This window comes from Enterococcus alishanensis, from assembly GCF_019218635.1.
GTDB lineage: Bacteria > Bacillota > Bacilli > Lactobacillales > Enterococcaceae > Enterococcus_A > Enterococcus_A alishanensis.
The window spans coordinates 57,672-115,342 of record NZ_JAHUZB010000006.1; the positions used below are offsets into that span (position 1 = coordinate 57,672).

Genomic DNA, 57,671 nt, shown 5'->3' on the forward strand with positions numbered 1-57,671 from the left:
ATTCATTTTATTGGTATCAAGAATTAATTCGTACAAACGGAGAAAGTTTATAGCTCCAAATATCTATACTAGAACGGAGGCTTATCTTGGAAGAACGAGTGAAACATCTTCAGTTTTTAAAAAGAGCAATTGAATTGTCAAAAAAAGCACGAGCACATGGAAATACGCCTTTTGGTGCACTGTTGGTGGACGACCAAGGAAATATTCTATTAGAACAAGAAAATATTGAAATTACGGAACATATTTGTACTGGACATGCAGAAACGAGTTTAATGCAACGCGCTTCTCAACAATATGACAAAGATTTTTTATGGAATTGTACAATGTATACGACTGCTGAGCCTTGTGCAATGTGTGCTGGTGCCACTTATTGGACTAACGTGGGTACAGTTGTTTTTGGGATGACTGAAAGAAAGTTGCTGGAATTAACTGGCAGCAATGAACAAAATCCTACCTTTGATTTGCCTTGTCGCGATGTTTTTGCAAAAGGACAAAAAGAAATTACCGTCATTGGACCCTTTCCCGAAATCGAGAGAGAAGCTGCGGCTGTCCATGAAGGCTATTGGCAATAAAATAATTGATCCTCTCTCGTTGATTTTTAACGAGAGTTTTTTTAGCTATGAAAAATTGCAAAAAATTTTCTTTACATATCGTTAACCTTATTTTATAATTTGGTTAACGTTTTTCAGAAAGAAGGTTATCATTTGAAATTATCCACTCGGGAACTTGTATTAGCAGGATTATTTGCTGCAATAATTAGTATTTTGTCACAATTTACCATTCCTTTAGGTACCATTCCCTTAACTTTACAAACTTTTGCGGTCGGTTTTGCAGTAACTTTACTAGGGAAAAAGACTGGTACCATTGCCGTGCTTATTTATTTATTATTAGGATTGATTGGCTTACCTGTATTTGCAGGAGGAAATGCCGGATTTGCAGTCTTATTTGGACCGACTGGCGGCTTTTTAATTGGTTTTATTTTTAGTGCCTTTACCACTGGCTGGATTCTTGAGAAAACTCATTTGAATTTTTTCAACGCTATTTTGGCAAACTTGGTGGGTACTTTTATAACGCTACTATTTGGCGCTGCCTGGTTAAAAGTTAGCGGCAGTATGACTTGGACCGGAGCTTTCGCCGCTGGCTTAATTCCTTTTATTCTACCTAGTATCATCAAGGCTTTTGCGGCTGGTTATTTGGCTGTAATAATTGGACGTAGACTAAGTTATACTCGGATGCTTTATCAATAAAATTTTGCTCCTGCTTTTGTAGCGGGAGCTTTTTTCCTGTAAAATATTCTGCAGGAGGTTATTATGTCTAAAAAAATTAATGGGTTTCACTTAAAAATTATTGCAATCATCGCCATGACCTTAAACCATATCGGGACTGGTTTTCATTTGGGTCAGTATTCTCAAGCCGGCTACTTTTTCACTGAAACAATTGGTAAGCTGACTTTTCCCATCATGGCGTATCTACTGGTGGAAGGATTCCACTATACCCGTAATCGAAAAAAATATGCTTTACGGCTAGCGGCTTTTTGGTTAATTTCGATTGTTCCTTTCCAGCTGCTTTTTCATCCAACTCAGCCTTTTTTAGTTACCAGCTTAGTGAATAATATCTTCTTTAGTTTGTTGATGGGCTTGTTGTTGTTGATGGTCACAGAAAAAATCGAGAGCTCTGCTATTCGCGGTTTGTTAGTTTTCCTTTTTGCTTTTGCGACAATGGTATCTGATTGGTCAATTATTGGCGTTCTGATGATTTACGGTTTCTATCGGATCAAGGATCCTAAAAAGAAAATCATTATCCCTGTCCTTTATACAACTGCTGGTTTAGTTTTTCTGTACTTCAGTGCTTATTTAGTTAAGCCGGCAACAGTACCGTTGTATATTGTACTCTCAGGATTAGGTATTTTATTAGTTATTCCGTTGCTACTTTCTTATAATGGTAAACGAGGATACTCGCCAGCTTGGGTAAAATGGGGCTTTTATCTTTTTTATCCGGCCCACCTATTACTATTAGTCTTGATCCGTTTTTGGCTAAGTTAAAAGGAGCGAATTTATTTCGCTCCTTTTTGATATTTCTGTAATTGTTGCGATTGACGTCTTTTACTAGATCGATAGATTACTTGTAAAATACCAGAGACAATCAATACTAAAATAAGTAAGATAAACAGCGGCCAAGGTAACTCAACTTTAAACTGTTCCAACAAATCATTGGTAGCCGCAATACCATTCAATAGTCCCGCTATCGCTACAAAAAACCAAGCAGTTGCCTTGTTCATAAATGGCTGCATCACAAAAAAGTTTTTTTCACTATCAATACTATCTCTCAATATCCGCTTTATTCGTTGCCGTTCCAAAAAAATTTTATATGGTGGCAGCAACCAATACCAAAGAGAAATATCTGGGTACTTCTTCCCTTTTTTCATGAAACGCCTGAGGGCTTTTTTTTGTTCCGTAATTTCTAAAACGCCTTGGTACATCGGGAAAATGAACAACAACCAATCTCCTAAAAAGGCCAATAATGCCATCACTTGATCTTTCATGCTTTTCTACTCACTTTCAGTGCTGACTAATTGATAAATAGGCAATAATGCTTGATAAGTTTCTAGCATATATTTTTGTGCTTCATCCGGTTGCTGCCATAATTCACTTTCTTTCGGAATTATTCGTCCAATTTGAAACTCACCTTTTTTAACATCACGAAAACGAATCAATGTTTTTTCGATATTTTCAATTGTTGCCGGTAATACTTCTGGCTGAGTATGGTCTTTTGAAACGACAAAATCAGCTGGTAATTTTGTAAACAACTCTAAATGATCCAGCATTTTTTGGGCGATTACTTTTTCGTTTTTTGGCTGATCAATCAAAGATAACCACATAAATACATACTCCGGCCAAATACCTAATTGAAAATGAGGCTCCATTTTATAACCGCGTTTTTTTCGACTAATGGCTGACCATGTATTTTCTGGAGGATAAACACTACGACGACGGTGCTGAGCGATATGAATATACAGCTCCTCGTTAATTACAGGTTCCAAATTAACTTTAAAATATTCATTTAGTGTTTGAAAAACTGGCTGGATTTGACTGCGAATAACGGTCATTCGTTCATCTAATCCATCCACTTCGAAAACTTTAAAACTTTCTTGATTAAACATTTATATACTCCTCCAACTTATTTCTGATTTCGACGATACAAATAGTATAAACTCCCAAACAAAAAACTCAATGCTAACCAAATACCTAACAAACTGACTAAAAATAAGCCCTTATTACCAATTAAACTGGCAGAAAAGTTAGGTTGAAACAGCAATCTGCGACCTATGACCAATAATAAAATAATCAACAAAAGGACGGCTGCTTTTTTAAGTGAATTGAAATACATGAATGTCTCCTTTTTATTCCATTATAGGCTAGAGTTTTTTTATCGGCAAAAGTTTTCATTGTTTTACATATGAACATTTTTTCACAAAATTATTTATTCTTTTACGAAAACGTTTTTTTATCCGATTAACTCTTTGTTTTACTCTTCACCTATCATTTTTTAATTGTTTTTTTATATATTTTTATTTGCCATTGGCGTCAATAAAGCTTATAGTATAAAATGGAATTTTCATAATATTTTCATGATTTATTTTAGGAGGAAAAAATGGATTATTCACTGACAACGCGCTTAGCGGCCGAATTTATCGGGACAGCGCTTTTAGTAATGTTAGGTAATGGCGCAGTAGCAAATGTTGATTTAAAAGGAACTAAAGGACATGGTAGTGATTGGATGCTGATTGCTGTCGGTTATGGTGTCGGGGTAATGTTACCAGCAATGATGTTTGGTGCAATTAGCGGCAATCATATTAACCCTGCGTTTACTTTAGGTTTAGCAATGAACGGATTGTTCCCTTGGGCAGAAGTTTTACCTTATATTGGTGCGCAACTTTTAGGAGCTTTCATCGGACAATTGATTGTAGTTATTACTTACAAACCTTATTTTGATCAAACGACGAATCCTCGTCATATTTTAGGAACATTTTCAACAATTGACAATACCGATTCAAAATTATTTGGCTTCATCAATGAATTTGTCGGTTCATTTATATTATTTTTGGGCGCGTTAGGAATAACAAAAGCACCTTTCTTCCAAGACAATCTGGGAACAGCTCATTTGGCTTTAGGTTTCTTAGTTTGGACTTTAGTTGCCTCTTTTGGCGGACCAACTGGACCAGGTCTAAATCCTGCCCGCGATTTTGCACCACGGGTTTTACATGCCATCTTACCATTGAAGCACAAAGGTAGCTCTAATTGGGACTACGCTTGGGTACCAGTCGTTGCACCAATTGCTGCATCCATTTTAGGTATTTTCATTTATAAAAGTTTATTCATGTAGTCTTAGGATTTTCCTAAGGCTTTTTTATTTGCTGTCATTATGATAATTTTAATAAAGAAAAAGGAGTGACGCAGATGGCTTTAACCAATCAAACTTCAAAAAAAGAAGTCAATCAAATTTTTGATGGGATCGCTAACGATTACGATAAAATGAATAACTTGATAAGTCTTGGTATGCACGACCGTTGGCGAAAAAAAGCCAATAGTAAACTTGATTTAGTTGAAGGAGCACAAGTTTTAGATGTATGCTGTGGGACCGGCGATTGGAGCTTATCTCTAGCCGAAATGGTAGGAGCTACTGGTAAAGTGACGGGTTTAGATTTCAGTCGTGAAATGTTAAAAATCGCGCAGCAAAAAATAAAAGCTGAACAACATAAAAATATCACATTAATAAAAGGCGATGCCCAACAACTGCCTTTTCCTGATGATAGCTTTGATGCTTGTGTGATTGGCTTTGGATTGCGAAATGTTCCTGATGCTGGATTGACTTTGGCAGAAATGCGAAGAGTCGTCAAACCATGCGGAAAAGTCATTGTCTTAGAAACCTCGCAACCGCAAAAAATTGTCATTCGTTTCGGCTGGAAATTATATTTGGAAAAAATCATTCCTTTAATGGGCAGCTTGATTCATCAAATGTCGGCTTATGATTATTTACAAAGCAGTACGCAAAAGTTTTTGACTCCCATTGCCTTAGATAAATTATTCCTGCAACAAGGCTATCAAAAAGTACAGCATCAAAGTCTAGCTTTAGGTGCTGCTATGATTCACACAGGAGAAAAATAAAAAAGCCCCAACACCTAAATGTTGGGGCTAAACCAGTATCTAAAAAGATAGAAAAAGATTTCTCCACAAAAACTTTTTCCAACACCCTGCAAATCCGGCAGGTGAAATAAATTTCGTGTGCCTCTGGGTAAATGAATCAAAAATGATTCATTCGGCTCATCGCATGAAGCTAATATTAACAGATTGCCCAGCAATTGCAAGCTTTAAAAAGCTTTATGTATGATATAAACAACTAAATAGCCATAACTAGCTACCGACCAAATTTTAAAGGTCAAGACAATCTGCAAATAATTTTTCAGTGGTAAATCTGTCATCCCGGCAACCAGACACATAATATCATCTGGTAAAAATGGAAAAATAAAACAAACAATCAGTGTTCGTTTAATTTTTTTTTCGTGTTTTAAAAGTCCCGTTTCAAAAGTTTGATAATTTTTTGGCGATAAAACAAAGCGAGCAAATCTTCGCCCAAATCGACGAATAAGTAAGAATAACAACACCTCACCCACCACTAGTCCAATGTAGCTATAAATAATTCCCGGTAGATTGCCAAACATCCACATCCCTACGACGGTCGCAATACCCCCAGGTAAAAATGGAACAATCGGCTGAATCACTTGGATAATAATAAAGACTACTACCGCAAAATTGCCAAACTGTTTAATAAAATTTTGTAAATCTTTCGCAGTAGTAATACCGCTGTGACGAACATATAACAAAATTACCACGAAAGCGATCAAGCCAATCACTGGCAATATTTGAATCAGCTTCTGAGACCATTTCGTACTCCTTGAATCCATCCATTATTTCTCCTGTTTCTCACTAAAAAATTCACCGATTTGATCGATGTAAGTCAATGATTCTTTTAAGGGATAAACCACAAAATCATGCATCATATCGGGAACCACCGTCAATGTCATCTCTGTATTTTCACTCCGTTTAATTCGCTCTTGCAAACGTAAAACATCAGGATATAAAATTTCATCCGTTCCAGCAATTACAAACAACCGACCCAAATCGTCAAAATTGCCATAAATTGGTGAAACCCGCGGATCAGTCACTGCCCAAGTTCCAGCATAGTTTTCCCCAGCTTCAGTTAACAAGTCTTTTTCTAACAAGACATCTTTTTCTTGCAATTCATTAGATCGCGGATCACTAACTGTTGCATCTAACCAAGGAGAAACCAAAGCAATTTTTTCCGGACGCTGTTCCAAATCGATGTCCCGTAATAATTGCGCCAGACTCATTGCTAAACCGCCACCAGCCGAATCACCAAACAAATAGAACTTGTCATCTGGATAGAGAAAATTTAAATGACGAAAAGCTTTTTCTGTCAACGGTAAGGTTTTTTCAGCAGTATTTTCTGGTGCTAAAGGATAGTCAAAATAGCTGACCTTTAAATTATATCTTTTTACAAAACGTTCTTGTAAATTTTTATGAAAAGGTGAAGCTTCTAAAGCATAACCGCCACCATGCAAATAAAAGACGTGGCGCTTCGTCGGATGGGCCGGTAATAACGTAATCAACTGATGACCATCAAGACTTTGAACTTTTTGCGGAATATCGATCCGCTTTAATTGTTTGGCGATAATATTGCGGCGCTTAGGTGGATCAATCATAGAAATTCCTACAATTTTTTTCATATTTAAGACTTTAAATAAGCCTTTAACAAATTTCGCGGAATAACGCATTGCATACCTCCTGACAATCAACTAGAGTATTTTTTAGCCGCTCGTGCTAAAATAGTAAAAGAAAAATGTTTCTTCATTTTACCATACTATTAAAGGGGAAAGGAGAATCTGCTATCGAAAAAAATGGACGGGATTTGTCGTTTGATAATATTCGTGGTGTCTTAATTTCGTTGGTTGTTTTAGGACACGCGTTAGAATATTTTCGCTTAGATAGCCCGATTGGTGAATTTTTTTACGTCTTTATTTACCTATTTCACATGCCAGCTTTCATTTTTATTTCTGGCTACTTTTCAAAAAATTTAGCTAAGGGGCGAAAAACTGCGGTTGAATCTTTTTTAATCCCTTATTTATTATTGAATTTAGTTTTAAGTATTATTTTATTACTGATGGGTAAAATTCAAGCCATTATGATATTAAGCCCTGGGTGGACGCTCTGGTATTTGTATTGCATGTTCATCTGGCGATTGCTATTGCCCGATTTAGTGAAGGTGCGGCGCATTTTATTGTTAAGCTTTACCGTCGGGATTTTTTCTGGGTTCCTCACCGAGTTTGGAACGTATATGGCCATGGCAAGAACATTAAGCTTTCTGCCTTACTTTTTAGCCGGTTATTATACTACTCCAGAAAAAATCGCCCGTATTCGCAATATTAAATGGAATAAGCCCATCAGTGTGGGCGTGATTATCGCTGGTATTGTAATTGCTTATTTCTGGGTTCAAAGTCATCTACCACCAGAAATTTTATGGGGCGATCGCGCTTATAATCTTTTTACCTTACCGCTGTATCAAAATTTAATTGCCGATATTTTATTGTATATTGTTGGTTTTGCCTTTATCTTTGCCTTTTTAAGTTTGGCTAATAACAAACCCCACTTTTTTTCTTCTTGGGGGCAAAAAACTTTAGCGATTTATCTGCTGCATATTTATCTCGTCGCACCCTTAGTCCAATTTACTCAGGGTGTCCGTAATCCTTGGATCCATCTCGGTTTGATCGTAGCTGGTTCTGCCGGTATTTTATACATTTTATCGCGACCAAAAGTAACCGTTACCTTAAACAAAACGATTGCTCGCATTTTACATTTTATTATGCCCGAAAAAAAAGAGTAGCTGATGAATTTTTCATCAGCTACTACTTTTTATCTTAAAATATCAATCAAATCTTTCTTAGCTGCTTCTGATGCTGGCATAACTGAGAAGATTAGCCCAATCCCACCAGAGACACCAACTGCTAATGCAACCGTAAAGAAATCTACTGAAACAGAAATATCCATCGCACTACCAATTGCATAAGCGACAATCATACCTAATAGATAGCCAATAAAACCACCCACTAAAGTTAAGGTCACTCCTTCTAGTAAGAATTGCGTGCGAATCGCACCTCGTGTAGCACCTAAAGCACGGCGAATTCCGATTTCCTTGGTTCGTTCAGAAACTGAAATGTACATCATGTTCATAACGCCGACACCAGCAATAAATAATGAAATACCTGCTACGGCACTAATGAATAAAGTAATCGTATTTAAAACACTACTAATGCCATCCGTCATCATCGCCATATCAGAAACACTGTAGGTTCCTTGATCTCGCAGGGCACCATTTTTTTCTAAAAGTTTTACGGCTTTATCAGTTACTTGAGAAGGTTTGGCTGCTGAATCCAAAGTTAAAACAACCGCGCTAGTTTCTTGAACGTTTTGGAAGAATTTTTCGTAGGTTTTTTTAGGCATCTCAATGCTGGCTTCCTCTGCCGAAAACATCGTCATCCCCGCACCTGTCGGATACACACCAACAATCGTATAAACTTCCCCGTTAATTTCCAGTCCACGACCAACGGCAGAATTTGCATGGCTAAATAAATCCTTGGCCGTATCGGCATCAATTGTAATTACTTTGTTGCCCACTTGATTATCATAACTAGTTAATTTACGACCACTTTGGACACTTTTCCCATTACTGGTAATGGCACCGATTCGTTTATTACGAGTTTTCCCACGAACATTAATATCTTGATAGATATATTCCAAATCTGTTTTAGGATAGCTAACTTTTTCCACACCATCAATTGTTTCCAACAAAGAAAAATCTGAACTTTGAATCAAATCCATATTGGAATAATACAAGGCTGGATCATCAGGTGCAAATTGTAAATTAATTTCAATTTCTTCAGACTCGTTAGGTGTCAAACTTTCAATGGTATCTTTTTCAAAACCACGACCGATTGACAAAATTGCTATTACCGCCGCAATCCCAATCACAATCCCGAACATTGTTAAAGCACTTCTTTTTTTATTTTTAAAGATCGATCCTAGAGATGACCGCCAGTTTACATAAAGTTTCACTCATGAATCACCGCCCGATCTTCAATAATTGCCCCGTCACGAATACTAATCAGACGGTCACAGTAAGGAACAACTTCCGGATCGTGGGTCACTAGAAAAATTGTCGCACTTTCTTTGCGATTCAACTCACGGAAAAGTTCCATAATCTCAGTCGAGGTATGCGTATCTAATGCACCGGTTGGCTCATCAGCAATAATAAAACTAGGCTGATTTATCAAAGCCCGTGCAATGGCAACCCGCTGTTGTTGCCCCCCAGAAAGTTGTTTGGGATGTTTATCAGCTTTATCAGCGATCCCAACTTTAACTAAAGCATCCATAACTCTTTCTTTAGTCTCATGAAATCCGTAACCATTATACAAAAGTGGCAATTCAACATTCTCATAAACGGTATTATTTTCAATTAAACTGAAATTCTGAAAGACAAAACCGACGATTTGATTCCGAACTTTTGATAGCCGATCATCAGAAGAAGTTACTAAGTTTTCTCCTTCAAACAAGTATTCGCCGTCAAATTTTGTATCAATAAAGCCCAATGTGTTAATCAAGGTCGATTTACCCGAACCAGATGGGCCCATGACAGCAATCATTTCACCAGCTTCAACCGACATATTAATATCTTTTAAAACATGTAATTCCTCTTCATCATTGCGGTAATACTTGTTAACGTGTTTTAATTCAATCATTTTAGTTCACCGCCAATGTTTGACCATCAGAAATCTCACTATCGGGATTTGACACAATACGGTCATTTTCTTTCAAACCGCTGACTACGATTAAATAGCCATCTCTATCTTCTGTTTCGACTTTTGTTCGTTTCGCTTTACCATCTTTAACTAAATAAACGTATTGTTCGTCGTCAGCATTTACTACAGCTTTTCTCGGCAGACGAATCTCATCGACTGGTAAAGAAATTTGTACATTGTAGCCATACTGAAGATTTTCAGCTGGTTTTACGGTAAAGCTATAATTTGAAACACTACTACCAGAACTTGCTTGTGTTGTAGTAGCTGGTGCCTGTTCAGGTAACTGCCCAACTCGAGTGATTGTCCCGGCAATTTCTTTATCGGTTACATTCGGACGAATGATCACACTCTGATCTTGTTGCAAACGTGAATAATCATATTCTGTTGCCGTTCCTTCGATTGAAACTTCATCGCTGATCACTTGAACAACTGGTGTCGTAGCATCATTTTTTCCTTTTTCATTGACGTAGACCTTACCAGCTGAATTACTAGTCACCGTTTGTGTCACTTTTTGTTGTGCTTGAGCGACACTTTGGTTAGCAGAATTAAGATCAACATTAGCTAGATCCAATGCTTGACGAGCTTGTAAAACACCATCTTGCGCTGTTTCCAATGCTGCTTGATATTGATCTCTTTCTTGCTTGTACATTTCTTTTTGAGTAGGGTCACTCGTCACATTATAATTATTAGTGGCTTCGTTTACTTGTTGTTGTGCACGGGCTTGTCGCGTTTGAGCTGCAGCTAGACTTTCTTGGGCACTGGTAACTGCTTGGGTCAACTTAGCAATTGTTTCGCTTTGTTGTTCTGCTTGGTTTTGATATTCTTGATTTTCATAAGTTAATAAAACCGTATTTTCTGCAATTTCTTGTCCATCAGTTACATTAATCGTAGTAATTTTTCCTAAACTTTGGTCCATATAATAATCTTGAGTAGTGGTTGCTTCCACCACACCTTTAAAGGTCAGATCATCTGCTTTTTTCAGCTCCACAGTATCATAAGTGTCTTCTGTGGTTTGACTGCGGGTCTGAGAGAAGATTACAGCCCCAATCAACAAGACTAATAAAACCACTCCCCCGATGATACTGTAACGAATTTTTTGTTTTTTCGTTAATGGTTTTTTTAATGATGGTCGTTTAATTTTTTTCATGTTTTACTCCTCTGGTTCAATTTTAAACAATTGGATGATTACAATGACTGCTGGGACTAATAAAATAATTTGAAAAATAAGACTAGGAAGCACTGAAGCAATTGAAGTCTGAGCGCCAGTAATATTCACATTTGGTTGTGTTAAATAAGTGATTACAGTATTGATTATGCTCCAGCCGATCTTTAAATAATATGGCCATTTAGCTGGTGCATTGCCTTCTTTCAATGTTTTGTTTGCTCTCACAAATAAAATGACAATCACAATTGATATTATTACACTAACAATCGTAATCACTTTTGTCATGGGACTTTGGAGGTATTTATACAATATTTCTCCAGCACTACCTAAACTGTAATACATATCACGATTAGGATTTATTACTGTTGGTAAACCTATCAAACTAATAATTGTTACAATTAATTCGATTACCAATAAAACCATATTCCAAGTTTTTACCTTTTTTAAATGTTTTTGCAACTCTTCCATTTATAAACTCCCCTTAAAAAATATTTAATATTTTCCTATTTTACCACAACATTCTCGTTAAAAATAATCAATATTCAGACAATAAAATAAAGATAACAAAAAAACAGACCCCAATTTGAGATCTGTTAAAATTTATTTGCTTATTCGAAGTTTCTTTCTACTAAAGATTGGCGTAAAATTTCTTCCACAGCAGCTTCATCTAATGGTACATAACCATTTTTATCAATGCTACTATGAGCTACAGCTTGTTTGGCCATCAAACTAAATTTCTCATCATCAATACCAACTTCTGGTAATGTCATCGGAATTTTACATGCCTTAAAATAATCATATAACTTTTGAATACCCATTCTTGCAGCCATCCGATCAACGCTTTCTTCAACACCGAAAACATTACGGGCAAACTGAGCCAATTTGCCAGCTGTTTGCTCATTTAAGACATATTCCATCCAACGAGGGGTAATAATTGCTAAGCCGATCCCATGCGTAATATCATAAAAGGCACTTAATTCATGTTCAATTGCATGACACGACCAAGACCCTTGTTTTCCATTACCAGTCAGGCCGTTTAATGCTAACGAACTTGCCCACATAAGATTTGCTCGCGCATCATAATCATCTGGATATTTCAAAGCGATTGGACAATTTTTTATCACTGCACGCATAATTCCTTCAGCTACAAAATCTTGCACATCGGTTCCCTCAGTTTTATTAAAATAATTTTCAATTAAATGACTCATAATATCAGCCGAACCTGCTGCGGTTTGATATTGATTTACGGTAAAGGTATTTTGTGGATCTAAGAAAGAAGCTTTCGGCAACATCGATGGACCGGCTGTTCCTAACTTTTCCTTGGTTTTCCAGTTAGTAATTACAGCATTAGTATTCATTTCCGAACCTGTCGCCGCCAAAGTCAAAATCGTCACTAAAGGAAGTGCTGGACCTGCAAAACCTTTTCTTTCCAACACTAAATCCCAAGCACTGCCTTGATAGAAAGCTGCTGCCGCAATTACTTTAGCAGCATCAATAACAGAACCGCCGCCAATCGCTAAAATCACATCAACCTTTTCTTGACGACAAATTTCTGCTCCTTTTTCAACCGTTGTCACCCGTGGGTTAGGTTCAACACCCGCTAATTCAAACACTGTATTGCCGTTTTCTTTTAGTTCGTTAGCCACTTTATCGTACAAACCATTTTTCTTAATACTACCGCCGCCATAAACAATCAGAACTCTTTTCCCAAATTCGTTTAATACTGTTGGCAGTTCGTCTAAGCGATCTTTTCCAAAACGGATATCAGTTGTTACATGAAAATTAAAATTTTCCATGGTTGTTGCCTCCTCTTCAAATTGAAAAACTGGATTCATTGATTTCTTTAAAATTGTATCATACATCCAAAATTTTCAACAAATTAACCAAATAGATTTTCGTGGAAAAAATCTGTAATTTGGTCCATCGTTTGTCCTTTAACCATATGCCGCTCATCGGCACTTTCAAAAATCACATTTTCTTGTGGATTTCCCGATACAAATGTTGCTACATCCTCATAAGGAATTTTTTCATCTTCTCGACCATGCCAAAATAGTAACGGACGACCAGCTAAGCTTTCTGGTTGTTGTGACAAATCATACTCTTCAATCCAAGCCAATAATTTTCGATAATCCTTTGGTAAATAAAAACCCAATTGACTGGCATGTTCTTCAATCCGTGCACGATATGTCAAAGGTGCTGGCGAGCCCATTACGCAAGCTGCGACATTTATCTCCGGATGTTGAGTTAATAACATGCAAGTAGTCATCCCACCCATCGAAACACCACCAACGCCAATCTGTGCTGTAACTAAATCTAATTTTTTAAAATAATCCACTATGTAACCAAACTCAAACAAATTACCTTGAATACTATCAAAAAAGGTCAGCGATGGAATCTTAGAAACTGCTTGTCTGCGTTCACCATGATTAGGAGCATCAGGTAAAAGCACTCGCATTTTTTGTTTAGCAAGTTTTCGTCCTTGAGTCAGAACCAATTCTTTTGCCGTTTGCCAGCCATGATAATAAATCACTAATGGCAGCGGTGTGTGAACATACTCTTCTGGTACTACTTCTAGTAAAGGAATATTTCCCACCATTCGTCTGCGTACAGCAATTTTCATATTATATTTCACCTCTTCGTCTTCTTTTAAATTGTAACTAAGAATATCGATTAGGACAAATCTTAGCGCAGATTACAAACTCCTGCTATACTGGGACAGGATTTGATGAGGTGAGAAAATGACAAAAAAAATGACAACCGCAAAAGCACAAAATTTTAACTGGATTAATTTAGATTCTGATACATTTGGTGAGGATTCAAAAGTTTATCAAGAATACGGCATTGACGAAGAGGTCTTAAATTATGCCCTCGATAAAAATGAACGTGCACGGGTAGAATATGACGATCAGCTACAAATGTTTATCTTGATCTACAATGTACCGAAATTGAAAAAAATTTATAATCACTATGAGACGGTTCCGCTAACTTTTTTAGTTCGAGGACAAAATCTAATCACTATTTCCAACCAAGAAAATGGTTATTTGGTCGAAACTATCAAAAATTTATTGATGAAACATCCAGATTTGTCTTTGTATAAATTTCTTTTTACGATTTTATTTATTATTTCTGATTTGTATTTTCCAATGGTAGAAGAAATGAATGCTGATCGCCAATTGATTAGCAATCGCTTAAAAGAAAAAACTAGCAAAAATAATTTGCTAGCTTTATCCGATTTAGAAACCGGGATTGTTTATTTAATTTCAGCTGCTAAACAGAATACGGTTCTGCTAGAACAAATCAAAACCAATCCTATTTACCATTCGATTAATGCCATCGAAAGAGAACAACTAGAAGACACTTTAATCGAAGCTAAACAACTAGTTGAAATGACTGAATTGGCCTCAGAAATTTTACACGGTATCTCTGGAACCTATAACAATATTTTGAATAATAATTTAAATGACACTATGAAAATCTTAACTGTCTTGTCTTTATTATTGACCATTCCCACCATCGTTACTGGTTTTTTTGGCATGAATGTACCCTTGCCCTTTGAGCATGATTTGTCCGGTTGGTGGTTCATTATTATCATTAGTGTTGTTGGCTGGTTTGGTTTTTCCTTTATTTTGCGGCAGATCTTAAAATAAACCAGATCTGCTATTTTTCTTTGTGAATTTCTTCGTAGAGTGAAGCACCACTAAACATTAAATATAGAAGATTTTGTGGGTCTTCTAATTTCACACCATAAGAGCTTAGTAAAACTAACAACTGTGGTAAAAAGTCCCGTGGTTTACTTAAGATACTTAAACTATAGGTTTGATTATTTTTTGTCGTAATAACTAAATCAATCGGGTCGGAAAACCAAATATCAAATGCTGAAAAACGGGGTCTTTTGGTGTAAGACAAACAGGCAGTATCAATTTCTTCATAAGGAATAATTATTTTCTTCTCTGTATTAGTCAATCTTTGATATTGAACAACTAAAGGCGTGTAAGAAAATTCGTGAACCACTATTTGTTTTGCTTCTATCACCCAATAGTTTCGAATCAAGGCCGCCAAGCCAAAAATAGAAAGCAACAACATCAATACTAACCAGATAAACCACAAATGCGTAAAATCAAATTGCATAAAACTAGCTGAAATAAATCCAGCAATTAAAAGAAAAAATAACAAAGAAACCCCGCTAAAAAAATGACCCACTGTATAAGGTAATTTTAATTGGTCAATTAGTTCATCACAAGATACATCTAGTGTAGTGCATAATTTTTCCAGTTCAACCTTGGTTGGAATAGCTTGATTTTTTATCCATTTTTCAACAAATGCTACTTCCACATGTAAATCACTCGCCAATTCCTCAGTTGAGAGATGTAAAACTGCTTGTCTTTTTAAAATCAAATCTCCTAACATCTTTTCCCCCTCCTTTATTCAATTAAATAATAAGCCTATAAGATAAAAAAACCAATCAACTGACAGTTGATTGGCGATTTAATCAGCTTTATGGAATTCTTCATAGAGAGAAACATCTTTTAACAATAACTCAACAATCTCGTCATCGTCCTTGACCTTCACGCCTCGATGCTCTAAAAACATCACAAATTGAGGTAGATAATCTCGAGGCTGATTCAACAAATCAAACGAAACAAACTTGCCATCTTTTTTTGTAACGTCTAAATACATCGGATCCGCACTCACATCTACAACGGAAAAACGAGCTTTTTTAGTATAACGTATCTTAGCTTCGGCCATCTCAGTATAGATGATTCTTGTTACTTTAGCTTTACGCATTATTAATTGAAACATTCCCCAAAAAGGAACGCTTGAATAACCTACTTGATAAATTTCCTTTTGATCAATCACCCAATAATCTCGAATCAAAAACGGAAGAATCATACCAGAAATTATGATAAAGTAGATCACACCCGCTAACCATAAATCGATTCGGAAACCAATCAAAAAACCCGTGACTAATACATCTAAAAGCAAAAAATTTCGCAATCGTTTCATAGTAAATTTTTTCCCCACGACATAAGGCTTTTTAAAAAAGGGACTCCCCCGTAAAAGCTCATCAATCGAAAGGTTAAACACTTCACTTAACGCGATTAAATTATCAATCGAAGGCACAGCTAAATTTTTTTCCCATTTCGAAATAGCTTGTGGCGTCACAAAAAGCTGCTGCGCCAATTCAACTTGGGTCAAGCCAGCTTTTGTCCGATATATTTGTAACAACTCCCCTAAACGCACAACTATCACTCTCCTGCTTTCATTATAAACTTTTTTATCCCCTAAAAGTAAAAAAAGACTGGATCAAAAGTTATTTAACTTTCAATCCAATCTAAAGGTTATATTAGTGCTTTCCCAGTCATATCTTCGTAATCTTTTTTCATGATTTCCCAAGATTTTTCAATCTTATCATCTAGTCCAAATAAACCGCTGCGACCAACAATATAGATGTCTGGTCCGGCTGCATCAATTCGTTTGAATGATTTCCGATTTGATGAACCGTCCATTTCGATAACATATTTGTAACCTTTTTCTTCTCGTAATTCCCGTAAAGCAACAATTTTATCTAAGGTACTTTCGATAAAGCGTTGTCCAGCAAAACCTGGATCAATTGTCATAATGGTAATTTTATCCAACAATTCGATATATGGAAAAATTGTTTCAATCGGTGTTTCTGGATTTAAAACAATTCCTGCTTTTAAACCTGCATCATGAATTTGATCGATTAAACGAAATGCCATGCCATCTAAAACTTCAGCATGCATACAAATCCATTCACATTTTTGAGCAACTAATTGATCTACCCAAAAACTTGGATTTGTCACCATCAAGTGTGCTGACATTGGTAAACTACTGATTTTGCGTACTTCATCAATAAACCACGGTGATAAAGTAATATTTGGCACATAATGACCGTCCATAATATCAATGTGATAAGAATCTACCTTATCATTTAGAAAAGTAATTTGTTCTTTAAATTTATCTAAGTCCATCGTCATTAATGATGGTGAAAATTCTACTTTGTTCATACTTAACCTCGCTTCATTTTTTTAGAAAATTTGAATATCGTCTAAACTAATTTCATCTTCTTCCACTTCTACCGCTGTATCTAATTCTTCTAACGGTACATTTTTCTTAATCACCGCTAATGCTACAGCGGTCACTACAATATTTACTAAGAGCGCCATCACGCCAGCCATTGGACGCGACATGGTTGGAATCATCAAGACACCACCAAATGGAACTGTTGCATCGGCACCTAAGACCATTGATACGGCACCACCTGCTGCACCACCGATTGCAGTTGCGACAACACTACGAACAATATCATTCATTACTAAAGGAATAACACCTTCGACAATATTGATTACACCCATCGGTACGGCAGATTTTAAAGTTTCAACTTCCACTGAAGAATAAATATTTTTTCTAAATAATTTCGCAATAAAATAAGCTAAACCGAAACCGATTGGTGTGGCAGTATTGACTAGTTGTAATGCAGTAATTGGTCCATTCAACCCTTCTGCTTGCATCGTTAATACAAAAGCGAAAACTGTTTTGTTGATTGGTCCACCGTAATCGACACCACTTAAAATCCCGACAACTGCACCAAAAATTAATAATGACGAAGAACCTAAACCATTTAATAAGTCCGTTAATAAATTAGTAAATGCGGCAATTGGAATCCCGATAATGTATACCATGATTAATCCGCCGACAATTGATGTTAAAAATGGTACTACTAAAGTTGGCATCAAACCTTTTGCCCAGTTTGGTAATTTTACATATTTTAAGACGGCCAATACTAACCAACCCGCCATGTAACCACCAATGATACCGCCGATAAATCCAGCGCTGATTGCGTTTGCTGTCAAACCGATGATAAAACCTGGTGCAATCCCTGGTTTCGCTGCAATCGAATAAGAAATTCCGGTAGCAATCACGACTGGTAATAATCCTAAACCAGCTGCTCCCATCGTTGCTAAAGCATCCCAGATTGAAAATTCTCCTTGTACTAAAGCTGATTGGTTACTTCCGCCAAAAGCCATCCCAATGGCAATTAGAAAACCTGCGCCACAGACAATCGGGATTAAATAAGAGATCGCCGTCAGCAAGTGTCCTTTTAAATTTAACCGTTTGATAAGTTCCATTTTTGTTTCCCCCTAGAGTATATTATGCTTGTGCCACCACTTCGGCCGCCTTTTCAATAAGTTTGTTAGGTGATTTCACGGCAATTTCTGTTGGAACTTGGATAATGCGTTTGCCCTCGAAACGTTCCCGACCAGAAATTTTTACATCTACCGCTAAAATAACCACGTCTGCTTCATTGATTTGTTCTGGTGATAATTCATTTTCCACACCAATTGTTCCTTGCGTTTCCACTTGAATCTCATAACCGGCTTTTTTTCCGGCATTTTCTAATTTTTCTTGCGCAATATAAGTATGGGCAATTCCCACTGTACATGCTGCTACTCCGACAATTTTCATCAATGATTCCTCCAATTTTTAGACAAAGGCCGTAACGATTGCGTTTTGATCTTTGGCTTGTAATAAGTTTGCTACGACTTCATCATTACCTAATTTGCGGGCAAACATTGCTAATAATTTTAAGTGATCTTTAGCGGCTTCAACGTCATCTCCAACAGCAAATAAAATAATTCCTTTAACGCCTTTGCCATCTAAAGTTTCCCATGGAATTTCTTCGTTGTTAATACCGATTGCAACACCAACGTCTTTTACAAAAGCACTTTTTCCATGAGGAATTGCGACATAATTTCCGATTCCTGTTTGGCCTTCTGCTTCTCGCGCGTAAATATCTTTGATAAAACCTTCGATGTCGGTAATGTTGCCATTGGCCAACAATAATTCTGCTAATTCATGTAAAACTTCATCTTTAGATTTTGCATTCATATTAGTTTTCATCAAATTTTTGTTTAAAATTTCGGTCATTTCCATTTTGTTCTCCTCCTAATAATTATCCCGCAACAACTTCAGCGGCTTTCTCAATTAATTTATTTGGTGATTTTACTGCTACTTCAGTTGGTACTTGGATGATGCGTTTGCCTTCAAAACGTTCGCGACCAGAAATTTTTACATCCACTGCTAAAATCACGACGTCTGCTTCTTTAATTTGTTCATCTGACAATTCGTTTTCCACACCGATGGTTCCTTGTGTTTCTACTTGAATATCATAGCCGGCTTTTTTACCAGCGTTTTCTAATTTTTCTTGTGCGATATATGTATGGGCAATTCCCACGGTACATGCTGCTACTCCGACGATTTTCATAAATGATTCCTCCTAAATTTCTCCAACTATTTCAGTTATTTGTTTGATATGATTGGCTGCCAACAAATTTTCGACAAATTCATCATCAGCTAATTTTCGAATAAATAAAGCAATTCTTTTTTTGATTTCCACCGCTTCATTTTCTTTTAGCAAGATGGCAATCACAAATGCTACGTCTCCTTGTTTCTCCCAGTCAAAAGTTTGCTGCAACTTCACTAATAAAACTTGGCTCGTTAAAATATCAGGACTTTCAATATGGGGCAAAGCAACTTTTTCCGCCACCATAATACTGCCTAAATCCACCCGCTCTTTTAACTGTTGACTGACTTTTTCAGGCGCAGTAGTCGCAGCTTTCTGACTTAAAAACTGATAGATTTCTTGAACATTGCTAAACGTATCAACCATTGCTACTTGATATAATTTATTTTCGCTCATGATAAATCTCCTCAATTTTATTTTTCAGCCGTTCTTCATCTTCCTTTGAAAACATCGCACTAACTAATAAATTATTGATGGGCACTTGCTGATTCAAATCAATCGTGGATAAAATCAATTCCACGCCGGCATAATTTTGCGAAGTTTGATCGTAATCTCTCGTGGCCAAAACATCGACAATTTCCAACTCAGGAAACTTCTTAGCAATTTTGACTCGTAATAATTCCGAAGTTCCAATCCCAGTAGTACACATAATCAAAGTTGGAATCGGTCGCCGATCAGTTTCTAACACTCGAGCAAAGTACAACGTGATAAAACCATTTTCATCATCATTGATGGTTGCCAGTTGAAATTTTTGACTCGCTAACACTGAGACTTCTGTGACTTGCTGAAAAATATTGTCGTAGACACTTTTAATTTGGTCTAATAAGCCATTTTTCACACGGATTTGATTTTCTAAACGATTCAACATCGGTTTTATGTGATTAGCAAAATCATTGAAAAATGTTTCATTCACCATCGCAATTCCTAAACGTTTGGTCATCTCTTCCAAATAGAAATAAGTCACGTCGTTCACTTTGTCAGAAAAATGATTCTTTTTCTTATTATTCCCTTCAATTCTCGAAGAAACCAAGTATTGATAGAGATGATAAATTTCATTTTCCGGTAACGGCTCATTGATATATTTGCTAATGTTATCAATCACCGTTTCAGCAATTTTCTTTAACTCAGGATCTTTTGTCATCTCTTGTTCTTCTTCAGCCGTCACTTCTCGTTTAACAATTTGCGAAGATTTACGAGAACGACTGACTAAAATATACAAGTGAGAAAAAATATTCACGTTATAAGGATAAGGAATTTGCAATTTCATCTTGCGCAGTTGATCCAAGATATACAAAACATCATAACTATTGAAGTTTAAACTTTGATTGTTGCGCAATTCTTCAATATCAACAATGTTCATGTTTTGAATCACATCGCCAATCGCTTTGCGGATATTTTTCTCTTCTCCGACGATCGCCAACTGCCGATTTTTTCGCTCCAAAACTAAATCATACTGCGCCAACTCATTCGTCAAAATCTGTTCATCACTGGCCACCACTGAATCACCGACATAATACTCATCGAATAACTCATAAATTTTTTTCGGATGCGGTGCCGCTAATAACAAAGCTTCTAGCACGCGTTCTCTCCGTTGTTTCGGCGTGAAGTCTATTTGCTTTTCACTTTTTGCCACTGGATTGCCTAAATATTTTTCATAGTTTAGTTTAAATCCGCGACCTTTCTCAGAAAAAATCATGATGTCATCAGTGACTTCATCATTAATTTTTTTGACTAAGCGATAGACCGTTTTAGGTGAAATATCAAAATGTTGGGCAATCTCTTCCCCCGTCACAAAATCTGACTTGTTAGAAAGATACAATAATAGCTGCTTTTCGCGATTTCCTTTTTTACTCATAACTATTACTCCTTCGATGTCTTTATAATAAAGCACTTTCAAGAAAGCGTTTCACTTATAAATGTCCAATGCACTGGACATTTTTTTAGCGGACAAAAAAATACTAAGAATAATAGGTTTGTCCCCTACTACTCTTAGTATAGTTTTTTTTATTCACCAATCAATGTTTCTAAACCAACATGCATCATGTCTTTAAAGGTATTTTGGCGTTCTTCTGAAGTAGTTTCTTCACCGGTCAGCATATGATCACTAACCGTCATGATGGCTAAAGCTTGTACATCAAACTTAGCAGCTAAGTAATATAAAATCGCTGCTTCCATTTCCACACCTTTAATGCCGTAATTCGCTAAATCAAAAGTTGGTTTCAAATCATCTTTGTAGAAAGTATCTTCTGATAAAACATTTCCCACATGAGTTGTAAAACCTTGCTCTTTAGCAATATTATAAGCTCTTACCATCAAATCAAAATCAGCAATCGGGGTAAAATGGAAACCTGGAAAATGCTTAGCTACCATTGATGAACTCGTTACCGCGCCTTCAGCAATGATCAGGTCTCGCACATGAACATCTTTTGATAAAGCACCACAAGTACCTACGCGAATTAATTTTTTCACGCCATAAGATTCAATCAATTCCTGTGCATAAATTCCCGCAGAAGGCATCCCCATACCTGTTCCTTGAACAGAAACTCGTTCACCTTTATAGGTACCGGTATAACCTAACATCCCTCGCACATTATTATAAATTTTTGCATCTTCTAAAAAGTTCTCTGCAATAAATTTTGCTCGTAATGGATCTCCCGGCAATAAAATTTTATCAGCTACTTCTCCAGCTTTCGCCTCAATATGAACGCTCATCTTATTCCTCCTAAAACTATTTTTAATCATGATTTAGCTACATGATTTTTTAAAGTTCCTGCAATGTTTCTTTCACTAAGAATTTGAAATCTTCTTTTACTCTTTCAGTTGTTTCGACAACTTCTGCATGATTTAAATTAGCTTGCATTCCTGCAGCCAAGTTCGTAATACAAGAAACCCCCAAAACTTTCAAACCACTGTGAACTGCAACAATCACTTCAGCCACGGTAGACATACCCACAGCATCAGCACCCATCGTGCGAGCCATATGAATTTCAGCTGGTGTTTCATAAGTTGGCCCACTAAAGCCCATATAAACCCCTTCACGTAAATTTAAGCCCACTTTTTTGGCAGCTGCTCTAGCTACGTCTTGGTATTCTATTGTGTAAGCATGGCTCATATCAGGGAAACGAGGACCCATTTCATTATCGTTGGGACCAATTAAAGGATTTGTTCCGGTGAAATTAATATGATCATTAATCAACATTAAATTTCCTGGCTCAAAGTTTTTATTTACCCCGCCAGCTGCATTGGTTACGATTAATGAGTGAATTCCTAAAGCTGCCATCACTCGCACAGGATAAGTCACACTCTCCATTGGATAACCTTCATAAAAATGGAAGCGTCCTTGCATCGCTAAAACTTTTCTGCCTGCTAAGGTTCCATAAACCAACTGCCCTGCATGTCCTTCAACTGTTGAAATTGGGAAGTAAGGAATATCGCTATAGGCAATCTTCACCGCATCTTCAATTTCATCAGCTAATTCCCCTAAGCCAGAACCTAAAATTAAACCAAATTCAATTTCATTAACGCCTTTTTCTTGGATGTAACTGGCTGTTTGCTGCAGTTTTTCTTGTAAACTTGTCATGTAAGTCAGTCTCCTTTTTTATTTTAATAGTTTTAAGAAGCTTTCGCCATTTTCAGTTGCCGGCACATCAAAATTTTCAGCAATTGTTGCTGCAATATCAGAATAATAACCTTGTGGCAATTGTCCCTTTTCTTGCATTTTTTTGCTGTAAACTAACAATGGTACATATTCACGAGTATGATCTGTTCCAGGGAAAGTTGGATCATTCCCATGGTCAGCTGTAATTAATAATAAATCATCCTCTTCTAGTGCATCCAAAATTTCTGGAATTCTTAAATCAAAATCTTCAATCGCATGTGCATAGCCGACAACATCCCGACGATGACCATATAAAGCATCAAAATCTACTAAGTTAGTAAAACTTAAGCCTGTAAAATCTTCCTTCATGACCTTCAATAATTGATCTACTCCGTCCATGTTACTTTTCGTACGGACAGAATCCGTGATTCCTTGACCATTGAAGATATCATTAATTTTCCCTACAGCAATTACATCCTTACCATTGTCTTTCAATGAATCTAAAACAGTTTTACCAAATGGATCTAAAGCATAATCATGACGATTACTTGTCCGAGTAAAATTACCAGGTTCACCTAAGTAAGGACGGGCAATAATCCGACCAATCATATAAGGGTCATCTTTAGTGATATCTCTAGTATATTGGCAAATTCGATACAGTTCTTCTAACGGAATAATTTCTTCATGAGCAGCTATTTGCAACACTGGGTCAGCAGAAGTATAAATAATTAAATCCCCAGTTTTCATTTGTTCTTCACCATAGTCAGCAATTACTTCTGTTCCACTATAGGGTTTGTTGGCACCCATAATAATTCCTCGACCGGAAAACTCAGAAATTTTATCTAATAATTCTTGCGGAAAACCTTCAGGAAATACACGAAATGGTGTTTGAATATTTAAACCAGCAATTTCCCAATGACCAGTCATCGTGTCTTTACCAACCGAAACTTCTTCTAATTTAGTCGCATAACCGTCGTGATCAGTAATATTTTTTACACCATCTAATGGTCGGATTGAACCTAATCCAAGTTGTTCTAAATGAGGAATGTTTAGCCCCGCTTCTTTGGCAATATGACCTAAAGTATCGCTACCAACATCATTAAATTTATCAGCATCTGGTGCTTCACCAATTCCAACAGAATCCATAACTACTAAGTGCATACGCTTAAACATATTCTTCCTTCTTTCTCATTTTTATTTACAAAAAGGGCGACACTAAGCAACGCTGTCCCTTAGTCCCACCCTTAAAAACAAAACTTATTTTGATTTGATATAGTTCACACCGTCTGCTTTTGGTGCAGCGGCTTTACCTAAGAATAATACTAAAACGATAATCGTCAAAACATAAGGGGCTGATTGTAAATACACATCTGGAATTTGCGAAATCACTGGTAAATTTGATCCAGCAATACTCAAGTTTTGGGCAAAGCCGAAGAAAACAGCGGCTCCCATCGCACCTAACGGATTCCATTTACCAAAGATCATCGCAGCTAGCGAGATAAATCCTTGGCCGGCAATCGTTGTTGCGGCAAAACGTCCAGCGATTGATTGAGCGAAAACAGCACCACCCATACCACCTAAGAAACCAGAAATTAACACACCTGAATAACGTAAGGCGTAAACATTCATCCCTAAAGTATCTGCTGCTTGTGGATTTTCACCAACTGAACGTAAGCGTAAACCAAAACGTGTCTTGAAGATGACAAACCAAGCTAAAACAGAAATAGCAATTGCAAAGTAAGCCGGTAAACTAGTTGAAGCAAAGAATAAATCTCCGATTACTGGAATCTTACTTAACACAGGAATATTTGTATATCCAAATTGATGTGAAATTGTATCAGTTTGTCCTTTATTATAAAGTACTTTAATAAAGAATATTGTTAAAGGTGGTGCCAATAGATTCATCACTGTCCCACTAATAATGTGATCTGCTCGGAATGAGACAGTTGCCACTGCATGTAGTAGCGAGAATAGCATCCCTGCCAGACCACCGACTAATACTCCTAGCCAAGGCGTCCAGGCTCCAAACTGACCAGCAAAACTTAAGTTAAAGACAATCGAACTAAAGGCACCAAAAACCATAATTCCCTCTAGACCAACGTTAACGATCCCACTCCGTTCAGAGAAAACACCACCGAGGGCTGTTAAAATTAACGGTGCAGAATAAACCAATGTTTGCGTAATTAATGAACTAAGCATTTGTAAATTCATTATAATTCGCCCCCTTCTTTATTCTCATGTTCTTTCGCGGTCTCGTCCTCATTTAGAATTTCCTTAACAACGGCTTCTTCTTTTTTACCGCCAGAAACTCTAGCTAAACCTACTTGAACGATATATTTAATTGCAACGAAGAAGATAATAATTGGAATAACACTATTTGCTAATTCACTTGGTACACCAGCGAACTGCATTCCTTGACCACCCAGTTTTAAGACACTGAATAGTAAAGCCGATAACAAGATTCCGATTGAGCTACCGTTACCCAATAGCGATACGGCCATCCCGTCAAAACCAATACTAATTGAAGAACCTTGGACAAAGTAATTCATGAAGGTTCCTAACCCTTGAACCACGCCACCTAAACCAGCTAAAGTACCAGAGATAACCATCGAAATAACGATTGTCCGTTTGCTACTCATACCAGCATATTCAGAAGCAAATGGGTTCAAACCAACGGAACGAATTTCAAAACCTAAAGTTGTTCGTTTCATCAAGAACCAAACCAATACTAAGAATACTAAAGCTAAAATGAAACCTGTATTTACCCGTGAACCACCAAAAATATTTGTTAACCACTGTGCTCGAAGCGAGCCGTTGGCACCGATAATTTTGGTTACCCCTTTATTAGAAATAATATCAGGATTCATGACGTTATTAACAATGTGATTGGCTACATATAAAATCACATAGTTCATCATGATGGTAACGATAACTTCACTTGTGCCAAAGAAAGCACGTAAAACACCAGGAATTGCTGCAGCTAGCGCACCCGCTAAAGCACCAGCAATAATTGCTAATGGTAATACAATAGCTTTTGAGGTATCTGGCATGCTTAAAGCGACCCAGATACTAGCAACCCAGCCACACAATGCTTGACCTGATAGCCCGACGTTAAAGAATCCCGCTGAATTCGCTACTGAGAAGCCTAACGCTGTAAAAATCAAGGGGCCTGCGCCAACAAGAATTTCCCCAATGGACATCTTGCTCTGGAAAGCAGAGTTAAACATTGCTTGATAACCCGTTACCGGATTAAAGCCAAAGATTAACATCAATACTGCACCTAAGGCAAAACCTAAAATAACTGAAATAACTGGTACTAAAATATTTCTAATTCGCTCTTGGCGATCATTCATTTGACTCACCCGCCTTTAATTCTTTCCGTGCTTCTTCTAAACTATAACCAGCCATTAATAAACCAAGTTCGTTTTCAGAAGTCTCTTTCGGATCAACAATCCCGACAATTTCACCGGCATGAATTACAGCGATACGGTCAGATACGTTTAAAATTTCATCTAGTTCAAAACTGACTAACAGCACACCTTTATTTTTATCTCGTTGTTCGACTAATCGATTATGAATATATTCAATCGCTCCGACATCTAATCCACGAGTTGGCTGTGCCACAATTAATAAATCTGGGTCACGGTCAACTTCTCGAGCGATAATCGCTTTTTGCTGATTCCCACCTGATAATGAACCGGCAGGCGCTTTTTCACTTGTTGTACGGACGTCGTATTCTTCGATTAAACGTTTGGCGTATTTGTCAATTTCACCGTGATTTAAAACACCCATTTTACTAAATGGTGCATGATAATATGATTGCAATGTAAGATTTTCAGATAATGGCAATGGTAAAATTAATCCGTATTTGTGTCGATCTTCTGGCACGTGTCCTACACCTGTTTCGGTGATTTTACGGGGACGTTTATTAGTAATGTCTTCGCTACCTAAAGTAACTGTGCCGCTTTCTACTTTTCTCAATCCGGTGATTGCTTGAATCAGTTCGCTTTGACCATTTCCATCGATACCAGCGATTCCGACCACTTCACCACGACGAACATCTAAGCTTAGGTTTTTTACCGCTTCTAAACCACGACTTTCTTTCACTGATAAATTCTTAATCGAAAGAATAACTTCACCTGGTGTTGCAGGTATTTTATCTGTTTTAAAGGAAACTGAACGACCAACCATCATATCAGCCAATTGTTGTGAAGAAACATCTTTCACATCTACCGTCCCGATTGATTGTCCACGACGGATAACAGAACAGCGATCTGCCACTTTTTTGATTTCATCCAACTTATGGGTAATCAAGATAATTGATTTGCCTTCTTTTACTAGGCTACCCATAATTTCGATTAATTCATCAATTTCTTGTGGTGTTAATACAGCTGTCGGTTCATCAAAAATCAAGACATTGGCTCCCCGATATAAAGTTTTCAAAATCTCAACCCGTTGCTGCATACCAACTGAAATATCACGAATATAAGCATCAGGGTCTACTTGTAAACCATACTCTTCAGATAAACGTAAAATTTCCTGACGGGCTTTTTTCTTGTCTAAAATGCCCAAATGCGTCAGTTCACTACCTAAAATAATATTTTCTGTTACTGTAAAAGCTTCTACTAACATGAAATGTTGGTGAACCATCCCGATTCCTAACTGGTTCGCCTTGGTTGGACTAGAGATATCTACTTTTTGTCCATCCATCAAAATCTCACCTGAAGTTGGTTGCAATAAGCCTGACAATACGTTCATTAAGGTTGATTTCCCGGCACCATTTTCTCCTAACAGTGCATGAATTTCGCCTTTGCGAACTTTTAGATTGATATTGTCATTGGCTTTAAACGTGCCAAATTGCTTGGTGATATTGCGCATTTCAATGACATACTGTTCTTCTGTCACTATTTTTCACATCCTATCACTTTTTAGACCTGAGCAAACAGATTTACCTAAAGGGATTCTTCCCTTAGTCAAACAGTAATTACTTTACTGCTTGACTAAATAAAGAATAAGGAAAGGAGACAAAAACTGGTAAAGCTTTTGTCTCTTTTTCCAAAAGTACATAAATTATTTTCCTGGTGTTTCTGGTACTTTTACTTCACCATCAGCAACTCGTTTTTCAGCTGCGTCAACTGCAGTTTTAACATCGTCAGTTAAGAAACCATCAGTAAGTGATACCCCACCGTCTTTTAGACCATAGTTTAAGTGTTCGCCGCCAGGGAATTTATCGTTTAATGCGCGAGTAGAAATATCTTGTACTGAAGTACCTACACCTTTAAGTGTTGAAGTTAAAGTGAAGTTGCTTTCTGTACCTTCTGAATCTGTGTATTTACCATCATCTTGTTGGTCGCTATCAACACCGATAACCCAAACTTTTTCAGCTTCTGGCACTTTTTCGTTACGTGCTTTTGCTTCTGAGAAGACACCCGCACCAGTACCACCTGAAGCATGATAAATAATGTCAGCGCCATTGTCGTACATGTTAGCAGCTAGAGCTTTACCTTTTGAAGGATCTCCAAATGATGCTGCGTATTGTACATCAACAGAAATATCTTTACCTAATTCTTTAGCTGCATCAGCAACACCTTTTTCAAAACCAGCTTGGAAACGGTCGATTACTTGACCTTCTTCACCACCGACAAAACCTAGTTTATCAGTTTTAGTTGTATATGCTGCTGCAACACCCGCTAAGTAAGCTGCTTCGTTGTCTTTAAATGTTACAGAAACAACGTTGTCTTTGTCTTCGATAACTGAATCGATAATCGCAAAGTTTGTGTTTGGATTAGCATCAGCTGCTTGAGTGATTGGATCTGCTAATAGATAACCTACACCAAAGATTGTATGGAAGCCGTTTGAAACAGCTGAATCAATATTTGTTGTATATTGAGAAGCATCATTTGATTGGATATAGTCATATCCGCCAGTACCGCGACTAATGTCATGTTCTTTACCCCAAGCTTGCAGACCTTCCCACGCGCTTTGGTTAAATGATTTGTCATCTACACCACCGATATCAGTTACAATTGCCACACTGTGTTCTGCATCTGCACTGCCTGAACCGCCACCTGATGAATCAGTTCCACTGTCGTTACCTCCGCCACAAGCTCCTAGTACCAATAAAGATGCTAGTGCCACAGCGCCTAGACCAAATAATTTTGCTTTTTTCATTCCTGTAAAGCCTCCTAAATAAATTATGGTTTTTTCAACAGTCAAAAGACTGAATGAACAATATTTATAAATCCTTTTCAGTAAACATGTATGGTAAAAGTTGTTCTACGGTCATTTCTTTTTTTACCCCATGATCACCGATTAAAGTTACGGGCATCTCTGGTGCACAAAATTCTGCCATCACTTGTCGACAGGCACCACAAGGAGAAATCGCTTCTGGTGTATGTCCTGCTACTACTAAATGTGAAAACTCTCTTTCGCCTTCAGAAACAGCTTTGAAAAAAGCGGTTCTTTCAGCACAATTACTCAATCCATATGAAGCATTTTCGATATTTAGCCCTTGATATATTTTGCCATCTTTTGTTACTAAACATGCGCCTACCGGAAAATGCGAATAAGGTACATAAGCTTTATCCAGTGCTTTAACGGCTACGTCAATCCATTCTTGTTTCGCTGTCATCTTTTATCTCCTAATAACCTGAACCAGATAATCCGTTCATGATCGCAACTCCGGAGCTAGCACCTAAGCGTGTTGCACCAGCTTCGATCATTGCCAAAGCTTCTTCTGCATTATGGATACCACCAGAAGCTTTCACACCCATCTCAGGGCCAACAGTCGCTCTCATTAATTTTACATCATCAATTGTTGCACCACCAGTTGAGAAGCCTGTTGAAGTCTTAACAAAGTCAGCACCAGCTACTTTAGCTAATTGACTTGCTTTGATTTTTTCTTCATGGTTTAACAAACTAGTTTCAATAATAACTTTTACTAAAGCTTTATCTTTAGCTACCGCCACCACAGCTTCAATATCTTTTTGAACTTTATCATAATCTTGATCTTTTAAAGCACCGATATTGATTACCATGTCAACTTCATCTGCGCCATTTTCAATGGCATCGTTGGCTTCAAACGCTTTTGTTGCAGTTGTGTTGGCACCTAAAGGAAAGCCGATTACTGTACATACAGCCACTGGTTCACCTTTTAATTCTTTGGCTGCTAGTTCAACCCATGTTGGATTTAAACAAACAGAATAAAAACGGTATTTCTTTGCTTCTTCGATAATTTTTAACACTTCAGCTTTGGTTGCATCTGCCTTTAACAACGTGTGGTCAATCATGCGATTTAATTCCATAAAAACGATCCCCTATTCTGTAATAATTGCATGAATCAATGTTGGCTCAGTGAACTGGTCGCTAATTTTAATGTTGTCATATAGCAATTCTTTCACGTTCTCGACATTTTCTTCATTTGCATAAATTGTCAGCAAGCTTTCTCCTGCTGCAACTTTGTCACCAATTTTTTTGTGAAGCTTAATACCCACAGCATGATCAATCGCATCTTCTTTGGTTTTACGACCAGCACCCAGTAACATAGCTGCGATCCCAATTTCATTTGCGACTAACTCTTCTACATAGCCAGACATTTTTGCTGGCAAGGCAATTTCATATTTTGCTGTTAATAGTTTTTCTGGTTGATCGATTACAGTTACGTCTCCACCTTGATCTATCACCATTTCACGGAATTTTTCTAAAGCTTTACCTGACGCTAAAGCTTCTTCCAACATTTTTCTAGCATCTTCTAGGCTGCTTGCTTGCTTGGCCAGTACGACCATCTGACTGCCTAAGACGTAGCACATCTCAGTTAAATCTTCTGGACCTTGACCTTTCAAAGTATCGATTGCTTCAACAATCTCAAGACTATTTCCAATCGCTTCACCCAAAGGCTCTGACATATCAGAAATTACCGCCATTGTCTGACGGCCAGCTAGATGACCAATTCTTACCATGGTTTTGGCTAAGCGTTTGGCATCCTCAATATTTTTCATAAAGGCGCCTTCACCAGTTGTCACATCTAAGACAATTGCATCCGCACCCGCCGCAATTTTTTTACTCATGATCGAGCTGGCAATAAGTGGAATTGAATCCACAGTCGCAGTCACATCTCTTAATGCATATAATTTTTTGTCTGCCGGTGCGAGATTTCCAGACTGACCAATGACTGCTACTTTACTTTTATTTACAATATCAATAAATTCTTGTTCAGATAATTCAATCTTGAATCCTGGAATCGATTCAAACTTATCTAAAGTTCCTCCGGTAAAACCTAACCCACGACCTGACATCTTAGCAACTGGGACACCGACACTAGCAACGAGTGGCGCTAAAACTAAAGTCGTCGTGTCACCTACACCACCTGTTGAATGTTTATCTACTTTGATTCCTTCAATTGAGGACAAGTCAATAATTTCTCCAGAATTTGCCATTGCCATTGTTAATGAAGTAATCTCTTCATCAGTCATATCTTGATAAAATATTGCCATCAACAAGGCGCTCATTTGATAATCAGGAATTGATTCCTCGGTATAACCCGAAATAATAAAATCAATTTCTTCTTTGGTTAAGGTCTGTCCGTCACGTTTTTTTTCGATCAAGTCAACCATTCTCATTTTATAAATCCTCCAAACTTAGTGACATTATACAACAAAAACGCAAAAGGTAAACCACTTTAGTAAAACAGTTTACTAAAGAACAAAGCGCTTTCGGAAAACGCTAACAACGTTATTGTATAGAGGGCTAGGTGATTTGTCAAGCCTCATCTAATTTTTTTACACTCTCACGAATAATTAATTTAGTTCGAAAGATTTTATTCGGAATTCGCTGTGAAGGGAAATTAATCGCATCTACTAAAAACTTTGCAGCTGAAAAACCAATTTCGAAACTTGGTTGAAAAACCGTTGTCAAAGGTGGAACCATATATTCACTAATTTCTAATCCATCGAAACCAACCACTGAAATATCTTCAGGAATTTTCAAACCAGCTTCATAAATTGCTTGATAAGCACCAATCGCCATTTCATCATTGCCGCAAAAAATAGCAGTAATTTCTTTATTTTTTAAAACTTCTCTGGCAGCGTGATAACCACCTTCAATAGTTAAATTACCTGTCGCAACATAACTTTTCTTGAAGGGTAATTGATTTTCAAAAATAACTTGCTTATATGCATTTTCCCGTTCAGAAAGCTGGTAATAGCCTTCATTTTCTTTTAGCATACCGATATGGCGATGTCCTTGTTTAACTAACATACGAACCACTTCTTGTGCTCCGGCATATTCTTCCACCAACAGTTGTCCCCAATCACGGTCATTAAAACCACGGTCAATTAAAACCACTGGATGATTACGATAAAATTCACTATCTAAAGCTTGCTCCGGTGACAATTTATGCGGCGTTGCAATTAAAATACCGTCCACCGAACGATGAGATAATTCGTTCAATAACAATCTTTCTTGTTCACGATCATGACGGGAATTGCACAAAATGATCATGTAGCCTAAAGGATTTAAATAACTTTCCACCCCTTCAATCACTTTCGAGAAAAAAAAGTCAGTCACATCTGGAACAATCATGCCAATTGTCTTAGAATGACGGTTAATTAAATTAGCCGCAAAAAAATCGGGTTTGTAATCATATTCTTCAACGATATCCAAAACTTTCCGGCGTGTCTTCTCGCTAAAGCGATTACCTTTATTATTTAAAATTTGCGAAACAGTGGTGACAGAGACGCCTGCCAATTCAGCAATTTTTTTAATTGTGATTTTCATAGGGGACCTCCTTTGCTTTTCGTCATCAGTTTAGCAAAGCTATCTACGATTTGAAAGCCTTTTTTTACACAAAAATAAGGGCAGCTAAGCTACCCTCATTCCTTGATACTTTTTAAAATAAAATAACCCTTATCTTTAGCAATTGTTTCGACATTTCCAAATACTTCAGCCATTTTATTTTTGGCGCTAGGCGCCCCTTGTTTTTTTTGAATCACAATAGTCAAGCTGCCTTGCGGTTTTAATAAATCAAAGGCCCCGCTTAAAATTTCGTGGACTACTTTTTTTCCGGCACGAATTGGTGGATTGCTAATAATTGCAGCATATTCTTTTTGGTGTAAATCGGCATAGATATTGGATTGATGAATATCTGCAGTCAGTTGATTTTTTTCAGCATTTTGTTTTGCTAGTTCGATTGCTCGATTATTTACATCAATCATTTCTACCGGAAGTTTTGTATCATAGACCAAAGCTAAACCGATTGGACCATAACCGCAACCAACGTCTAAAATAGTACCTGCTGGTAATTCGTTAGCATCAAAAGATTCAATCAATAAACGTGAACCAAAATCGACAGTTTCGCGGGAAAAAACACCACTATCCGTTACAAATTGAAATTCTTTTCCTAATAATGGAAATGACCAATACTTTAATTGATGCTCTGTTTCGGGATTTTCTGAATAATAATGATTTGTCATAAAATTTTTATCCTAATAATTTATTTTTTATATCACGGGCAATTAAGGCACCGATAAAATCATAACCTTCTTCTGATGGATGCAAGCCATCACTACCTAAAAATTCAGTTGGCACCGGATAAACGGTCATATGATGATATAAATCAATCATATTCACACCCATTTCTCCAGCAGCCTCTTTAAGCGCAGCAACATATTCTTGTTGTCGTTGATTATTGCCATCGGCACAAACTTGCTCATCGACATAACTTGGTGAAAGTATAATAACTTTTTCTGCTGGAAATTTTCCAATAATTTGTTTCATCGTCTTAGCATATTCTTCAGGCGTGGCACTTTGATTTAATGAATCATTTGAACCCAACATGATAGCAACAAAATCTGGGTTTTCTGCCACTGCTTGATCTACTCGATTCAAACCTTCTGCTGAAGTTTCTCCTGGAACACCTAAATTAACGATTTGATAGCCAGGAAAGCCCATGCCAGTTAATTCTTTAATAGTAATTTCGTCTAGCATATTGGTACTGGCACCTTCATAATAGCCTGCTGCCAAACTGTCACCGAATAACACAATCTTTTTCATCGTTACGCCTCCTAGAAATTTACTTTAATGATACCATGAAATGAAAAAAATCAAAGCGTCGACTCTCTCAGTATTTTTTCTGAATCAGTCGGCAAAGTTCGGCGTTTTATGATAAAATAAGCCCAGTATTCGAAGTTAGGAGAAGCAAATGAATGGAAAAGGTAATTACTATCAAATTCCCCGTGAAAAATGGCAAGATTTTTATTCTGGCGACACGCCCTTAACACAAGAAGAACTAGATAGTATTAAAAGTTTAAATGACCGGATTTCTATGCAAGATGTAGCGGATGTGTACATTCCTTTATGTCATCTGATTCATCTATACATGAAAGATTTTGAGTCGTTGACTTTAAGTAAAGGTTTATTTTTACATCGTTACGTAAAAGTTCCACCATTTATTATTGGGATTGCCGGTAGTGTAGCCGTCGGAAAAAGTACAACAGCACGCTTGCTGCAAACTTTGTTAGACCGACTCTTTCCCCATAGTTCTGTCCAGTTGATTACAACTGATGGCTTCTTGTACCCTAATGCAGAGCTGGAGAAAAAAGGCATCATGGATCGTAAAGGATTTCCTGAAAGCTATGATATGGAAAAACTAATTGATTTCTTGAATGCAGTAAAATCTGGCGAAAAGAATATCGAAATTCCGAAATATTCCCATAACGTCTATGACATTATTGAAGACGAAGTGGAAATCATTGACCAACCAGACATTTTAATTGTTGAAGGGATCAATACTTTACAATTGCCAGCTAACCAACAAATCTATGTTAGTGACTTTTTTGATTTTTCAATTTTTGTAGATGCAAAACCTTCATTAATTGAAAAATGGTATTTGGAACGCTTTGAATCATTGTTGGATACAGCTTTTCAAGACCCTACCAATTACTATTATGAATATGCGATTGGTGACCGCAAAGAAGCCTTAGCTATGGCTGAAGGCGTTTGGCAAAATGTCAATTTGAAAAATCTGATGGAATACATCCTACCGACACGTGGTCGAGCAGACGTGATTCTCCATAAGACGATTCATCATAATATTGATGAGATTTTTATTCGGAAGTACTAAACTTTGCAAAAGAGCATCTGCTTTTTTAGATAAAATAATGAAAGAATAGAGGTAATAACTGTGACGAACGTTTCCGCAGAAATGACAGACGTTGAAAAAATTATTGTACTAGATTACGGTAGCCAATATAACCAATTGATTACGCGCCGCATCCGTGAATTTGGCGTTTTTTCTGAACTACTAAGCCATCGGATTACTGCAACTGAAGTCAAAGCTATGAATCCTAAAGGTATCATCTTATCTGGTGGTCCTAATAGTGTTTATGACGAAGGAGCTTTTTCAATTGATCCAGAAATCTTTGAACTAGGCATTCCTGTTTTAGGTATTTGTTACGGCATGCAACTGATTACTTATCAATTAGGTGGAAAAGTTGAACCCGCTAAAAACCGTGAATACGGAAAAGCAACTTTAGAAGTATTAGACCAAGAAGCTGTTTTATTTGCCGGCACACCAAAAGAACAAACTGTTTGGATGAGCCACGGTGATTTAGTCACAGAAGTCCCAACTGGATTTGAGACAGTCGCAACTTCTATTGATTGTCCTATCGCTTCAATTCAAGATACTAAACGCAACTTTTATGGTATCCAATACCACGCTGAAGTTCGTCATTCAGAATATGGAAATGAATTATTACGCCACTTTGCTTTTGACGTTTGTCACTGTAAAGGCGACTGGAGTATGGATAACTTTATCGACATGCAAATCGCAAAAATCCGTGAACAAGTCGGCGATAAAAAAGTCTTATTAGGCTTATCTGGCGGCGTGGATTCAAGTGTTGTTGGTGTCCTTTTACAAAAAGCCATTGGTGATCAATTAACTTCTATTTTCGTTGACCATGGTTTATTACGTAAAAATGAAGGCGACCAAGTAATGGAAAGTCTAGGCGGAAAATTCGGCTTAAACATCATTAAAGTCGACGCGAAAAAACGCTTTATGGACAAACTTGCTGGTGTTTCTGATCCAGAAACTAAACGCAAAATTATCGGTAACGAATTTGTTTATGTCTTTGATGATGAAGCAACAAAATTAGCTAAAGATGGCGTTGGTTTCTTAGCACAAGGAACTCTTTATACCGATGTCATTGAATCTGGTACCGAAACTGCCCAAACCATTAAATCTCACCATAACGTTGGTGGATTACCAGAAGATATGCAATTTGAATTAATCGAACCTTTAAATACTTTGTTTAAAGATGAAGTCCGCGAGCTAGGAACACAACTTGGCATGCCTGACGAAATCGTTTGGCGCCAACCTTTCCCTGGCCCAGGCTTAGGTATTCGAGTAATCGGTGATTTAACTGAAGAAAAACTAGAAATCGTTCGTGAATCAGATTGGATTTTACGAGAAGAAATTGCTAAAGCTGGACTTGACCGTGACATCTGGCAATACTTTACTGTCTTACCAGGCATTCGTTCTGTGGGTGTTATGGGCGATGGTCGAACTTATGATTATACAATCGGTATCCGCGCAGTCACTTCAATCGATGGGATGACAGCTGACTTTGCTAGAATTCCTTGGGATGTCTTACAAAAAATTTCCGTGCGAATCGTTAACGAAGTCGATCACGTGAATCGGATTGTGTATGATATTACGAGTAAGCCACCTGCAACTGTGGAGTGGGAATAATAGCAGGAGAGCTTGAAATCCTTTATACATAAGGGTTTCAAGCTCTTTTTTTGCAAATCATTGCACCGGGATTGCACCTAATTTTTCTGATTTAAAAATCCTACGGTATGTTGATTGCTTGGTGAGTGGTCGAGGTTTGTTATTGAATGACTCATTTGAATAACGCCTTTTAGTTTTGAAGCTACTTCAAAATTACTGTTTGGATACAAATGCCCGTATGTTCCTAGAGTTGTTTCGATATCTTCATGTCCCAGTCGATCTTTAATAATTAAGGGATTCTCGCCCATTTGAATCAATAGTGACGCATGAGATTGTCTCAAGGCATGAATTTTAATCCGATGAACACCAGCTAATTTTGCATAGCGAGTAATGGCATAGCTAATCGTATGATTTTGCGTGGGTTCGCCATTATAACTCATGACAAAACCACTTGGTGCAACATTTTGCTGTACCTTTCGCCATTCTTTTAAGATTGACAAGGTGTCTTCTTCCAAAACAATATGTCGATTGCTAGCTTTTGTTTTCGGCTCCACAAACTCATAGTGTTGCAGATTTTTATAAAACAACGTCTTATCAATTTTCAAAACCGCTGTCTTAAAATTAATATCCTCCCACTGAACGGCAGTTGCCTCACCAATCCGTAAACCAGTCATAAACAAAAACCACAGAGACACATACAGAAAGTGTTGATAATAATCTTCCTTGTAAATACATGAAATGACCTTCTCAAACTCTTCCTTCGTCCAAAATTCAATCTTAGTCTTTTGCTTCTTGACATTTCCGATAATTTTCGAGGCATTCTTCTGAGTCAAACCTAATAAAATGGCTTTATCCATTGCCAAAGAAAAAATTCCTTGAACATTTCGGATATACGATACCCTCAATGTCTTAAATAATTGTGATTGCCAATTCTGAACATGAATAGGTTCAATTTTATCCACTGGCATCTTATAAAAGTAGGAGAAGTGCTTTTTGATTGAATGCAGCCGATTTTCATAGGTTCGGATTTTCACTTGTGACTTATACCAAGGTAAAAAGATTTCTTCGATATAATCTTTAAACAACATGCTAGTTGGTGTGACTTCAGAGGCCGTTTCAGGCTCTTCAAGCAACAATTTGGAATAGACTCCCCTTGCTTCTTTCTGAGTCTTAAAACCGCTCCGATACTTCTGAATTTTCTTGCCATTGATATCATAGCCAAGATTCGCTCTAAAATAGTACAAGCTATTTTTATCTTTTTTAATCGCATCATTACTCATTGTCTTTACTCCTCACGAATCGTCAGCGTAAAAACTAATCGTCGTTGTCGGAATCGGCCAACTGGATATCAAGAATTTCTTCCACGGCTCCTACAGGTACACGGTCTAGTTTTTTCGAGCTGTAATAGACGTGCCCTTTTTGAATCATTAATTCTTTCGCTTTTTTAATAATATCTGCCGCAAAAGAATTGCCATATCCAAGCTGCACCAAATCTTTTTTTGTAACTGTAATCATTGGACTCCTTTCCATGCAGATTAAAACTTCAATATTCACCTCTGATTATAATAGGTCTTTTGACTCCGTCTCAATCTGCATAAAGCACCTTATTATTTTTTTAGTTATCTGGTTCCTATTAAATTTTAAATACACTATTGTAAAATGACACACCAAATAAGCTTTCATCCATCATTTAGAACTTCTCAAATACTTTCTTCTCGTTTGTTAGAGTCTTTAGAGCTAGTTCTAAGGAAACATAGGGATTTCACCTCCCCTCAGTCCTCGAGGAGCTTTGCAGAAGTATCATTATCACTCAAAATCATCTTGGCATTCACTAACTAGCAATTAGTGGGAAGAGATCATGTATTGCTCCTTCAATCTTTTGATTAAATTCATGGCGCTGAAACTCTATTTTTGCTCTTATTTTGAGAGGTTTGCTCTAACAAATGTATTCAGTTTTCAAGGAACATTTTTGTTGCTCATAACTTAAATATCCACGAAGTCGGAAAATGAAACCAAAATAGCGGAAATTTTTCTATTTTAACTCACCTTTTATAAAAATCTTAAGAAAGTGATGTTAAAACTCAATCTACTGAAAAAAGAAACTTTAATAGATTAAGCTAGCTTAACTTCCCCTATACTAATACCAGCAATTTAAGTGACTAAAAAAGACACAGAAAACGAAATTTTCTTTTAATTTTTTTCCAAATGCGTTGAAAAGCAGTAAAGAATACAGGACTATCTCTGTTCTTTCTTAATATCATTTATGTTTTCGAATTAGTTTGATTGTCACTATTTTCCTCTTCATCTATAACAAACAATCCGAAAGGTCAAAAAAGACACGGAATTTTGAATTTTTTTTAAATTCTTTGAGAAACCTAATTTATTTTAATATGAAAAACTTTTCGAATTAAAACAAGATGAACTAACTAATCAATAGCAGAAAATCTGATACTAGCAGAAAGATAATTTTATAAACAAAAATAGCTACTTCTCACTTTATAAAATGTGAAAAGTAGCTTGGCTGTTACTCCAAATTATTGGAATATATGTTACCTTAAGTCTTTAATTAATGAAAGCTTATTCATGAAAAATACAATCCATATAAAAACTTGTACATAATATTAAACCACTCCATAAAAACTCAAAAGTAATTTTTGATTGATTTCAATACCATGTTGCTGATATGTTGTCTCACGATCTTTAAGTAACTTAGTGATTGCTGTCGCACGTTCTTGATAGCTTCCAAGATGAACTAACCTGTGACAATTCGGACATAAAGTTATGACATTGTCTGTAAAATCCAGTGTATACTGATAATAGTCTTGGACTGCCATCGGTACTAAATGATGCACTTCTACAAAGTTTTTACCATCTGCTTGTGAAATAAAAGTTCGATGTCTTCGATTGAGCTCACAGGACCAATTGCTTCTGATCTTAGCTAAATAACTAACGTGTGGACTTCTGGGATAACTTTCATTTTTTTGATACAATATTTTTTTTGGCCGTTCCAAATTATCAACTTGAAATTCTTTGATTTCCTCAGATATAAGAATTTCATCCGCAACAGTTAATGATGCAAGATTAAAGTTTAAACGGTCATCAGCAAATTCTTCCTTCCTTGTTTGCTTCCTTGTTAGATAGGCAGAAAAACAATTAATCGTTGCACTATAGAAATTATGTTCTTCTCGATTAAAGGTTGTAAAATCTTTCAAATTTTCAACTACCATGATTTTTTTTAATGCTACAAAAGAATCTAAAGGTCCAAAATCCTCTTGGAAAATTTCTTCGTATAATACAGTTAAATATAGCAGAAAACGAGCATAGTGCGCTCCTTTACTCGAAGTTTTTTTGACTTTTCCGTTTTCAACAGATAACTTTTCAGCGAATGCTCTGTAATCTTGTAAAATTGAAAAGTATCGTTCTTTATTTCGCAAAACATGTGGCTCTTTTGAAAATACTTTTCTGAGAGTTATCACAAAACCACCTCTTTCAAACAAAAATATCAAATATTATATTAATAGATTAGATTCTTTCATTACTTTACTGAAAAAACCTAATTCAGGGTCTTTCATAGTTCCTATCAACAATCCGCGATCCAAGAAAACATTCATTTTTTCACAGCTTGTTTCCGAAATGAGCGAGCATGCATGGCAGGCAGAAGCATTAAGTGAGTCCCTGCCCTGTGAATCGCTCTCAATACACACTGGATCAAAACTGCACCATTGTGCTTTTTCAAGCGCACTACTCAACAGTGCAAAGAATCTTTCTGGAACACCTTGTTTAACTAAGCCCCCAAGTGTCCCTTCAGAGTCTGAACTGGATGTATAGATTAAAACTCCATACATTTCCTCATCTCGACTATTTGAATAATAAATCCTTTCTTTCAAAGCAGAGGATGAATATCCGCTACTCATATTCAGCTCTCTAATGAGTAAATGCGACAACGTATGGAGTAAATAATATTCAGGTCTAATATACGATACTTCATCCGCAAATCTTACTTTTTTTTCTTTCGCTACAATTCGATTATAGAGTGGCTTTCCTTTTATTTTTTTTAGCCAATAATCTACTTGTTTGGAATCAAGTGAGAAAAAAATGCCTTCACCTAATGATCGCATCCCTACATAATAACCGTCTTCTCTTTTCAATGATACTTCGTTAACCCCAGCTTTAGAATCCTCACCCTCCAAAGCTCGCTCCCTCATCAATTCCGAGTCGGTAGGTTCGATGCGACTGTAAGATCGAAGCGCACTTACAACCTCTAGTTGATGTACCAACGTAATTTTAGATATAAAAGGTTTAAACGGAGATTTAACCAAGTCCGTTTGATCGAAGATTTTTATTTTAAGTCGCTCAGATCCTTTGTCATAGCCTTCTTTCCCTGTCAACACTTCAAATTCCGGTCTTCTGTAATCCATGATATCCCCAGTTGATTCCGAAGTCGACTGTTCAAAAAAATGAAGTGAAACAGCATTTTTGATTTCAGCTGATTCCTGTCCCAATTCTTCAGCAATAAAATTGATTAAATTTTGGACCTTTACATCTTTATATAGTTTTTTGATACCATCTTCAGGAGAAACACTTTTGAGAGACTTTTGAAGGGATGAGTAGTCAGCAGCCCGCTGAATTTCTTCCATTAACTTATTTCGTTTAAAAGGTATATTAACGGAGCTTGAAATATTGGGAAAAAAGAAATTGTTAGCATTCTTCAATAAAACGCGTAAATTAGCCCCTTCCGAACACATCTCACCTTCATCAGATTTTTTCCATTTGTATTGTCCCTTACACTGTATACCTAGATTTTCCATTTTCTTTGGAAAATGTTCTTCATCGAATACCCCACCCAGTGATCTTCCCTTATTGCACGTTTCACATCTCACTATTAAGTCAGCAATAGATCCTGTTTGTGCAACACTTTCTAACTTTATTTTATGTCCTTTAAAATCATCAAAAGACATATTTGGATGCGGCCATTCCAACCAAGGAAACTCTTGTGCATGTCCATTTTTACATGCGCAGATTACCCGAACCGGAACAAGTTCAGTACCTTTAAAACGAGAATCATATGGATGTTTATCAAATGTATTAATTCTAGAAGGTATTTTTTGAGCTGCTACAGACTCACGCCAACTACTTATTGGCCTTAGACTCCTATCTTTTGGAGAAAAGTACCAGCTTGGAAATCTCGTACCAACAATTTCCTCAACTTCTTTAACTGGAGGTTCAATGAAACCATTGGCATTCATTTCTGTTTCTAACCGGATATCATGGACTTTTTCACATTTATTAGGATTCCAATATTCAGAGTCTGCAACCATCACAGATTGATTATTGATATCCATTAAAGCTCCTATACCAAACGGAGTAAGTAGTTGTGACCTCCTTACGTTAAACTCTGGATTTGCACTTGTCTTATCATAGACCATTTTCACACCCCATTCAGTCAACTAACCTCATATATGCTGTGTCTTCAACATTCCTCATAGTTCCCATCACTCTTGTAGCCTCCTCATGAAAACTTCGATCATCGAATGAACGAAGGAGCAATTTACCAAGAAATTCTTGAGTCTTGGTTCTATACAGATAATACCTAGTTTCGTGTTCTGCACCTTCAATTGCTTCTGCGTCTCTTGCCAATTCTAACCAAGAATTCGTAAACTCCCTCATGATAATCTCAGCATCTTCACTATATAATCTGTATTTATCTTCATTATCTCTTACCCGATTCATCAAATATTCGATAATGGTATCAAGGCGATTTTCATCATTTAAAATATTTATAGGTGTATTGTCGCCAGAAAGTTCTTCGAAATTATTACGCAGCATCGCAACAATTACAGCAGCAACAGCCTTAGTTAAAGCTGGTGCGGAGAATGGCGTGACACTACTTGCTTCAACAAATCGATACATACTCTGGTGATAAGATTGAAAAGTTTCGTAATGCGACCTATCTCTACTACGGGAAGAATTATATAATGTGCACACTAGCCCTAGTGAATCTCGTCCTACACGACTTGTCGCTTGAATGTATTCAGATGTCAGCTTGGGTTGACCAACTACAAACATAGCATTAAGCCTGCTGATGTCTACACCAACGGAAAGCATATTGGTTGCGATAAGAGTATCAATAGGATATTTTTTATCCTTCCGGTCATTTGCAGCATGTCTCACTTCTAATTTGTTTAAAATTTCGGGAATTTCGATTCCTGACTTTCTTGAAGTAAGCTCTACACTTGTATTGTCCCAAAGATAGCGTTTCTTTGTATTATTTCTACGATTCAGCTGATTAATGTATTCTTTCACATCATCCCGAATCAATCCTGAAGCTTTACCTAATTCCCTAATACTATTGAAATAACCGGTTATAGTCCAGAATAATTCTTCCTCATCAGGTTCTAAACCGAGCTCGGTAATCGTTTGTAACATAGCAGCTAATAATCTGATCTCCGTCGTGACCTGCGATTTCCCAGTAGACATGATTCCTAAATAAGCTCTACCTGGTTCAGTTATATTTTCTTTCACGAAGAAATTATCTGCGATATCGATACCATTAGGTGGAAATTGAAATACTTTTCTATCAAAAATTGCTTTAACTTGCTCTTCTGCATTTCTAATTGTAGCTGTTGAAGCAATATATTTTGGAGGTATTATATCTTCTCCACTTTTGAAGATGTAATCAAAGCCAGCTTCATACAGACCCACAATGCTACCTAGTGGTCCAGAAATTAGATGTAGCTCATCTTGAATAATCAATTCCGGTCGGCGATACTTTGTTAAATCATCAGAACCAAATAAATGCTGCGTTTCTTCTTTCAGAGGTACTTGGGCAAACTTATCGACAGTTCCAAACAACAAAGTTGGACGTATGTTATAGATACTTTCGTCAACAACATAAATTGGAAGGCACTTTGAAAACTCACAATTTTTATTGTTACATTTCATATTGTATTTTGGCTTAGAACTATCAATTGGTGAGTAACCCCATCGTCTCTTGATTTTAAAAAATTCAGTTTTTGGAATGATGCTATGTTCTTCTTTACACCAAGGACACTTCAAAACCTGAAATGTATTTTTTCTTTTAGCTTCTTCTAGAGACTCTGCTTTTACCATCGATTCAAAATCGGCCTTAGCTCCCTTCAAGTAGTTGTTTGTTCCCTCTCCAATCCACAGACCTATCGTTATTTCAGTATCACCTAATCCGCTTACACGTCTCCTGATGAATTCTAATGCACAAATTAACTGCGAAGCTCGCTCAAATTGCTGAGCAGTTAAAAGCCTCAAAGTATATCTCATGATTACACTGACGCCAGCTGAATTATTATACTTCATTCTTCGATAGATTATTACCGCTGCAATTGCAAATAAATATGCCTCTGTTTTCCCACCACCAGTACTAACCCATATCAAGTCCAATATTTCCCGATCATCACTTTTTTCATTCAGGATAGATTCCAAAGAATGTAGGACAAAGGCTAACTGGAACGGTCGCCAATTGAACACAATATCTTGAAAATCAGATGTCTCATAGCAATATGCCTTTTGTTCAGCTCCATCAGCCCGCTGAAGTAACATTGCTTTGTTAGCAAGATTAAAAGCTTCAAAAGCTTTATAATCTTCTTTAAGAAATAAAATGGTTTTCTTCATACGTAAACTACAATCTTGGCATCTTTTTATATTTTCACGAGCAAATTTTTGAAATTCTGGGATCAGCTGCCCAATGGATAATTCCATTTTTTTAATCCAATTGTCATAAGCCGCAACAAAGGAGTTCAATTTACTTATTTGACTTTCCTTTTCCATATCAATATAACTGTCAGCCCTCAAAATATCCGGCTCTAGCTCAGGAATCTCAAATGACATCGGAAACAGTTCGTAACTGGGAAGATAACTTGTCTTAATTTCGGTCACTGTTCCATTGACTTCTTCCCAAACAGCAGATACTCCTCGACCAAGTGCATATGTTTTTTTCTGACGATATAAGAACAAATTCATTGCATCTTCCTGATTTAACTTTTCCAAATTAGGTACTTTAATATCTTCGGATGCAGCAAAGGAGATTCCTTCCTGTTCAGGTATTTTTATTTCTGTTTGGAAAAAGTGATTTTTTGAGTTGTTCTTAACTACAAGAGTAACCGCTGTTACAGTTTCGTTTGCAATTTTCAAATTTTTTATTTTTGAAAACAGTTGAACTGAATATTCCTTGCTAAATTTAATCTCTTTAGTTTCCATTCCTTCGTATAATTTTAATAATAAATTACTGACAAGAGGTTTGCGTTGGAAACAACTCTTTTTATTGTAATTAATATTTTTTATTTTATTAATCAAAAATTTAGTATCTATGTCTAAAGTTTCGTTACTCCTCATTTCTTTAGATAGATTATTAATTTTTTCATCAGTCTCTTCATTGTAGCTTTTTAAACGAATTCTTTTTTTCCCTTCATCTATTTCAAATAGCTGGTCAACTTTCTCAATTCTTGATTCAGAGAGGTACTGCTTTAGTGTTTCTAATACTTTTGCTGTTGTCTCAATGTAAGGATTTTTAAGGGGTTCATAGCATGCCGTTGCAACGGAAAACTTCAACTCTTTAATCTGCGTTTTGCAATAAAATGTGATGCCAATAGCTGAAGGAATAAAACTGTTATCGATTTCAACCGAGTCCTCTTTATCAAATCCATCTTGGATATCTACGGTTATCTCTTCTAATTCACGCTTACTAATATCTTCTTTGAAAGGATACAAAATCCCCGTTGAATAGCGTGATTGCGGCTTTTCTGAAATAATTTCTTCATCAAGATTCGTATTGATTTTTTCAGAACCCGGCCCTAATAGTAAAGAACCAATTGCTTCAATATATTTGCTTCGTATCTCTTTTTGTTTAGCTTTATCTTTTGAAATGTTCAATTGTATCCCTCCCAATGATTCTATTTGTCATATTTCTAGGAAAATTATTTGCTGAAACAGGTTTGATCTGAATAACTTTGTCTGTCACAAAATCTTTAATTACCGGATGAATAATGATATCCTCAAAATTTTTTCCTTCGATACTATCAATAAACTGCTCTCTTGCATCGACAAGTTTTCTTTTAACTGCTTCACTTGCGGCTACGTATTTTTTATATTGATTTACTATCTCTTTATTTCCAGTCAATATTCCAACAAACTTTATGAACTCTCTATTTTGAGGAAGAATCTGAATTGTTTCAAAAGAAGACCAAGATTTATAAAATTGATATGTTTTAGCTGGAAACCCTAGTTTCTCAAATCTTTTTTTTAACTGTTGCGCACTTAGTCCCTTATTTTTGACAAAAGTCAAAAGTTCGCGTTTCCAAAAATAATCATAATATTCATCTCCTATTGATTGTAGTTTCTCCAAATCTTCTAGGTTACGAATTCTATCATGCGTATTTTTAAGACGTTTACGATAAAATTCATCTGAATAAGGAATTGTGAACTCGACCAAGGTTTCATCAACCTTGATTTTTGATGCCTCAACTCGTTTTATTTTCCCATCGTCTTCAAGAATAAACAGCCTGCCGTAACGCGTAGCCATTATAATATCTCCTGATTCCAAGTTGATTTGCGACTCAACATCTACGATAGTATTATCATAATCTTCAGTGCAGCTTCCCATACTTAACTCATGACTATCCGAATTATCCCACTCTATATCTAATGATTCATATATTTCCACATCTTCTTTTGAGATAGCATCATTTTTTTTAAGAGTTAAATAGTCATTTATTGACTGTAAATATGCAGAGTCGACTTCATCTTCACTTAAATAATTGAGCGTATAAAGCCTTTTTAATATTTGTTTCTCTTTTTTAAAAGCAGAATTTAAAAACTTCTCTTGCAGACGTGGGATAAGCATAGTGACTCGCTCACAAAAATAGCTGGAAAGCCATTTTTTTCTATCTGAAGCATAAGGAGATAATAATATTGCTTGATCAAATTGATTATATAAATCTTCAGTAATTACATCACTGTAAGGGATAATCGTCAATTGCTTATCCTTTCGATAGACTTCTGAAATTTCAAAAAACATCTGATTTGTAACAATTAACACACATTTTCCGCTTTTAAATCTGACTTGTTCAATTTTTTTCTTAACATCATATCCAAATCTATTCTCATAAATAGCACCTAATATATTATGCAGATTATCGAATTCTTTGAGATTCTTTTTCTTGATATACTCCAATATCAATATCAGCTGACTCTCTAAAGTTTTGGAGTTCCCTCCAGTAAGGCTATAACTCATTCTTAAAAATGTTTTTAAAAGCTTATCTAAATATTTCAAAAATGGATCTAGTTTTATTTTTGATAAAACTTCATTCAATAAAATAATGGATTCTTCGAAAGCGGCATTATTTTCAATGAACTGATAATTAAATTGATACGCTTTATTATCAGTAGGACTAAGCCAACAGTACTCTTCACCTATTGAACTTATCAAATCAAGTGAGTCTCTTTTCATTACCATTGGGATACTTGTATAAATTCTCATACGAATTTGAAATTCATTACAGGCATCTTCCAAGTTTACCAAATTGGAAATTTGGCTATCCTTAAGCCATTTATCACCAATTACAAACACTTTTTTCTGCTCTGCCTTATCCCCATGTTCATCCAAATATTCAACGACTGCTCTTGCACTGGAAGAAAACAATATCATGGGTTTTTCAACATTATTCATCTTTGGCAAAGAAATGATTTCCATATCATCTTTTAAATATCTGCTGCTACACACTTGATTAAATGAATATTTTTCATTTTCCAAATCAACAAATGTGTTAAGAAGCTCATCAATCAGCTTTCTTTCCATTAAAATGATGATAGATTTATTATTTGTCCTGCTGAATTCCTTGATTTCTAAAAAATCAGCAAGTTCTTGTCGTGAGGAAATTAATTTCCGGTTTTTAGTTTGAGTAACAGCACTAGCCTCGTTCTCAAGTATTTCTTTTGGAAAAGATGAAAACCCGTGGGTATTTTTATAAATTAGCTGAACTTTACAATTCTCTGGTTTAATTTCATCTTTTCCTAAATACCTATAGTATTTATTACGAAATTGAAATCCCTGTCCCAACTCCAAGGTATCCATTAACAACTTCCCTCCGCCAGAAAGATTCTCAGCAGCTATCCATATACCAATAGCATAAGCTAAATCACCGTAGTAGCTACTATTAAAGTATTGATAAGCATAAGATGAGCTACCATCTTCTTCCAAAGCAAGTAAATCTAAAATAACCCGTTTCACGTTTTTTGAAATATATCCGAATGGTCTATTCAAAAAAATTAATTTTTCCAATAACTCCATATACGGCACTCCCAACCTTTATTTAACTTAAATTATACCAAAGACCCATTGACTTATACAATTTTCTCTGAAAACCTAGCGTTGAATTGATGAACCTGGTATAATTATCCTGAGGTGCTCATTTATGTTGAATATAATCGATCTGTTTTCTGGTGCCGGTGGGCTAACAGAAGGTTTTCGAGATCCGAATTTTTTTAATTTAATTGCCCACGTTGAGATGGATCAATCTGCTTGCAAAACACTTAAATTGAGAGATACATATTATTATTTAAAAGAAAAAAATAAACTTAACCTATATTATGACTATATATCTGGAAAAATTTCTCGCGACTTTTTTTTCTCAAAAATCCCTGAGTCTGTAGTCTCAAAAATTATCAATATTGGAATCAGCGAAGATACCCTTGAAAATATTTTTTCTACTATCGATACTAGAAAGAGTACAAGAAAAATTCATGGGGTAATTGGTGGACCACCCTGTCAAGCCTACTCTACCATTGGTCGTTCTCAAAATGAAAAAAATAAAAAGCAGGATGAACGTATTTATTTATACAAGTACTATATTAAATTTTTAGAACGTTATGACCCAGATTTTTTTATTTTTGAAAATGTAAAAGGGCTATTGTCTTTCAATGATTTGGACGGACAAAAACTTTTTGATAAAATTTTAAATGAATTTTCAAATATTAACGGGGCCGACCACTATAGAATAGAACAAAAAATGATCAATTGTTCTGATTATGGTGTCCCCCAAACGCGCGAAAGACTGTTCATTTTTGGTCAAAAGAAAAGTAACAAAAATGGAGACTTCTTTAGCTGGATTAAAAAGTATAAAGAAACTCCCCCAATAATTAATAAGCTATTTCAAGATTTACCTTTAATACATGCAGGTCAAACAAAAAACAAGTATTCTTGCACTCCTGCCGACAGTTTTGTCAAAAAAAATCTCCGTAAAAAAAATGTTCCTCTAACACAAAATATTTGTCGTCCAAACAAAGAAAATGATTTAGCTATCTATAGAATTGTGGCTGAAGAAAAGAAAAAAAATCGAAATATTAAATATTCTGATTTACCACCACATCTCATCACACATAAAAAAACTAACATATTTCTGGATCGGTTTAAGGCTATAAATGGCACAGGCTTTAGCCATACTGTTGTCGCACACATATCTAAAGATGGTCATTATTATATCCATCCAGATGTGAACCAAAACCGTTCGATAACTGTTAGAGAAGCTGCAAGAATCCAGACGTTTCCTGACGATTTCTACTTTGAAGATTCCAGAACTGCTGCCTTTAAACAGATTGGTAATGCTGTTCCTCCTTATTTTTCAAATATAATCAGCAAATCTATCTTTGAAAACTTGTATGCTAGCATGAAAAGACCAAATAAACAGAAAGTTTGAGTTGTATGTCAAATTTTTATCCTGTTTCTTGGAGGTTCTTATATGGTTTTTAGAATTAAGTATTGAATCATTTTGCGAAGTTTTCATAGACTCAAAAATGACTTAGTGTGTCGAAATACTAGTCTGAAACATCCCAACACACTAAGTCATGAAAATTATAAAAACACAAAGATCGGTGGCAAAGCTGAAACGATCTTTGTGTTCTTTTGATTGAAAGTCCTCTAACAGCGGACGGAGCAAACGAAAAAATGTATATCTTATATAAAACCTCAATAAAACGCCCAATCCCTCTTGTTTCAACTATTGATGGATGATAATAAATGATTTTAAGTGATCCACATTCCCGTTGAATAAGCACAAAATTTAGTGTAATGCTTACGATTTTCAATCCACGTGTTAAAAAAATATTTTATAATCCTGCTTCTTCCAAAATCACCAAATATGATTTCGTTAGATTTAGTCTCAGTGTTGTCACAGAATAACCATCCCTAGCCGCCTTCGAACATTAATCAAAATTCTTTAAATTAATTTCATCAGGAGTATTTTTTTGCTAAATTGGTTATTAATAGAGACTACTTTTAGTATGGAAGTATATATTTAGCAAACATTTATCTTCATTTCTCCAACCCAACCAACTTCCGCTGTTTCAAATTCGCTTGCTCTTTTTCAGTCATCTAGTTCATCCTCCAACTCTTCTTGAATATACTGCAATGGTAAACCGAGGTCCACATTGTCAGCAGCATAATGGCTCTCAGAAACATTGTTCTGATAATCTTTGATAATGATATGCAACATGATTTCCGGATGTCTCAAGTTAACCTTTTCAATATTTTCTCGTGATTTAAAGAAAGCATTAATAAAAATTTGCTTCGGAACGTGCCGGCCTTCAGCCAGTTCCCGATTTTTCGTAAATTCCCAAGCAACCTTGGGATCTTGGTAAACATAGAAAATTGTAATGCTATAGTTTCTTTTTAAAGCACTAGTAATATTTTTTTCAGCGCTTAATACCGCAAACGTGGCATCCAGAATAAACGAATAGCCGTTTTCCAAAACATATTTCAGAGATTGCTCAACTAACCACGAAGCCGCTTATTGAAAAAGACTAGAATTTTTGCCATTATAGTCAGGAAATTGTGCTCTAAAGTAATCTGTATCAATCACCACATAATTAGCATAGTTTTCTGCTAAACCAGCCGCAACTTCGGTCTTGCCTGCTCCAGGGCTGCCCGCCATAAAAATTGCATCCTTTTTATTTTTAGGTGATTTGCCATCAATAATTTTGCGAATAAAAAAATCCTTGTGTTCTTTTGCATAGTCCAAATAAATATCTCTATTCTCCAAAGCTAAACCACCTTCTTTCACTGCATTTATGCTTATTATAAGGCATTTCAAAAGTAAAGTCAGTAACTTACGTCGTGAGAGGATCCGCTACACAAGCATGTGAATTATAAATCATCTCAAAGAGTCTCATTTTCTTTTCTGTAGCTGATACGGGTTCAAGTTTCATCATCTTTTCAATTTCTCCAACAGAATCCCTTATCTCAAGTTCCCCGTTGGTCGCTGCAATATCCAATCGCATAAATCCTTCCTCTCGTTCCATGATAATCACATTCTGCCAGAATATTTCCATTGTCCTATACCAGTAGCTTTCCAAATTTTTAATTGGATTATCCTTCGTCTCATACTCTTTTTTCTTGAAAATGAGCCACTTGACCTTTTTCTCAATCTCTTGATCCCAGATTTCGCCATAAATTGGCAGAGTATTATAGATTCCTTTATCTCGGTATACTTTATCCTTAAAATTCTCGACTTTCTTTTTCGTTTCAAAAATAATATCAAGAAATCTTTTCGTTACTTTGAAATCTCCAAACAAGCTAAGCAAACGAACGGTCTCCTCTGTGAGGAACAGACGATTATATCCTTCGACGAATGAAAATGGTAGTTTTTGCTCAGAGAGAACTTGCTGGAATTCCGTTGCATTAGTTGTTGCTTTAATTGGTTGCTCTAATGTCTTATTCTTTAAAAGATTCTTATTCGGGTTCGTATCACGAGGGGGTACTCCCTCGTCAGATGAGGGGCTCGTTTTACGAGGGGGGATTGAGTGCTCATTGTCAGTATCCATAGCTACAAAAAATTTTACTTTAATAGTTCGATTATCATATTCGATAAAATCATACATAGTGGTGTAATCTGTTCCCTCAATTAATCCTTCAAGGCTGCGCTCGACCCACTTATCCCTGCCATCAACTGGAGTTAATCTTTCCCATAGATAATCCACTTCATAGATATCAAATTGATTAATGAAAATTCGAGAAGGCTTTCCTGGCACAGCTTCCTCTTCAATAAGTTGATTATCTAACAACAATTTCTTTAAGGAACGACAGCGGGTTTCTTTTACACCTAATTGGCTAGATAAGCTGCCGTTAGTAAAATGAATATAGACCTCCCCTTTTTCATTATAAAGAGAATTCTTGTAGCTTAAGTTTTCCCGATTATTCATCAACATATAGGCATACTTTGCCTCTAAGGGGAGTTCAAAGTATTTTGAGACTTCCCGCTGAAACTCATTAAAAAATGGTGTAAAGTTTTGTAATTCACCATCACGGACAGTTTTTCTAGCCATAATAAACACGCTCCTTCCATAAAAAAAGAGATAGGCGACGTCACCTATCTCAGAAAAATATTTTTCAATTTTTGATTTGCAGTTTAGTAGTAAAAATGATTTTATTTATAGTATCGATTATTTCTACTCGCAATTATTTTTGCGTTCTTTTCAACGTCATATGCCTTTTCAGCATCTTTAAATAAGATTCCTTGCCCTGATTCAACAACGACATAAACACCTTGAATTTCTGCCATTGAAGCCAACATTATTTGAGACACGCCACATAATTTTTCAATTGATGTGCCAATTTTTTTCTGGATACGAACCTCAGAAAGTACATATCTAATTTTCTTATTAGCTCATCTTCACCGGAATAATGAGCCAACATTTTCTCCAATATTTTACCTTCAGAGGTTTTATCCAACCAGGCAAACTCTTTCACTTTGGCAATAAATTCCTCTGATACATAGTAATTCTTTTTTCGATTATTATTCATGCTAATTTTCCCCTTTCCCAGAAAAATTTCTCGATGATAGAAAAGTAGTAATCGCTCCAGTAACTTGCTCAACGGTCCATTGTTGCATCTGGTTATATTGACTAACGAGTAGCTGATATCTGATTTCAGTTTCAAATGAGTACTGTTCATGGGCAATCTGTTCAATCATCTCCTGCATGAAATCCTGTCGACTTTCGTAGCCTTTTTTCTTTGCTAAACTGGATAATTCTGCCAGTGTTCCATCCTTTAATTTACGAACTTTTAATTCTTCCATAGTGATTTAATCTCCTATTATTTTGAAATTTTGATTTTATTTTGATCTTGATTCTTCGCGTTTTATTGTCATTGACCCCAACATTTTTCGAGAGATATTATGTGCTAATTTGTTAATACTCCCGGTACAATAAGGTGGCCAGATAAATCCAGAGCAAAGAAAAAAGCCGCCTATTTTGGCGACTCATTGGTGTAACTATTTGTCTAAGGCATCTGCTTTAGTCTGTCGATACTCATCTTTGATTCTGATTGTAATGGAGTTTATCTCTCAACTATACTAGTCGTTTTAGCTTACTTACTGTCTCAGTATTTGCTAGTTTAGCCATTGGTAATGATCGTTTCTTTGAGCATCTTCTCTACAGCTTGCTTGTTGATTTTTTGCATTCTCTCTGTCGCTCCTGTTTTAGTGTAAGAGCATAAGGGAGATTGGGTCCAGTCCAGACAAGCTGTCCCACCTTGCAGCGCAAGGCATCTCTCAGGGACCTGGCTTAGTGTTTTTCCGACCTATTTCCTACCTAAAATCGCCCGGTTTTCGCTACAAGAGGGGTTGGTTTTCGACCTAATAAATCAAGTGTTTTGGGATAATAAACTTTCAATATTTTCAACATTTAAGTCGTTTATTATGGAGAGAAAAACACTCAACTGAATTACCTAGGCATTTTTGCGATTAAACAATTTAGTTAGCTAGTGTAAACGTTTCTTCTGAGATTTTTATGGCTTCTAAGATATCGTTATCGTCAATAGTTTTCCTATTTGACAATACTTCCTCAACAGCCGTCTCAATAAAAGCTTCTCTTGCATGTGTTCTACTTCCTAAAGCATCTATTTGCCGAAACATATCTTTCAATTTGCTCTCAAGTTTCTTATCAAATATTTTTTCTTGGACTGTAACAAATTCCTGATCACTTAGCCCAATGGACATTACAACATCAATGTACTCTTCTTTCAATTGTGCAAACATTTCCACTCTATCATCTTGAATGAAATTATCCATGATTCTCTTTGAAGCAATACTGCCAGCAATACCACCTATGACTCCCGCTGTTGCCCCTACAATTGCTCCAGCAACATTTCCAGCACCGGGAACGACCGAACCCAGTAAAGCTCCTGCACCAGTACTTGATGCTACCCCCGCTACAAATCCACCACCAGCGACTAAAGAATTTTTTAATAATTGTTGACTCGATATTCGCCCAGTCAATGTATTTAGCATACTCGGTGCAATAACTATCGCAAAAGAAATAACCATACTTGAACGTTTAGCAACCGTTTCTGCAAGCACCTTTTTCCCAGCTTGATTAGCAATTTGTGCAGTCATCATCTTGGCAAATTGTTGTGAACCTGCATAAACAATAGTTCCCATAATCAGAGTTTTACCCCCTGATTGTAATGCAGCTATTGCTGCATCTTTTGTTTCTACACCTGACCATTTTGCCTGAGCAAAAGTTATTACAAAACTAATTCCTGCAATTGGTAAACTCTGAACAGCACCATCTATAGCATCATATTTTAAGGAAACTATATTGCCCCCTTTTGCTATTAGTTTTGCCTCTTGATAAGTAACATTCCCCTTGCGAATTATTTTGCTTGCATCTTTGGGATTATCATATCCTTTAACTTTTCCTTCAGAAATGCGTTGCTCCATTATTTTCACTGCTTCATTGTATTGGTCTTTGGGAACTTCTAATTGCATTCCTCCATAACGGTATTGACCTCCATCTGATTTTTTAGCAAATGCCGCATTTACCGAGTTTCTGGCACTATTGCAATATTTAGTTTGAATAAAATCCAATCCAACAACTCTATCTGCACCGTTTTTTGCATTATTCTGTCCAACCTGTTCAACCTTAGAAAAAGGATGTTTGATACTATCTATAAGATTATTTGCGTATTCCGCCGCATGCCCATGTCCCATATTTGCACTTACAATAGAATTTATTTGTTTCTCATGTAAATGATCTCCTAATCCTGTATATATCGAACTCGCAGCACCAATTGATGCAGCAAAATTAAACTGTTCTGATGTATTTCCAAACTCTTTTAAATCTTGGGATAGCTTTTTTCTGATATCACCTGTCTTCAAATCATTGGTATATCCTGTATCAATTATACCCTGTATACCATCTGCTAACGCCTGAGCAAATAAGACATTATTTCCTAAATTAATCCTTTTAGATCTCCCATTGAAGTATAAAAATTTTAGTTCAGAGCTTTCTGAACTGATCTTTACTTTCCACAACCCCTCAAAAGGTAACATGATATTGATTGTTTTAAATTCCTTTGTATTATCCTCTTTTTCTTCTAGTTGTTCATTGAAAAAGAGACCATCTTGGGTAAGTAAAAGACCATACTCTTGAAACTCAAGCTCTGTTTTACTACGAATTGGAGAATAACCAAAAAAGTCTAAATCTTCAGCCGCAGTTTTTTCATTAAACGAATCTACAGAATTTATAAACCACTTGGCTCTACCGTATGGCAAAGTCTCACCACTCAATGAAAAAGCATTCTCTCCAAGCTTTATCAGCAAATCTCTTATGATAGACTGATCATAATCGTGTGTACCTTCAATTCTTTTCTTCCAATTAAGATAGCTGATAAAATCAATTATGTGTTCTCTAAATAAAATACCTATAAGTCCAACAACAATAATCGTGAGTAGCAAAACTGACATATACCATTCTCCTTTTCAAAACCAACTATAAAATAATTCGTCTAATTAATGCTTCTTTAATCATGATATAGACTGCCCTACATAGTCTCTTTTTCAATATTTACAATGTTCGACATAAGTTAGAAATATGCTTGTCAACTATCAACCTATACATAAAATTGATTATGGTCACAATTTTACCATAATCAATTTAAGTATGGGAATATGCATTTTGTTTGAGTAATGAGTAATTTTGAACAAAGTAGAAAAGGGAATAATTACATACATTATCCTCTTGAACATTGAAGTTCGGTATTTAATTTGCATAGATTTTTCCAGCTCAGATTAATTTCCGTTACACCACAATTGCACTTTATTTTTTAATTATATCGTTTTATACGCTTTATATGGCTTGATAAATTTTAATATTAAAGCATTTCACTCCATATTACCCACCAGAAAAATTGAGTGGGAATAAAACAACAACATAGTATGAATAGAAAATACCGATAAGCAAGCATTCCTACCGTCTTGAACGCTTGTTATTCCTTAAAATCAGATATCCCCTATCTTTCCCCCACCAAATTTTTGGTGGGGTTTTTACAGTTCTTAAACACTAAAAAATACCACCAGCTCCCACTGATGGTATCTCCATTTAATTTTTAATCGCTGTACCGCTTGTTCCGTTAATAGCTTCAGTTGCTTGTTCTAGTGAAGCGATGATGGCTTTGCGGCCGTCTTTTGATTCGGCGAAATCAATTGCGGCTTCGACTTTTGGTAACATGCTGCCGGGGGCGAATTGATTTTCTGCGATATATGCTTTCATTTGAGGGACGTTTTCTTCAATCAGAGCTTTTTGATTTTCTTTACCGAAGTTAACAAAAACATGATCGACAGCCGTTAGAATAATAAAGATATCTGCATCGATTAAGGCAGCCATTTTTGCGGCAGCAAAATCTTTGTCAATCACGGCATCGATTCCTTGGTAGCGAGTACCTTGATACTGCACTGGAATGCCGCCACCACCACAAGCAATTACTATATGGCCCGCTTCGACTAACGTTTTTAGACTCATTTTTTCATAAATATCGACTGGTTTTGGTGAAGCCACCATTCTGCGCCAACCGCGACCAGCATCTTCTTTATAAACATCACCGGTTTCGGTCATAATTTTTTGCGCTTCTTCTTCTGAGTAATAACCACCGATGGGTTTAGTTGGATTTGAAAAAGCTGGATCAGCCGGATCTACGACAACTTGGGTCAACATTGAGATGACTGGCACCTCTTTTAAATCTCGGGCCACTAATTCTTCGTCGATTGCTTGTTGTAAATGATAGCCGATGTAGCCTTGACTCATCGCTGTACATTCGGGAAAAGGCATGATTTTTTCTGGGTCGTCAGCGTTGGCTTTTTCAAATGCTAGACGAATTTGTCCGACTTGCGGACCATTGCCATGGGCAATCACGACTTGATGACCAGCAATAATTAAATCAGCGATTGATTTTGCGGCTAATTCTGCTTTGGCTAATTGTTCATTCGCTGAATTGCCCAGCGCGTTGCCTCCTAAGGCGATAACTACTTTTGCCATTTGCTTCCTCCTAAATTTTTGGTTGTTGTTGAGTGATGCAGTGGATATTTCCGCCACCGTATACTACTTCGACGGTATTGACGCCCACGATTTTTCTATCGGGGAACATTGCTTGGACTTGTTTTAAAGCCACCGCATCATTAACATCACCATATTGCGGTACAAGGACACCATCGTTAGTAATCAAGAAATTCATGTAAGAAGCAATACAAATGTCGCCATCTTCACGTGGCATCGTGCCTTCAACATAATCAATCTTAAAATCGCCTTTGATTGTGACGTTTTCTACTGGGCAAACTAATTTATGAACTTTTAATTTACGACCTTTGGCATCGGTCATTTCAATTAAACGATTATAAGCGTCTTGGGCTGCTGCGTAAAATGGAGAGTTTTCATCTTCGGTGTAGATACACGCAACTTCACCTGGTGCTACAAAACAAGCGACATCATCAATATGTCCATTGGTTTCATCTGGATCGATGCCATCTTTTAACCATAAAACTTTTTCTACATTCAAGTATTCTTTTAACATCTCTTCAATTTGTTCTTTGTTCATATGTGGATTGCGTCCTTCAGAAAGTAAACACATTTCAG

Annotated in this window: 57 protein-coding genes and 1 pseudogene (2 of these 58 cut by a window edge); 11 read left to right on the forward strand and 47 right to left on the reverse strand. The window is 36.4% G+C overall.

Annotated features, from left to right (window positions below; genetic code table 11):
• The 4 genes from KUA55_RS13975 to KUA55_RS13990 form a co-directional block, all read left to right on the forward strand.
• Positions 1 to 53: the 3' end of a glycoside hydrolase family 1 protein gene (locus KUA55_RS13975; RefSeq protein WP_218327004.1), read on the forward strand. The gene continues 1,369 nt to the left of window position 1, outside the view; the window shows 53 of its 1,422 coding nt (coding positions 1,370-1,422); its start codon lies off the left edge, out of view; its stop codon occupies positions 51 to 53.
• A gap of 33 nt (positions 54 to 86) precedes the next feature.
• Complete coding sequence (locus tag KUA55_RS13980) at positions 87 to 572, forward strand: nucleoside deaminase (protein WP_218327005.1); 486 nt, start codon at positions 87 to 89, stop codon at positions 570 to 572.
• Positions 573 to 704: 132 nt separating this feature from the next.
• Positions 705 to 1,247 carry a biotin transporter BioY gene (locus KUA55_RS13985; RefSeq protein ID WP_218327006.1) on the forward strand — a complete coding sequence of 181 codons (543 nt, stop codon included), beginning with the start codon at positions 705 to 707 and terminating at the stop codon, positions 1,245 to 1,247.
• A 63-nt stretch (positions 1,248 to 1,310) separates the two neighbouring features.
• Positions 1,311 to 2,042 carry a TraX family protein gene (locus tag KUA55_RS13990; RefSeq protein ID WP_218327007.1) on the forward strand — a complete coding sequence of 244 codons (732 nt, stop codon included), beginning with the start codon at positions 1,311 to 1,313 and terminating at the stop codon, positions 2,040 to 2,042.
• An 11-nt stretch (positions 2,043 to 2,053) separates the two neighbouring features.
• On the opposite strand, the gene KUA55_RS13995 is transcribed toward KUA55_RS13990, so the two are convergent.
• Genes KUA55_RS13995 through KUA55_RS14005 form a run of 3 tightly spaced genes read right to left on the reverse strand, consistent with a single transcriptional unit; the run spans position 2,054 to position 3,387 of the window.
• The gene (locus tag KUA55_RS13995; protein WP_218327008.1) at positions 2,054 to 2,542 is read right to left on the reverse strand and encodes a lysophospholipid acyltransferase family protein; all 489 of its coding nucleotides are present in this window, start codon (positions 2,540 to 2,542) and stop codon (positions 2,054 to 2,056) included.
• Positions 2,543 to 2,548: 6 nt separating this feature from the next.
• Positions 2,549 to 3,160, reverse strand: a complete 612-nt coding sequence (locus KUA55_RS14000; protein ID WP_218327009.1) for a DUF1054 domain-containing protein — start codon at positions 3,158 to 3,160, stop codon at positions 2,549 to 2,551.
• Positions 3,161 to 3,177: 17 nt separating this feature from the next.
• Positions 3,178 to 3,387, reverse strand: coding sequence for a hypothetical protein (locus KUA55_RS14005; protein ID WP_218327010.1), 210 nt, complete (start codon positions 3,385 to 3,387; stop codon positions 3,178 to 3,180).
• 264 nt (positions 3,388 to 3,651) lie between these two features.
• Here KUA55_RS14005 and KUA55_RS14010 point away from each other — a divergent pair, with 264 nt between their 5' ends.
• Both KUA55_RS14010 and ubiE read left to right on the forward strand, forming a co-directional pair.
• Positions 3,652 to 4,383: an MIP/aquaporin family protein gene (locus KUA55_RS14010; RefSeq protein ID WP_218327011.1), complete on the forward strand. Its 732-nt coding sequence runs from the start codon at positions 3,652 to 3,654 to the stop codon at positions 4,381 to 4,383.
• A gap of 74 nt (positions 4,384 to 4,457) precedes the next feature.
• Entirely contained in the window at positions 4,458 to 5,165 is a 708-nt protein-coding gene (ubiE, locus tag KUA55_RS14015) for a bifunctional demethylmenaquinone methyltransferase/2-methoxy-6-polyprenyl-1,4-benzoquinol methylase UbiE (RefSeq protein ID WP_218327012.1), read from the forward strand.
• A gap of 203 nt (positions 5,166 to 5,368) precedes the next feature.
• Here ubiE and KUA55_RS14020 read toward each other — a convergent pair whose 3' ends face one another.
• Positions 5,369 to 5,962 carry a VTT domain-containing protein gene (locus KUA55_RS14020; protein WP_218327013.1) on the reverse strand — a complete coding sequence of 198 codons (594 nt, stop codon included), beginning with the start codon at positions 5,960 to 5,962 and terminating at the stop codon, positions 5,369 to 5,371.
• 3 nt (positions 5,963 to 5,965) lie between these two features.
• Positions 5,966 to 6,853 carry an alpha/beta hydrolase fold domain-containing protein gene (locus tag KUA55_RS14025; RefSeq protein ID WP_218327014.1) on the reverse strand — a complete coding sequence of 296 codons (888 nt, stop codon included), beginning with the start codon at positions 6,851 to 6,853 and terminating at the stop codon, positions 5,966 to 5,968.
• Between the two features lie 65 nt (positions 6,854 to 6,918).
• Here KUA55_RS14025 and KUA55_RS14030 point away from each other — a divergent pair, with 65 nt between their 5' ends.
• Positions 6,919 to 7,959, forward strand: coding sequence for an acyltransferase family protein (locus KUA55_RS14030; protein WP_218327015.1), 1,041 nt, complete (start codon positions 6,919 to 6,921; stop codon positions 7,957 to 7,959).
• 29 nt (positions 7,960 to 7,988) lie between these two features.
• On the opposite strand, the gene KUA55_RS14035 is transcribed toward KUA55_RS14030, so the two are convergent.
• From KUA55_RS14035 to KUA55_RS14060, 6 genes are all read right to left on the reverse strand, one after another.
• Positions 7,989 to 9,188 (reverse strand): ABC transporter permease, encoded by a 1,200-nt coding sequence (locus KUA55_RS14035; protein WP_218327016.1) that lies wholly within the window; start codon positions 9,186 to 9,188, stop codon positions 7,989 to 7,991.
• Entirely contained in the window at positions 9,185 to 9,871 is a 687-nt protein-coding gene (locus KUA55_RS14040; RefSeq protein ID WP_218327017.1) for an ABC transporter ATP-binding protein, read from the reverse strand. Before KUA55_RS14040 ends, KUA55_RS14035 begins: the two co-directional genes overlap by 4 nt.
• Position 9,872: 1 nt before the next feature.
• Positions 9,873 to 11,078 carry an efflux RND transporter periplasmic adaptor subunit gene (locus KUA55_RS14045; protein ID WP_218327018.1) on the reverse strand — a complete coding sequence of 402 codons (1,206 nt, stop codon included), beginning with the start codon at positions 11,076 to 11,078 and terminating at the stop codon, positions 9,873 to 9,875.
• Between the two features lie 3 nt (positions 11,079 to 11,081).
• Positions 11,082 to 11,564 carry a hypothetical protein gene (locus KUA55_RS14050; protein ID WP_218327019.1) on the reverse strand — a complete coding sequence of 161 codons (483 nt, stop codon included), beginning with the start codon at positions 11,562 to 11,564 and terminating at the stop codon, positions 11,082 to 11,084.
• A 140-nt stretch (positions 11,565 to 11,704) separates the two neighbouring features.
• Positions 11,705 to 12,892, reverse strand: coding sequence for an iron-containing alcohol dehydrogenase (locus KUA55_RS14055; protein ID WP_218327020.1), 1,188 nt, complete (start codon positions 12,890 to 12,892; stop codon positions 11,705 to 11,707).
• 83 nt (positions 12,893 to 12,975) lie between these two features.
• Positions 12,976 to 13,716: an alpha/beta fold hydrolase gene (locus tag KUA55_RS14060; protein WP_218327021.1), complete on the reverse strand. Its 741-nt coding sequence runs from the start codon at positions 13,714 to 13,716 to the stop codon at positions 12,976 to 12,978.
• Between the two features lie 118 nt (positions 13,717 to 13,834).
• Between KUA55_RS14060 and KUA55_RS14065 the strand changes: the two genes are divergently transcribed.
• The gene (locus KUA55_RS14065) at positions 13,835 to 14,743 is read left to right on the forward strand and encodes a magnesium transporter CorA family protein (RefSeq protein ID WP_246601541.1); all 909 of its coding nucleotides are present in this window, start codon (positions 13,835 to 13,837) and stop codon (positions 14,741 to 14,743) included.
• A gap of 10 nt (positions 14,744 to 14,753) precedes the next feature.
• On the opposite strand, the gene KUA55_RS14070 is transcribed toward KUA55_RS14065, so the two are convergent.
• The 22 genes from KUA55_RS14070 to KUA55_RS14175 all read right to left on the reverse strand — a co-directional run bounded on the left by KUA55_RS14070 (position 14,754) and on the right by KUA55_RS14175 (position 34,069).
• The gene (locus KUA55_RS14070) at positions 14,754 to 15,503 is read right to left on the reverse strand and encodes a helix-turn-helix domain-containing protein (RefSeq protein ID WP_218327022.1); all 750 of its coding nucleotides are present in this window, start codon (positions 15,501 to 15,503) and stop codon (positions 14,754 to 14,756) included.
• Between the two features lie 78 nt (positions 15,504 to 15,581).
• Positions 15,582 to 16,337, reverse strand: coding sequence for a helix-turn-helix domain-containing protein (locus KUA55_RS14075; protein WP_218327023.1), 756 nt, complete (start codon positions 16,335 to 16,337; stop codon positions 15,582 to 15,584).
• Between the two features lie 98 nt (positions 16,338 to 16,435).
• Positions 16,436 to 17,125 (reverse strand): D-allulose 6-phosphate 3-epimerase, encoded by a 690-nt coding sequence (gene alsE, locus KUA55_RS14080; RefSeq protein ID WP_218327024.1) that lies wholly within the window; start codon positions 17,123 to 17,125, stop codon positions 16,436 to 16,438.
• Between the two features lie 21 nt (positions 17,126 to 17,146).
• The gene (locus tag KUA55_RS14085) at positions 17,147 to 18,247 is read right to left on the reverse strand and encodes a PTS fructose transporter subunit IIC (protein WP_218327025.1); all 1,101 of its coding nucleotides are present in this window, start codon (positions 18,245 to 18,247) and stop codon (positions 17,147 to 17,149) included.
• Between the two features lie 22 nt (positions 18,248 to 18,269).
• Entirely contained in the window at positions 18,270 to 18,584 is a 315-nt protein-coding gene (locus KUA55_RS14090; protein WP_218327026.1) for a PTS fructose transporter subunit IIB, read from the reverse strand.
• An 18-nt stretch (positions 18,585 to 18,602) separates the two neighbouring features.
• Complete coding sequence (locus KUA55_RS14095; RefSeq protein ID WP_218327027.1) at positions 18,603 to 19,052, reverse strand: fructose PTS transporter subunit IIA; 450 nt, start codon at positions 19,050 to 19,052, stop codon at positions 18,603 to 18,605.
• Between the two features lie 19 nt (positions 19,053 to 19,071).
• Complete coding sequence (locus tag KUA55_RS14100; protein ID WP_218327028.1) at positions 19,072 to 19,383, reverse strand: PTS fructose transporter subunit IIB; 312 nt, start codon at positions 19,381 to 19,383, stop codon at positions 19,072 to 19,074.
• 12 nt (positions 19,384 to 19,395) lie between these two features.
• Positions 19,396 to 19,818 (reverse strand): PTS sugar transporter subunit IIA, encoded by a 423-nt coding sequence (locus tag KUA55_RS14105; RefSeq protein ID WP_218327029.1) that lies wholly within the window; start codon positions 19,816 to 19,818, stop codon positions 19,396 to 19,398.
• Complete coding sequence (locus KUA55_RS14110; RefSeq protein WP_218327030.1) at positions 19,805 to 21,277, reverse strand: BglG family transcription antiterminator; 1,473 nt, start codon at positions 21,275 to 21,277, stop codon at positions 19,805 to 19,807. The genes KUA55_RS14105 and KUA55_RS14110 overlap by 14 nt, the downstream gene beginning before the upstream one ends.
• 149 nt (positions 21,278 to 21,426) lie before the next feature.
• Complete coding sequence (gene deoD / locus KUA55_RS14115) at positions 21,427 to 22,134, reverse strand: purine-nucleoside phosphorylase (protein WP_218327031.1); 708 nt, start codon at positions 22,132 to 22,134, stop codon at positions 21,427 to 21,429.
• 49 nt (positions 22,135 to 22,183) lie between these two features.
• Complete coding sequence (locus KUA55_RS14120; protein ID WP_218327032.1) at positions 22,184 to 23,002, reverse strand: purine-nucleoside phosphorylase; 819 nt, start codon at positions 23,000 to 23,002, stop codon at positions 22,184 to 22,186.
• Between the two features lie 18 nt (positions 23,003 to 23,020).
• The gene (deoB, locus tag KUA55_RS14125) at positions 23,021 to 24,193 is read right to left on the reverse strand and encodes a phosphopentomutase (protein ID WP_218327033.1); all 1,173 of its coding nucleotides are present in this window, start codon (positions 24,191 to 24,193) and stop codon (positions 23,021 to 23,023) included.
• Between the two features lie 84 nt (positions 24,194 to 24,277).
• On the reverse strand, positions 24,278 to 25,231 hold the full coding sequence (locus KUA55_RS14130; protein ID WP_218327034.1) for an ABC transporter permease: 954 nt from the start codon (positions 25,229 to 25,231) through the stop codon (positions 24,278 to 24,280).
• Entirely contained in the window at positions 25,231 to 26,373 is a 1,143-nt protein-coding gene (locus tag KUA55_RS14135; protein ID WP_218327035.1) for an ABC transporter permease, read from the reverse strand. The genes KUA55_RS14130 and KUA55_RS14135 overlap by 1 nt, the downstream gene beginning before the upstream one ends.
• Positions 26,366 to 27,898, reverse strand: coding sequence for an ABC transporter ATP-binding protein (locus KUA55_RS14140; RefSeq protein WP_246601554.1), 1,533 nt, complete (start codon positions 27,896 to 27,898; stop codon positions 26,366 to 26,368). The genes KUA55_RS14135 and KUA55_RS14140 overlap by 8 nt, the downstream gene beginning before the upstream one ends.
• A gap of 192 nt (positions 27,899 to 28,090) precedes the next feature.
• The gene (locus KUA55_RS14145; RefSeq protein WP_218327037.1) at positions 28,091 to 29,191 is read right to left on the reverse strand and encodes a BMP family lipoprotein; all 1,101 of its coding nucleotides are present in this window, start codon (positions 29,189 to 29,191) and stop codon (positions 28,091 to 28,093) included.
• Between the two features lie 64 nt (positions 29,192 to 29,255).
• Entirely contained in the window at positions 29,256 to 29,651 is a 396-nt protein-coding gene (locus KUA55_RS14150; protein WP_218327038.1) for a cytidine deaminase, read from the reverse strand.
• A gap of 10 nt (positions 29,652 to 29,661) precedes the next feature.
• A complete protein-coding gene (deoC, locus tag KUA55_RS14155) occupies positions 29,662 to 30,324 on the reverse strand; it encodes a deoxyribose-phosphate aldolase (protein ID WP_218327039.1) in 663 nt (220 codons plus the stop codon).
• 12 nt (positions 30,325 to 30,336) lie between these two features.
• Positions 30,337 to 31,638, reverse strand: coding sequence for a pyrimidine-nucleoside phosphorylase (locus KUA55_RS14160; RefSeq protein ID WP_218327040.1), 1,302 nt, complete (start codon positions 31,636 to 31,638; stop codon positions 30,337 to 30,339).
• A 139-nt stretch (positions 31,639 to 31,777) separates the two neighbouring features.
• On the reverse strand, positions 31,778 to 32,794 hold the full coding sequence (locus tag KUA55_RS14165; protein ID WP_218327041.1) for a LacI family DNA-binding transcriptional regulator: 1,017 nt from the start codon (positions 32,792 to 32,794) through the stop codon (positions 31,778 to 31,780).
• Positions 32,795 to 32,889: 95 nt separating this feature from the next.
• A complete protein-coding gene (locus KUA55_RS14170; RefSeq protein WP_218327042.1) occupies positions 32,890 to 33,489 on the reverse strand; it encodes a class I SAM-dependent methyltransferase in 600 nt (199 codons plus the stop codon).
• 7 nt (positions 33,490 to 33,496) lie between these two features.
• Entirely contained in the window at positions 33,497 to 34,069 is a 573-nt protein-coding gene (locus KUA55_RS14175; protein ID WP_218327043.1) for an SGNH/GDSL hydrolase family protein, read from the reverse strand.
• A gap of 148 nt (positions 34,070 to 34,217) precedes the next feature.
• Between KUA55_RS14175 and coaA the strand changes: the two genes are divergently transcribed.
• On the forward strand, positions 34,218 to 35,138 hold the full coding sequence (coaA, locus tag KUA55_RS14180) for a type I pantothenate kinase (RefSeq protein ID WP_218327044.1): 921 nt from the start codon (positions 34,218 to 34,220) through the stop codon (positions 35,136 to 35,138).
• 60 nt (positions 35,139 to 35,198) lie between these two features.
• Complete coding sequence (guaA, locus tag KUA55_RS14185; protein WP_218327045.1) at positions 35,199 to 36,764, forward strand: glutamine-hydrolyzing GMP synthase; 1,566 nt, start codon at positions 35,199 to 35,201, stop codon at positions 36,762 to 36,764.
• 77 nt (positions 36,765 to 36,841) lie between these two features.
• Here the strand turns inward: guaA and KUA55_RS14190 are convergent, their stop codons facing one another.
• From KUA55_RS14190 to KUA55_RS14215, 6 genes are all read right to left on the reverse strand, one after another.
• Complete coding sequence (locus tag KUA55_RS14190; RefSeq protein ID WP_218327046.1) at positions 36,842 to 38,023, reverse strand: site-specific integrase; 1,182 nt, start codon at positions 38,021 to 38,023, stop codon at positions 36,842 to 36,844.
• Between the two features lie 34 nt (positions 38,024 to 38,057).
• A complete protein-coding gene (locus KUA55_RS14195; protein WP_218327047.1) occupies positions 38,058 to 38,258 on the reverse strand; it encodes a DUF3173 domain-containing protein in 201 nt (66 codons plus the stop codon).
• A gap of 1,106 nt (positions 38,259 to 39,364) precedes the next feature.
• A complete protein-coding gene (locus KUA55_RS14200; RefSeq protein WP_218327048.1) occupies positions 39,365 to 40,177 on the reverse strand; it encodes an HNH endonuclease in 813 nt (270 codons plus the stop codon).
• A gap of 75 nt (positions 40,178 to 40,252) precedes the next feature.
• Entirely contained in the window at positions 40,253 to 42,169 is a 1,917-nt protein-coding gene (gene drmB / locus KUA55_RS14205) for a DUF1998 domain-containing protein (RefSeq protein WP_218327049.1), read from the reverse strand.
• A 13-nt stretch (positions 42,170 to 42,182) separates the two neighbouring features.
• Positions 42,183 to 45,644, reverse strand: a complete 3,462-nt coding sequence (locus KUA55_RS14210) for a helicase-related protein (RefSeq protein WP_218327050.1) — start codon at positions 45,642 to 45,644, stop codon at positions 42,183 to 42,185.
• Positions 45,625 to 48,060 (reverse strand): hypothetical protein, encoded by a 2,436-nt coding sequence (locus KUA55_RS14215; RefSeq protein ID WP_218327051.1) that lies wholly within the window; start codon positions 48,058 to 48,060, stop codon positions 45,625 to 45,627. Before KUA55_RS14215 ends, KUA55_RS14210 begins: the two co-directional genes overlap by 20 nt.
• 124 nt (positions 48,061 to 48,184) lie before the next feature.
• Here KUA55_RS14215 and KUA55_RS14220 point away from each other — a divergent pair, with 124 nt between their 5' ends.
• Positions 48,185 to 49,465, forward strand: coding sequence for a DNA cytosine methyltransferase (locus KUA55_RS14220; RefSeq protein ID WP_218327052.1), 1,281 nt, complete (start codon positions 48,185 to 48,187; stop codon positions 49,463 to 49,465).
• A 666-nt stretch (positions 49,466 to 50,131) separates the two neighbouring features.
• On the opposite strand, the pseudogene KUA55_RS14225 reads toward KUA55_RS14220, so the two are convergent.
• The 8 genes and pseudogenes from KUA55_RS14225 to aguA all read right to left on the reverse strand — a co-directional run.
• Positions 50,132 to 50,806, reverse strand: a pseudogene (locus KUA55_RS14225) (zeta toxin family protein).
• 67 nt (positions 50,807 to 50,873) lie between these two features.
• The gene (locus tag KUA55_RS14230; protein ID WP_218327053.1) at positions 50,874 to 52,088 is read right to left on the reverse strand and encodes a replication initiator protein A; all 1,215 of its coding nucleotides are present in this window, start codon (positions 52,086 to 52,088) and stop codon (positions 50,874 to 50,876) included.
• Positions 52,089 to 52,189: 101 nt separating this feature from the next.
• A complete protein-coding gene (locus tag KUA55_RS18575) occupies positions 52,190 to 52,324 on the reverse strand; it encodes a hypothetical protein (protein WP_281419042.1) in 135 nt (44 codons plus the stop codon).
• Positions 52,325 to 52,335: 11 nt separating this feature from the next.
• On the reverse strand, positions 52,336 to 52,566 hold the full coding sequence (locus KUA55_RS14235; RefSeq protein WP_218327054.1) for a hypothetical protein: 231 nt from the start codon (positions 52,564 to 52,566) through the stop codon (positions 52,336 to 52,338).
• A gap of 1 nt (position 52,567) precedes the next feature.
• A complete protein-coding gene (locus KUA55_RS14240) occupies positions 52,568 to 52,840 on the reverse strand; it encodes a hypothetical protein (protein WP_218327055.1) in 273 nt (90 codons plus the stop codon).
• A gap of 675 nt (positions 52,841 to 53,515) precedes the next feature.
• Positions 53,516 to 55,510, reverse strand: a complete 1,995-nt coding sequence (locus KUA55_RS14245; RefSeq protein WP_218327056.1) for a hypothetical protein — start codon at positions 55,508 to 55,510, stop codon at positions 53,516 to 53,518.
• A 634-nt stretch (positions 55,511 to 56,144) separates the two neighbouring features.
• Complete coding sequence (arcC, locus tag KUA55_RS14250) at positions 56,145 to 57,077, reverse strand: carbamate kinase (protein WP_218327057.1); 933 nt, start codon at positions 57,075 to 57,077, stop codon at positions 56,145 to 56,147.
• Positions 57,078 to 57,087: 10 nt separating this feature from the next.
• On the reverse strand, positions 57,088 to 57,671 hold the 3' portion of the coding sequence (aguA, locus tag KUA55_RS14255; protein WP_218327058.1) for an agmatine deiminase. It continues 514 nt past the right edge of the window; the window shows 584 of its 1,098 coding nt (coding positions 515-1,098); its start codon lies off the right edge, out of view; the stop codon is at positions 57,088 to 57,090.

Excerpts from the sequence above, each read along its gene's own strand:
- KUA55_RS13990 (WP_218327007.1), top strand. The coding sequence starts at position 1,311 with ATGTCTAAAAAAATTAATGGGTTTCACTTAAAAATTATTGCAATCATC.
- KUA55_RS13995 (WP_218327008.1), bottom strand. The coding sequence starts at position 2,542 with ATGAAAGATCAAGTGATGGCATTATTGGCCTTTTTAGGAGATTGGTTG.
- KUA55_RS14000 (WP_218327009.1), bottom strand. The coding sequence starts at position 3,160 with ATGTTTAATCAAGAAAGTTTTAAAGTTTTCGAAGTGGATGGATTAGAT.
- KUA55_RS14005 (WP_218327010.1), bottom strand. The coding sequence starts at position 3,387 with ATGTATTTCAATTCACTTAAAAAAGCAGCCGTCCTTTTGTTGATTATT.
- KUA55_RS14010 (WP_218327011.1), top strand. The coding sequence starts at position 3,652 with ATGGATTATTCACTGACAACGCGCTTAGCGGCCGAATTTATCGGGACA.
- ubiE (WP_218327012.1), top strand. The coding sequence starts at position 4,458 with ATGGCTTTAACCAATCAAACTTCAAAAAAAGAAGTCAATCAAATTTTT.
- KUA55_RS14020 (WP_218327013.1), bottom strand. The coding sequence starts at position 5,962 with ATGGATTCAAGGAGTACGAAATGGTCTCAGAAGCTGATTCAAATATTG.
- KUA55_RS14025 (WP_218327014.1), bottom strand. The coding sequence starts at position 6,853 with ATGCGTTATTCCGCGAAATTTGTTAAAGGCTTATTTAAAGTCTTAAAT.
- KUA55_RS14030 (WP_218327015.1), top strand. The coding sequence starts at position 6,919 with ATGTTTCTTCATTTTACCATACTATTAAAGGGGAAAGGAGAATCTGCT.
- KUA55_RS14040 (WP_218327017.1), bottom strand. The coding sequence starts at position 9,871 with ATGATTGAATTAAAACACGTTAACAAGTATTACCGCAATGATGAAGAG.
- KUA55_RS14045 (WP_218327018.1), bottom strand. The coding sequence starts at position 11,078 with ATGAAAAAAATTAAACGACCATCATTAAAAAAACCATTAACGAAAAAA.
- KUA55_RS14050 (WP_218327019.1), bottom strand. The coding sequence starts at position 11,564 with ATGGAAGAGTTGCAAAAACATTTAAAAAAGGTAAAAACTTGGAATATG.
- KUA55_RS14055 (WP_218327020.1), bottom strand. The coding sequence starts at position 12,892 with ATGGAAAATTTTAATTTTCATGTAACAACTGATATCCGTTTTGGAAAA.
- KUA55_RS14060 (WP_218327021.1), bottom strand. The coding sequence starts at position 13,716 with ATGAAAATTGCTGTACGCAGACGAATGGTGGGAAATATTCCTTTACTA.
- KUA55_RS14065 (WP_246601541.1), top strand. The coding sequence starts at position 13,835 with ATGACAAAAAAAATGACAACCGCAAAAGCACAAAATTTTAACTGGATT.
- KUA55_RS14070 (WP_218327022.1), bottom strand. The coding sequence starts at position 15,503 with ATGTTAGGAGATTTGATTTTAAAAAGACAAGCAGTTTTACATCTCTCA.
- alsE (WP_218327024.1), bottom strand. The coding sequence starts at position 17,125 with ATGAACAAAGTAGAATTTTCACCATCATTAATGACGATGGACTTAGAT.
- KUA55_RS14085 (WP_218327025.1), bottom strand. The coding sequence starts at position 18,247 with ATGGAACTTATCAAACGGTTAAATTTAAAAGGACACTTGCTGACGGCG.
- KUA55_RS14090 (WP_218327026.1), bottom strand. The coding sequence starts at position 18,584 with ATGAAAATTGTCGGAGTAGCAGCATGTACAGTGGGAATTGCCCATACT.
- KUA55_RS14095 (WP_218327027.1), bottom strand. The coding sequence starts at position 19,052 with ATGGAAATGACCGAAATTTTAAACAAAAATTTGATGAAAACTAATATG.
- KUA55_RS14100 (WP_218327028.1), bottom strand. The coding sequence starts at position 19,383 with ATGAAAATCGTCGGAGTAGCAGCATGTACCGTGGGAATTGCCCATACA.
- KUA55_RS14105 (WP_218327029.1), bottom strand. The coding sequence starts at position 19,818 with ATGAGCGAAAATAAATTATATCAAGTAGCAATGGTTGATACGTTTAGC.
- KUA55_RS14110 (WP_218327030.1), bottom strand. The coding sequence starts at position 21,277 with ATGAGTAAAAAAGGAAATCGCGAAAAGCAGCTATTATTGTATCTTTCT.
- deoD (WP_218327031.1), bottom strand. The coding sequence starts at position 22,134 with ATGAGCGTTCATATTGAGGCGAAAGCTGGAGAAGTAGCTGATAAAATT.
- KUA55_RS14120 (WP_218327032.1), bottom strand. The coding sequence starts at position 23,002 with ATGACAAGTTTACAAGAAAAACTGCAGCAAACAGCCAGTTACATCCAA.
- deoB (WP_218327033.1), bottom strand. The coding sequence starts at position 24,193 with ATGTTTAAGCGTATGCACTTAGTAGTTATGGATTCTGTTGGAATTGGT.
- KUA55_RS14130 (WP_218327034.1), bottom strand. The coding sequence starts at position 25,231 with ATGAATTTACAAATGCTTAGTTCATTAATTACGCAAACATTGGTTTAT.
- KUA55_RS14135 (WP_218327035.1), bottom strand. The coding sequence starts at position 26,373 with ATGAATGATCGCCAAGAGCGAATTAGAAATATTTTAGTACCAGTTATT.
- KUA55_RS14140 (WP_246601554.1), bottom strand. The coding sequence starts at position 27,898 with ATGCGCAATATCACCAAGCAATTTGGCACGTTTAAAGCCAATGACAAT.
- KUA55_RS14145 (WP_218327037.1), bottom strand. The coding sequence starts at position 29,191 with ATGAAAAAAGCAAAATTATTTGGTCTAGGCGCTGTGGCACTAGCATCT.
- KUA55_RS14150 (WP_218327038.1), bottom strand. The coding sequence starts at position 29,651 with ATGACAGCGAAACAAGAATGGATTGACGTAGCCGTTAAAGCACTGGAT.
- deoC (WP_218327039.1), bottom strand. The coding sequence starts at position 30,324 with ATGGAATTAAATCGCATGATTGACCACACGTTGTTAAAGGCAGATGCA.
- KUA55_RS14160 (WP_218327040.1), bottom strand. The coding sequence starts at position 31,638 with ATGAGAATGGTTGACTTGATCGAAAAAAAACGTGACGGACAGACCTTA.
- KUA55_RS14165 (WP_218327041.1), bottom strand. The coding sequence starts at position 32,794 with ATGAAAATCACAATTAAAAAAATTGCTGAATTGGCAGGCGTCTCTGTC.
- KUA55_RS14170 (WP_218327042.1), bottom strand. The coding sequence starts at position 33,489 with ATGACAAATCATTATTATTCAGAAAATCCCGAAACAGAGCATCAATTA.
- KUA55_RS14175 (WP_218327043.1), bottom strand. The coding sequence starts at position 34,069 with ATGAAAAAGATTGTGTTATTCGGTGACAGTTTGGCAGCAGGCTATTAT.
- coaA (WP_218327044.1), top strand. The coding sequence starts at position 34,218 with ATGAATGGAAAAGGTAATTACTATCAAATTCCCCGTGAAAAATGGCAA.
- KUA55_RS14190 (WP_218327046.1), bottom strand. The coding sequence starts at position 38,023 with ATGAGTAATGATGCGATTAAAAAAGATAAAAATAGCTTGTACTATTTT.
- KUA55_RS14195 (WP_218327047.1), bottom strand. The coding sequence starts at position 38,258 with ATGATTACAGTTACAAAAAAAGATTTGGTGCAGCTTGGATATGGCAAT.
- drmB (WP_218327049.1), bottom strand. The coding sequence starts at position 42,169 with ATGGTCTATGATAAGACAAGTGCAAATCCAGAGTTTAACGTAAGGAGG.
- KUA55_RS14215 (WP_218327051.1), bottom strand. The coding sequence starts at position 48,060 with ATGGAGTTATTGGAAAAATTAATTTTTTTGAATAGACCATTCGGATAT.
- KUA55_RS14220 (WP_218327052.1), top strand. The coding sequence starts at position 48,185 with ATGTTGAATATAATCGATCTGTTTTCTGGTGCCGGTGGGCTAACAGAA.
- KUA55_RS14230 (WP_218327053.1), bottom strand. The coding sequence starts at position 52,088 with ATGGCTAGAAAAACTGTCCGTGATGGTGAATTACAAAACTTTACACCA.
- KUA55_RS18575 (WP_281419042.1), bottom strand. The coding sequence starts at position 52,324 with ATGGCAGAAATTCAAGGTGTTTATGTCGTTGTTGAATCAGGGCAAGGA.
- KUA55_RS14235 (WP_218327054.1), bottom strand. The coding sequence starts at position 52,566 with ATGAATAATAATCGAAAAAAGAATTACTATGTATCAGAGGAATTTATT.
- KUA55_RS14240 (WP_218327055.1), bottom strand. The coding sequence starts at position 52,840 with ATGGAAGAATTAAAAGTTCGTAAATTAAAGGATGGAACACTGGCAGAA.
- KUA55_RS14245 (WP_218327056.1), bottom strand. The coding sequence starts at position 55,510 with ATGTCAGTTTTGCTACTCACGATTATTGTTGTTGGACTTATAGGTATT.
- arcC (WP_218327057.1), bottom strand. The coding sequence starts at position 57,077 with ATGGCAAAAGTAGTTATCGCCTTAGGAGGCAACGCGCTGGGCAATTCA.